54 protein-coding genes (1 of these 54 only partly in view) are annotated in these 55,991 nt (G+C 64.1%); 35 read left to right on the forward strand and 19 right to left on the reverse strand.

Annotated elements, in window-relative coordinates:
- Window positions 1–1,099 carry the 5' portion of an exopolyphosphatase gene (gene ppx / locus HU751_RS00180; protein ID WP_186734162.1) on the reverse strand. The gene continues 404 nt to the left of window position 1, outside the view, so 1,099 of the gene's 1,503 nt are visible here — the first part of the coding sequence; the start codon lies at window positions 1,097–1,099; the stop codon falls past the left edge of the window.
- A 244-nt stretch (window positions 1,100–1,343) separates the two neighbouring features.
- Between ppx and trxA the strand changes: the two genes are divergently transcribed.
- The 4 genes from trxA (at window position 1,344) to HU751_RS00200 (ending at window position 5,875) form a co-directional block, all read left to right on the forward strand.
- Window positions 1,344–1,673 carry a thioredoxin TrxA gene (trxA, locus tag HU751_RS00185; RefSeq protein WP_186734146.1) on the forward strand — a complete coding sequence of 110 codons (330 nt, stop codon included), beginning with the start codon at window positions 1,344–1,346 and terminating at the stop codon, window positions 1,671–1,673.
- Between the two features lie 309 nt (window positions 1,674–1,982).
- Window positions 1,983–3,242, forward strand: a complete 1,260-nt coding sequence (rho, locus tag HU751_RS00190) for a transcription termination factor Rho (RefSeq protein ID WP_011536308.1) — start codon at window positions 1,983–1,985, stop codon at window positions 3,240–3,242.
- Between the two features lie 198 nt (window positions 3,243–3,440).
- Entirely contained in the window at window positions 3,441–4,907 is a 1,467-nt protein-coding gene (gene ubiD / locus HU751_RS00195; RefSeq protein ID WP_186660587.1) for a 4-hydroxy-3-polyprenylbenzoate decarboxylase, read from the forward strand.
- A complete protein-coding gene (locus tag HU751_RS00200; protein WP_186734147.1) occupies window positions 4,907–5,875 on the forward strand; it encodes a CDP-6-deoxy-delta-3,4-glucoseen reductase in 969 nt (322 codons plus the stop codon). The genes ubiD and HU751_RS00200 overlap by 1 nt, the downstream gene beginning before the upstream one ends.
- Window positions 5,876–5,942: 67 nt before the next feature.
- On the opposite strand, the gene HU751_RS00205 is transcribed toward HU751_RS00200, so the two are convergent.
- Window positions 5,943–6,821 carry a response regulator transcription factor gene (locus HU751_RS00205; RefSeq protein ID WP_186734148.1) on the reverse strand — a complete coding sequence of 293 codons (879 nt, stop codon included), beginning with the start codon at window positions 6,819–6,821 and terminating at the stop codon, window positions 5,943–5,945.
- Window positions 6,822–7,154: 333 nt separating this feature from the next.
- On the opposite strand from HU751_RS00205, the gene HU751_RS00210 reads away from it, so the two are divergent.
- From HU751_RS00210 to HU751_RS00265, 12 genes are all read left to right on the forward strand, one after another.
- Window positions 7,155–7,346, forward strand: a complete 192-nt coding sequence (locus HU751_RS00210) for a Flp family type IVb pilin (RefSeq protein ID WP_186716028.1) — start codon at window positions 7,155–7,157, stop codon at window positions 7,344–7,346.
- Between the two features lie 608 nt (window positions 7,347–7,954).
- Window positions 7,955–8,146 carry a Flp family type IVb pilin gene (locus HU751_RS00215; protein WP_186716029.1) on the forward strand — a complete coding sequence of 64 codons (192 nt, stop codon included), beginning with the start codon at window positions 7,955–7,957 and terminating at the stop codon, window positions 8,144–8,146.
- A gap of 29 nt (window positions 8,147–8,175) precedes the next feature.
- Complete coding sequence (locus HU751_RS00220) at window positions 8,176–8,694, forward strand: A24 family peptidase (protein ID WP_186734149.1); 519 nt, start codon at window positions 8,176–8,178, stop codon at window positions 8,692–8,694.
- 14 nt (window positions 8,695–8,708) lie between these two features.
- Window positions 8,709–10,034 (forward strand): DUF8689 domain-containing protein, encoded by a 1,326-nt coding sequence (locus HU751_RS00225; RefSeq protein WP_186734150.1) that lies wholly within the window; start codon window positions 8,709–8,711, stop codon window positions 10,032–10,034.
- Between the two features lie 16 nt (window positions 10,035–10,050).
- Window positions 10,051–10,866 carry a Flp pilus assembly protein CpaB gene (cpaB, locus tag HU751_RS00230; RefSeq protein WP_186734151.1) on the forward strand — a complete coding sequence of 272 codons (816 nt, stop codon included), beginning with the start codon at window positions 10,051–10,053 and terminating at the stop codon, window positions 10,864–10,866.
- A gap of 92 nt (window positions 10,867–10,958) precedes the next feature.
- A complete protein-coding gene (locus HU751_RS00235; RefSeq protein ID WP_186734152.1) occupies window positions 10,959–12,299 on the forward strand; it encodes a TadE/TadG family type IV pilus assembly protein in 1,341 nt (446 codons plus the stop codon).
- 8 nt (window positions 12,300–12,307) lie between these two features.
- Entirely contained in the window at window positions 12,308–12,778 is a 471-nt protein-coding gene (locus tag HU751_RS00240) for a TadE/TadG family type IV pilus assembly protein (protein ID WP_186734153.1), read from the forward strand.
- Entirely contained in the window at window positions 12,778–13,281 is a 504-nt protein-coding gene (locus tag HU751_RS00245; RefSeq protein ID WP_186716038.1) for a TadE/TadG family type IV pilus assembly protein, read from the forward strand. The genes HU751_RS00240 and HU751_RS00245 overlap by 1 nt, the downstream gene beginning before the upstream one ends.
- Window positions 13,275–14,492, forward strand: a complete 1,218-nt coding sequence (locus HU751_RS00250) for an AAA family ATPase (protein ID WP_186734154.1) — start codon at window positions 13,275–13,277, stop codon at window positions 14,490–14,492. The genes HU751_RS00245 and HU751_RS00250 overlap by 7 nt, the downstream gene beginning before the upstream one ends.
- A 3-nt stretch (window positions 14,493–14,495) precedes the next feature.
- A complete protein-coding gene (locus tag HU751_RS00255) occupies window positions 14,496–15,929 on the forward strand; it encodes a TadA family conjugal transfer-associated ATPase (protein ID WP_186734155.1) in 1,434 nt (477 codons plus the stop codon).
- Between the two features lie 2 nt (window positions 15,930–15,931).
- Complete coding sequence (locus HU751_RS00260; protein ID WP_186734156.1) at window positions 15,932–16,918, forward strand: type II secretion system F family protein; 987 nt, start codon at window positions 15,932–15,934, stop codon at window positions 16,916–16,918.
- A 27-nt stretch (window positions 16,919–16,945) separates the two neighbouring features.
- Window positions 16,946–17,914 carry a type II secretion system F family protein gene (locus HU751_RS00265; protein WP_186734157.1) on the forward strand — a complete coding sequence of 323 codons (969 nt, stop codon included), beginning with the start codon at window positions 16,946–16,948 and terminating at the stop codon, window positions 17,912–17,914.
- A gap of 78 nt (window positions 17,915–17,992) precedes the next feature.
- Here the strand turns inward: HU751_RS00265 and HU751_RS00270 are convergent, their stop codons facing one another.
- Genes HU751_RS00270 through HU751_RS00280 form a run of 3 tightly spaced genes read right to left on the reverse strand, consistent with a single transcriptional unit; the run spans window position 17,993 to window position 20,258 of the window.
- Window positions 17,993–18,253 (reverse strand): DUF3613 domain-containing protein, encoded by a 261-nt coding sequence (locus HU751_RS00270; RefSeq protein ID WP_186716369.1) that lies wholly within the window; start codon window positions 18,251–18,253, stop codon window positions 17,993–17,995.
- Between the two features lie 2 nt (window positions 18,254–18,255).
- A complete protein-coding gene (locus HU751_RS00275) occupies window positions 18,256–18,987 on the reverse strand; it encodes a tetratricopeptide repeat protein (protein WP_186734158.1) in 732 nt (243 codons plus the stop codon).
- A gap of 26 nt (window positions 18,988–19,013) precedes the next feature.
- Window positions 19,014–20,258, reverse strand: coding sequence for a type II and III secretion system protein family protein (locus tag HU751_RS00280; protein ID WP_186734159.1), 1,245 nt, complete (start codon window positions 20,256–20,258; stop codon window positions 19,014–19,016).
- A gap of 365 nt (window positions 20,259–20,623) precedes the next feature.
- Here HU751_RS00280 and HU751_RS00285 point away from each other — a divergent pair, with 365 nt between their 5' ends.
- On the forward strand, window positions 20,624–21,274 hold the full coding sequence (locus HU751_RS00285) for a gamma-glutamylcyclotransferase (protein ID WP_050707464.1): 651 nt from the start codon (window positions 20,624–20,626) through the stop codon (window positions 21,272–21,274).
- 16 nt (window positions 21,275–21,290) lie between these two features.
- Here HU751_RS00285 and tcyN read toward each other — a convergent pair whose 3' ends face one another.
- The 3 genes from tcyN to tcyJ are packed head-to-tail and all read right to left on the reverse strand — an operon-like array spanning window position 21,291 to window position 23,525.
- A complete protein-coding gene (gene tcyN, locus HU751_RS00290; RefSeq protein ID WP_186716380.1) occupies window positions 21,291–22,052 on the reverse strand; it encodes an L-cystine ABC transporter ATP-binding protein TcyN in 762 nt (253 codons plus the stop codon).
- 1 nt (window position 22,053) lies between these two features.
- Window positions 22,054–22,722 carry a cystine ABC transporter permease gene (gene tcyL / locus HU751_RS00295; protein WP_046857530.1) on the reverse strand — a complete coding sequence of 223 codons (669 nt, stop codon included), beginning with the start codon at window positions 22,720–22,722 and terminating at the stop codon, window positions 22,054–22,056.
- On the reverse strand, window positions 22,719–23,525 hold the full coding sequence (gene tcyJ, locus HU751_RS00300) for a cystine ABC transporter substrate-binding protein (protein WP_186716381.1): 807 nt from the start codon (window positions 23,523–23,525) through the stop codon (window positions 22,719–22,721). The genes tcyL and tcyJ overlap by 4 nt, the downstream gene beginning before the upstream one ends.
- Window positions 23,526–23,830: 305 nt before the next feature.
- On the opposite strand from tcyJ, the gene epsC reads away from it, so the two are divergent.
- Both epsC and betT read left to right on the forward strand, forming a co-directional pair.
- Window positions 23,831–24,769 (forward strand): serine O-acetyltransferase EpsC, encoded by a 939-nt coding sequence (gene epsC / locus HU751_RS00305; RefSeq protein ID WP_186734160.1) that lies wholly within the window; start codon window positions 23,831–23,833, stop codon window positions 24,767–24,769.
- Window positions 24,770–25,022: 253 nt separating this feature from the next.
- Window positions 25,023–26,984 carry a choline transporter BetT gene (gene betT / locus HU751_RS00310; protein ID WP_162232990.1) on the forward strand — a complete coding sequence of 654 codons (1,962 nt, stop codon included), beginning with the start codon at window positions 25,023–25,025 and terminating at the stop codon, window positions 26,982–26,984.
- A gap of 100 nt (window positions 26,985–27,084) precedes the next feature.
- On the opposite strand, the gene tauD is transcribed toward betT, so the two are convergent.
- Genes tauD through tauA form a run of 4 tightly spaced genes read right to left on the reverse strand, consistent with a single transcriptional unit; the run spans window position 27,085 to window position 30,567 of the window.
- Window positions 27,085–27,918, reverse strand: a complete 834-nt coding sequence (gene tauD, locus HU751_RS00315) for a taurine dioxygenase (RefSeq protein ID WP_186716390.1) — start codon at window positions 27,916–27,918, stop codon at window positions 27,085–27,087.
- A gap of 48 nt (window positions 27,919–27,966) precedes the next feature.
- On the reverse strand, window positions 27,967–28,806 hold the full coding sequence (gene tauC / locus HU751_RS00320; protein ID WP_186735792.1) for a taurine ABC transporter permease TauC: 840 nt from the start codon (window positions 28,804–28,806) through the stop codon (window positions 27,967–27,969).
- Window positions 28,803–29,582 (reverse strand): taurine ABC transporter ATP-binding subunit, encoded by a 780-nt coding sequence (gene tauB / locus HU751_RS00325; RefSeq protein ID WP_186735794.1) that lies wholly within the window; start codon window positions 29,580–29,582, stop codon window positions 28,803–28,805. The genes tauC and tauB overlap by 4 nt, the downstream gene beginning before the upstream one ends.
- Window positions 29,583–29,595: 13 nt before the next feature.
- Window positions 29,596–30,567, reverse strand: a complete 972-nt coding sequence (gene tauA / locus HU751_RS00330) for a taurine ABC transporter substrate-binding protein (protein ID WP_050707457.1) — start codon at window positions 30,565–30,567, stop codon at window positions 29,596–29,598.
- A 539-nt stretch (window positions 30,568–31,106) separates the two neighbouring features.
- On the opposite strand from tauA, the gene HU751_RS00335 reads away from it, so the two are divergent.
- The 8 genes from HU751_RS00335 (at window position 31,107) to HU751_RS00370 (ending at window position 38,269) form a co-directional block, all read left to right on the forward strand.
- On the forward strand, window positions 31,107–32,450 hold the full coding sequence (locus tag HU751_RS00335; RefSeq protein WP_186735796.1) for an OprD family outer membrane porin: 1,344 nt from the start codon (window positions 31,107–31,109) through the stop codon (window positions 32,448–32,450).
- Between the two features lie 164 nt (window positions 32,451–32,614).
- The gene (locus HU751_RS00340; protein WP_028689219.1) at window positions 32,615–33,253 is read left to right on the forward strand and encodes a peroxiredoxin; all 639 of its coding nucleotides are present in this window, start codon (window positions 32,615–32,617) and stop codon (window positions 33,251–33,253) included.
- Between the two features lie 286 nt (window positions 33,254–33,539).
- Window positions 33,540–34,133 (forward strand): NADPH-dependent FMN reductase, encoded by a 594-nt coding sequence (gene ssuE, locus HU751_RS00345; RefSeq protein ID WP_186735798.1) that lies wholly within the window; start codon window positions 33,540–33,542, stop codon window positions 34,131–34,133.
- A gap of 95 nt (window positions 34,134–34,228) precedes the next feature.
- Window positions 34,229–35,194 (forward strand): sulfonate ABC transporter substrate-binding protein, encoded by a 966-nt coding sequence (locus tag HU751_RS00350; protein ID WP_186735800.1) that lies wholly within the window; start codon window positions 34,229–34,231, stop codon window positions 35,192–35,194.
- Between the two features lie 60 nt (window positions 35,195–35,254).
- A complete protein-coding gene (gene ssuD / locus HU751_RS00355) occupies window positions 35,255–36,403 on the forward strand; it encodes an FMNH2-dependent alkanesulfonate monooxygenase (protein ID WP_062575545.1) in 1,149 nt (382 codons plus the stop codon).
- 11 nt (window positions 36,404–36,414) lie between these two features.
- A complete protein-coding gene (gene ssuC / locus HU751_RS00360; protein ID WP_050707452.1) occupies window positions 36,415–37,212 on the forward strand; it encodes an aliphatic sulfonate ABC transporter permease SsuC in 798 nt (265 codons plus the stop codon).
- Complete coding sequence (gene ssuB, locus HU751_RS00365) at window positions 37,212–38,024, forward strand: aliphatic sulfonates ABC transporter ATP-binding protein (RefSeq protein WP_028689214.1); 813 nt, start codon at window positions 37,212–37,214, stop codon at window positions 38,022–38,024. The genes ssuC and ssuB overlap by 1 nt, the downstream gene beginning before the upstream one ends.
- A 29-nt stretch (window positions 38,025–38,053) precedes the next feature.
- Window positions 38,054–38,269 carry a TOBE domain-containing protein gene (locus HU751_RS00370; protein WP_008095172.1) on the forward strand — a complete coding sequence of 72 codons (216 nt, stop codon included), beginning with the start codon at window positions 38,054–38,056 and terminating at the stop codon, window positions 38,267–38,269.
- Between the two features lie 113 nt (window positions 38,270–38,382).
- On the opposite strand, the gene HU751_RS00375 is transcribed toward HU751_RS00370, so the two are convergent.
- From HU751_RS00375 to HU751_RS00390, 4 genes are all read right to left on the reverse strand, one after another.
- Entirely contained in the window at window positions 38,383–39,009 is a 627-nt protein-coding gene (locus HU751_RS00375; protein WP_186735802.1) for a TetR/AcrR family transcriptional regulator, read from the reverse strand.
- On the reverse strand, window positions 39,009–40,586 hold the full coding sequence (gene gshA, locus HU751_RS00380) for a glutamate--cysteine ligase (protein ID WP_186735804.1): 1,578 nt from the start codon (window positions 40,584–40,586) through the stop codon (window positions 39,009–39,011). The genes HU751_RS00375 and gshA overlap by 1 nt, the downstream gene beginning before the upstream one ends.
- A 264-nt stretch (window positions 40,587–40,850) precedes the next feature.
- The gene (locus HU751_RS00385; RefSeq protein ID WP_110735521.1) at window positions 40,851–41,234 is read right to left on the reverse strand and encodes a PaaI family thioesterase; all 384 of its coding nucleotides are present in this window, start codon (window positions 41,232–41,234) and stop codon (window positions 40,851–40,853) included.
- Window positions 41,234–43,558, reverse strand: coding sequence for a Tex family protein (locus HU751_RS00390; RefSeq protein ID WP_186735806.1), 2,325 nt, complete (start codon window positions 43,556–43,558; stop codon window positions 41,234–41,236). The genes HU751_RS00385 and HU751_RS00390 overlap by 1 nt, the downstream gene beginning before the upstream one ends.
- Before the next feature lie 229 nt (window positions 43,559–43,787).
- Here HU751_RS00390 and ompR point away from each other — a divergent pair, with 229 nt between their 5' ends.
- On the forward strand, window positions 43,788–44,528 hold the full coding sequence (gene ompR / locus HU751_RS00395) for an osmolarity response regulator transcription factor OmpR (RefSeq protein ID WP_028689209.1): 741 nt from the start codon (window positions 43,788–43,790) through the stop codon (window positions 44,526–44,528).
- Window positions 44,529–44,622: 94 nt separating this feature from the next.
- Window positions 44,623–45,936, forward strand: a complete 1,314-nt coding sequence (locus tag HU751_RS00400; RefSeq protein ID WP_110735515.1) for an ATP-binding protein — start codon at window positions 44,623–44,625, stop codon at window positions 45,934–45,936.
- A gap of 107 nt (window positions 45,937–46,043) precedes the next feature.
- Here the strand turns inward: HU751_RS00400 and rimK are convergent, their stop codons facing one another.
- Together rimK and rimB are read right to left on the reverse strand one after the other, a co-directional pair.
- Window positions 46,044–46,949 (reverse strand): 30S ribosomal protein S6--L-glutamate ligase, encoded by a 906-nt coding sequence (gene rimK, locus HU751_RS00405; protein ID WP_011531656.1) that lies wholly within the window; start codon window positions 46,947–46,949, stop codon window positions 46,044–46,046.
- Window positions 46,946–47,428: a retropepsin-like aspartic endopeptidase RimB gene (gene rimB / locus HU751_RS00410; RefSeq protein WP_028689207.1), complete on the reverse strand. Its 483-nt coding sequence runs from the start codon at window positions 47,426–47,428 to the stop codon at window positions 46,946–46,948. Before rimB ends, rimK begins: the two co-directional genes overlap by 4 nt.
- A gap of 109 nt (window positions 47,429–47,537) precedes the next feature.
- On the opposite strand from rimB, the gene HU751_RS00415 reads away from it, so the two are divergent.
- From HU751_RS00415 to gcvP, 6 genes are all read left to right on the forward strand, one after another.
- Complete coding sequence (locus HU751_RS00415; RefSeq protein ID WP_186735808.1) at window positions 47,538–47,939, forward strand: RNA-binding S4 domain-containing protein; 402 nt, start codon at window positions 47,538–47,540, stop codon at window positions 47,937–47,939.
- 123 nt (window positions 47,940–48,062) lie between these two features.
- Window positions 48,063–49,064, forward strand: a complete 1,002-nt coding sequence (locus HU751_RS00420) for an extracellular solute-binding protein (RefSeq protein ID WP_186735811.1) — start codon at window positions 48,063–48,065, stop codon at window positions 49,062–49,064.
- A gap of 116 nt (window positions 49,065–49,180) precedes the next feature.
- Window positions 49,181–50,803: an ABC transporter permease gene (locus HU751_RS00425; protein WP_186735813.1), complete on the forward strand. Its 1,623-nt coding sequence runs from the start codon at window positions 49,181–49,183 to the stop codon at window positions 50,801–50,803.
- Between the two features lie 124 nt (window positions 50,804–50,927).
- Complete coding sequence (gcvT, locus tag HU751_RS00430; RefSeq protein ID WP_050707441.1) at window positions 50,928–52,010, forward strand: glycine cleavage system aminomethyltransferase GcvT; 1,083 nt, start codon at window positions 50,928–50,930, stop codon at window positions 52,008–52,010.
- A 49-nt stretch (window positions 52,011–52,059) separates the two neighbouring features.
- Window positions 52,060–52,443 (forward strand): glycine cleavage system protein GcvH, encoded by a 384-nt coding sequence (gene gcvH / locus HU751_RS00435; RefSeq protein WP_186735815.1) that lies wholly within the window; start codon window positions 52,060–52,062, stop codon window positions 52,441–52,443.
- Window positions 52,444–52,617: 174 nt separating this feature from the next.
- On the forward strand, window positions 52,618–55,491 hold the full coding sequence (gcvP, locus tag HU751_RS00440) for an aminomethyl-transferring glycine dehydrogenase (RefSeq protein WP_186735817.1): 2,874 nt from the start codon (window positions 52,618–52,620) through the stop codon (window positions 55,489–55,491).
- A 152-nt stretch (window positions 55,492–55,643) separates the two neighbouring features.
- Here gcvP and HU751_RS00445 read toward each other — a convergent pair whose 3' ends face one another.
- Complete coding sequence (locus HU751_RS00445; RefSeq protein WP_050707438.1) at window positions 55,644–55,958, reverse strand: DUF2388 domain-containing protein; 315 nt, start codon at window positions 55,956–55,958, stop codon at window positions 55,644–55,646.
- Window positions 55,959–55,991 lie beyond the last annotated feature (33 nt).

The raw sequence follows: 55,991 nt of genomic DNA on the forward strand, positions 1-55,991 counted from the left end.
TCGCCGCCCAACCCAGCAGATCGCGCCAGTTTCCCTCATCCAGGTCCCACGCTGCGGCCACCTGGTCGAAGGCGTGCAGTGCTTTGCGCTCCACGCGCGCGGCCTGGCCCTGGTCGACGTGGTAGCGCTCCATCAGCGAGTTCAGGGTGCGTTCGCGCACGTCCTCGTGATGATGGCGGCCCAGCAGGTCGAACAGCACGCCTTCGCGCAGGGCGCCGTCGCAGTGGTCCATGCGCTGCAGCTCCAGGGCGTCGAAGATCGCCTCGAGGATGGCCAGGCCCGCCGGGAAGATGGTCCGCCGATCCGGCTTGACCCCTTCGAAGTCGATCTTGTCGGTCTCGCCGAGCTTGAACAACTTGCGCTTGACCGCCGCCAGCCCCTCGGCGTTGACCTCGCCGCTGCCCTGGCCAATGGCCTTGATCGCCGCGGCGATGGCGCGAATGGTCCCGGACGAGCCGATGGCCTCGTCCCAGGTCAGGCGGTGCAGGGCGTTCTCGATGCTCATCAGCTCCAGGCGCGCGGCGGTGTAGGCCTGGGCGTAGCGCGCCGGGGTGATCTTGCCATCGCGGAAGTAGCGCTGGGTGAAGCTCACGCAGCCCATCTGCAGGCTTTCGCGCAGCAAAGGCTCGAAACGCTGGCCGATGATGAACTCGGTGCTGCCGCCGCCGATGTCGGCGACCAGGCGCTTGCCGGGGGTGTCGGCCAGGGTGTGGGACACGCCCAGGTAGATCAGGCGCGCCTCTTCGCGGCCGGAGATGACCTCGACCGGGTGGCCGAGGATGGCCTCGGCGCGCAGGATGAATTCGTTGCGGTTGCGCGCTTCACGCAGGGCGTTGGTGCCGACGATGCGCACCGAGCCCTGGGGCATGCCGTTGATCAACTGGGCGAAGCGCTTGAGGCATTCCAGGCCGCGTTGCATGGCTTCTTCGCTGAGCTTGCGCTCATCGTCGATGCCGGCGGCGAGCTGAACCTTTTCTCCAAGCCTTTCGAGGATGCGGATTTCCGTGTGATGGGCCTTGGCCACGACCATGTGGAAGCTGTTGGAGCCCAGGTCGATGGCGGCGATCAGAGACAGGTTCTTCGCGGTGGTGTGCGGCATGGTCTGGGGGTTCTCGGTCGTTAACCCGGCAATCGTGCCACGATCGCGGGCATACGCCAACGAGCGGCACGGCAAGGCTTGATGCATGGCAATGTCATAGCAATGTTATGACCGTGACATGACGGTTTCGATTCGTGGCGTCTTGCACAACTATAGTTACACTCAATCAGCTGTGGCTTCCTGTCGCGCCAGGGTGCGGCTATGATGGGCAACGTTTTTTTATGCTTACGACCTGGAGATATCCATGAGCAGCGATCTTATCAAACATGTCACCGACGCCAGCTTCGAAGCCGAAGTACTCAAGGCTGAAGGCGCGGTGCTGGTCGACTACTGGGCTGAATGGTGCGGCCCATGCAAGATGATCGCTCCGGTACTGGACGACATCGCCGCTGAATACCAGGGCAAGGTGACCATCGCCAAGCTGAACATCGACGAAAACGACCAGACCCCGGCCAAGCACGGCGTGCGTGGCATCCCGACGCTGATGCTGTTCAAGGACGGCAACGTCGAGGCGACCAAGGTCGGCGCGCTGTCCAAGTCGCAGCTCAAGGCGTTCCTCGACGCCAACCTGTGATGTGATGAAGCCCCGCAAATGCGGGGCTTTTCTTTATCTGCTGTAGGTATTTTCCGCGAGGGCCGGCGAGCCCCGCTATCACGCCCATCCAGACGGATAGCCCCGGAAAACGGTGGCCAAAACCACTAGACGTCGAAAAAAGCAAGTGTTACATTCGGCCTCGCACTGCTTCTCCAGTGCCCTCTGCACGCCGTCGCCGAAGCATCCCTAATTCGAATCAGTACGCGATCCTGTCGCCATCTAGCGGCGCGGCCTCATTAAGCCAACGCTTAATTTCTCCCTTCCTTACATGATTACGTCACTCCCCTTATGAACCTGACAGAACTCAAGCAAAAGCCGATTACCGATCTTTTGGAAATGGCCGAACAGATGGGCATCGAAAACATGGCCCGTTCGCGCAAACAGGACGTGATTTTCGCCCTGCTGAAAAAGCATGCGAAAAGCGGCGAAGAGATCTCCGGTGACGGCGTGCTGGAGATTCTCCAGGATGGTTTCGGTTTCCTGCGTTCGGCGGATGCCTCTTACCTGGCCGGCCCTGACGACATCTACGTTTCGCCCAGCCAGATCCGTCGCTTCAACCTGCGCACCGGCGACACCATCGTCGGCAAGATCCGTCCACCGAAGGAAGGCGAGCGTTACTTCGCGCTGCTGAAGGTCGACACCATCAACTTCGACCGTCCGGAAAACGCGAAGAACAAGATTCTCTTCGAAAACCTGACGCCGCTGTTCCCCAACAAGCGCCTGAAGATGGAAGCCGGCAACGGTTCCACCGAAGACCTCACCGGTCGCGTCATCGACCTGTGCGCCCCGATCGGCAAAGGCCAGCGCGGCCTGATCGTCGCCCCGCCGAAAGCGGGCAAGACCATCATGCTGCAGAACATCGCGGCCAACATCACCCGTAACAACCCCGAGTGCCACCTGATCGTCCTGCTGATCGACGAGCGCCCGGAAGAAGTGACCGAAATGCAGCGCACCGTGCGCGGCGAAGTGGTCGCCTCGACCTTCGACGAGCCGCCGACCCGCCACGTGCAGGTCGCCGAGATGGTCATCGAGAAGGCCAAGCGCCTGGTCGAGCACAAGAAGGACGTGGTCATCCTGCTCGACTCGATCACCCGTCTGGCCCGTGCCTACAACACCGTGATCCCGAGCTCCGGCAAGGTGCTGACCGGTGGTGTCGACGCCCACGCCCTGGAGAAGCCGAAGCGTTTCTTCGGTGCCGCGCGTAACATCGAGGAAGGCGGTTCGCTGACCATCATCGCCACCGCGCTGGTCGAGACCGGCTCGAAGATGGACGAAGTGATCTACGAAGAGTTCAAGGGTACCGGCAACATGGAGCTGCCCCTGGACCGTCGTATCGCCGAGAAACGTGTGTTCCCGGCCATCAACATCAACAAGTCCGGTACCCGTCGCGAAGAGCTGCTGACCGCCGACGACGAACTGCAGCGCATGTGGATCCTGCGCAAGCTGCTGCACCCGATGGACGAGATCGCCGCCATCGAGTTCCTGGTCGACAAGCTCAAGCAGACCAAGACCAACGATGAGTTCTTCCTGTCGATGAAGCGCAAGTAAGCTTCGACACCGGAACTGACTGGGGCTGCTTTTTCATGAAAACCATCGCCGGCAAGCCGGCTCCCACAGGATCACACCGACTTGTGGGAGCCGGTTTGGCGATGGCCGCGAAGCGGCCCCAAGTCATTTTTGGCTATTGAGTAGTGAACGGCGCTACACTCTGCCCCCCGACCGATACGCCCAACACGAGGCCCTTGCATGCAGTATCGCGATTTGCGCGACTTCATCCGTGGCCTGGAACAGCGCGGTGAACTCAAGCGCATCCAGGTTCCCATCTCCCCTGTACTGGAAATGACCGAAGTCTGCGACCGCACCCTGCGCGCCAAGGGCCCGGCGTTGCTGTTCGAAAAGCCCACCGGCTTCGACATCCCGGTGCTGGGCAACCTGTTCGGCACCCCTGAGCGGGTGGCCATGGGCATGGGCGCCGAATCGACCGAGGAACTGCGCGAGATCGGCAAGTTGCTGGCATTCCTCAAGGAGCCCGAGCCGCCGAAGGGCCTGAAGGACGCCTGGTCGAAACTGCCGATCTTCAAGAAGGTCGTGTCCATGGCGCCGAAGGTGGTCAAGGACGCGGTGTGCCAGGAAATCGTGGTCGAGGGCGACGACGTCGACCTTGGCCAGTTGCCGATCCAGCACTGCTGGCCGGGCGATGTGGCGCCGTTGATCACCTGGGGCCTGACTGTCACCCGCGGGCCGAACAAGGATCGCCAGAACCTGGGCATCTACCGCCAGCAGGTGATCGGCCGCAACAAGGTGATCATGCGCTGGCTGAGCCACCGTGGCGGCGCGCTGGACTACCGTGAATGGTGCGAGAAGCACCCCGGCCAGCCGTTCCCGGTGGCCGTGGCCCTGGGCGCGGACCCGGCGACGATCCTCGGTGCCGTGACCCCGGTCCCGGACACACTTTCCGAATACGCTTTCGCCGGCTTGCTGCGTGGCAACCGCACCGAGCTGGTCAAGTGCCGTGGCAACGACCTGCAGGTGCCGGCCACCGCCGAAATCATCCTCGAAGGGGTCATCCACCCCGGCGAGATGGCCCCGGAAGGCCCGTACGGTGACCACACCGGCTACTACAACGAGGTGGACAGCTTCCCGGTGTTCACCGTCGAGCGCATCACCCACCGGCAGAAACCGATCTACCACAGCACCTACACCGGCCGGCCGCCGGATGAACCGGCGATCCTCGGCGTGGCGCTGAACGAAGTGTTCGTGCCGATCCTGCAGAAGCAGTTCCCCGAGATCACCGACTTCTACCTGCCGCCGGAAGGCTGCTCGTACCGCATGGCGGTGGTGACCATGAAGAAGCAGTATCCAGGCCACGCCAAGCGCGTCATGCTGGGTGTGTGGTCGTTCCTGCGACAGTTCATGTACACCAAGTTCGTTATCGTCACCGACGACGACATCAACGCCCGCGACTGGAACGATGTGATCTGGGCCATCACCACGCGCATGGACCCCAAGCGTGATACGGTGATGATCGACAACACCCCGATCGACTACCTCGACTTCGCGTCGCCGGTGTCGGGCCTGGGGTCGAAGATGGGCCTGGATGCCACGCACAAATGGCCGGGCGAGACTACACGCGAATGGGGCCGGGTCATCGTCAAGGACGAGGCCGTCACCCGCCGTATCGATGAGCTGTGGGACCAGTTGGGAATAGATTGATGCAGGTAACCTTGCAGCCTTCCGGGGCGGTACTGGCGGTCGAACCGGGTGAAAGGATTCTGGATGCCGCGCGGCGCCTGGGCTACGAATGCCCAAGCAGCTGCCGCAATGGCAACTGCCATGTGTGTGCCGCGCTGCTGGTGGAGGGCAGTGTTCGCCAGGAAGGCCAAGTCCGCGATCACGGTGAACTGTTCACCTGCATCGCCGAGCCGCTGGAGGACTGCGTGTTGCTGTGGGATGGTGTGCTGGCCCTGGGCGAGCTGCCGGTGCGCAAGCTGGCCTGTACCGTGAGCGAATGCGTCGAGGTCGGTGGCGACGTCTGGCGCGTGCGCCTGCGCGCGCCCGCCGGCAAGCCGCCGCGCTATCACGCGGGGCAGTACCTGATGATCGAGCGCGACGGCATGGACAAGGCGGCCTTCTCCCTCGCCTCGGCGCCCCACGGTGGCCGTGACCTGGAGCTGCATGTGCTGGCCCGGGAAAGCAGCGCCGTGCAGTTGATCGAGCAACTGCGGCGCAGTGGCCTGGCGCGTATCGAACTGCCGTTCGGTGATGCCCATCTGGCGGAGCTGCCCGACGGCCCGCTGGTGCTGATCGCCGCCGGTACCGGCATGGGCCAGATGCACAGCCTGGTCGAGCACTGCCGCGCCCAGGGGTTCAAGCATCCGGTGCATTTGTACTGGGGCGTGCGCCGGCCCGAGGACTTCTACGAGATCGAGCACTGGGACGAGTGGCAGCGCCTGCCCAACCTGTTCCTGCACAAGGTGGTCAGCGACCTGTGCGGCTGGGAAGGGCGCTGCGGCCTGTTGCACGAGGCGGTGTGCGAGGACATCGGCGACCTGAACCAGGTGCACGTCTATGCCAGCGGCTCGCCGAACATGGTCTACGCCACCCTTGATGCGTTGGTCGAGGCCGGCATGGATGCCCACCGCATGCGTGCCGACGTGTTTGCCTACGCGCCGCGGGGGTGATGCCACTTATCTTTGAGCAAGTCAGCGGGTCGGGGCTTGCACGCCGTCGTTTCGGCGAGCGGTTCATTCAGCGATTGGCAAGCTGCTGAAGGCTTTCGACAACCTCTGACAAGTCTTCGGTAAATGGCGATGCCGTCGCAGCGTCGGCGTGTTGCGCCTGGCGGTATTCGCTAGGGGTACAACCGACTAATTGCTTGAAGGCGCGGGCGAAGTATGACGGGTCCTTGAACCCGACGCCGTAGCCGATGCTGGTGATAGGCATCTGACTGTTGGTGAGCAGCTCCTTGGCGCAGTCCATGCGTTTGCTCAGCAGGTATTCCATGAAGCCCAGTCCGTTGACTTCCTTGAATAGCCGGCTGAAGCGGAAGGCGGTCATGCCGCAACGTTTTGCCAGTGCTTTTTGGTCGATTTCGCTGCGAAAGTGCTGGTCGATGTAGAGCAGCACGTCATTGAGCGCCTGGTGTTTGTGGTGCTCGTTCGTCAGGCGGATGCTGTCCGGCAGCGCGGGACCATGCTCGACCTGTGTCTTGTTGCCGCTGGACTGTATGCTGCGGCGCAGCTCGCAGAGCTGTTCCAGCGCATGTAGAAAACGTTGCTTCTCTTTGTTGGAAAGAGGTAACACGATGTACTCCCAGACCCGGGAGCGCATGGCCCACACGGCAAGCTCCTCGGAGTGCTGCACGGTGAACATGGCGATTGGTATGGACGACGCCTTGCGCTTGATCTCCAGCAGCAGGTTGAGCCCGGGCATGTCGGGGCGATCGTAGTGGATGCAGATCATGTTCGGTTGGGGCGTGCCATCGACATCAAGTTCGGACAATGCGGCGACCTTGGCGATACGGCAGTCGCAGGTCGGACGGAACTGCGCAACCAACAGCTCGGCCGATCGGTCTCGGGTGAGATCAAACCACAGCAGGTGGGGCGGGCTGGCCGATGCGGACTTCATCCTGGTATTCCTGTTGCGTTCCCTGCGTCCTCGTACGACGCGCGTCGCACTCCGTGTGCTTGCTCATTGCGAGTTGCCATTTTGACGATGCCGTTCATCCATTACAGTCCTCGCAGGTGAAGGGCTGGCAGAGCGTTTGTTACTACTAACTAAATAATGTCAAAGAACTATTTCTGGTGGTGAGTTGCTTGGCGTGTTCAGGGCATGCTGCAAAATAGTCCTACCCATCGACAAAAAACTCCTAACCCTCCGTGATTCTAGCTGACTAGGATTCACACAGGCGGCACACTAACTAACCGCCTCGGTAGATCGATGTTATATGAGGTGCACAGAATGAATATTCAATCGATGAAACTGTCGGTGCTGAAATTCATCAAGGACGAAGAAGGCCTGACGATTGTGGAGTATGCGGTAGCGGGTGGTCTGATCACCCTGGGTGCCGTCGCGGCTTTCATAACACTGGGCGGCAATGTGAGTACCGCCATCACCAGTCTCGGTTGTGCCGTTAAAGGCACCACGTGCTAGGCAGTCCACGTGCGTTTTCGGCCCCGTCGTGAGCATTCGCAGCGGGGCCTGATAAGGAGGAACCACGGGGCACCCGAGGGATGCGTCGTGGGGACAAAAGCGCATCATGGATAGACTCTGCCTGATTCTCCAATCACGGTCCGGTTCGGACAACGCATCAGTGTGTCTCTGCAGGCCAGAGGCATGCGCGTACCGAGCATTCAAACAACCCCACCTCCTGGCAAGTCGGACTGCACTGTCGCGATTGCGCTCCTGAATGGTTTCTCCTCGCTGACCAGTATCGTCGCTGTACCACTTCCCAATAGATCGAATCACGATAGACACATGACCATTCTGGCCATTTCGAGGCCTATTGCTCGACAGGATGGCTTGGCGCGGTGTTTTCATCCGCTGGGTGGGGGCAGGGTAACGGGGATGAGTCATTTACGAACGCGCTGCCAAGTGTCCAGGCCGCAAGTCGCATCGTTTGTAGCGTGTGATGACAGGGGCAAAAAACTCCTAGCGATCAGCAAAAAACTCCTAACCCCAAGGGTGCACTTCTGACTACTGTTCAACTCAACAACACGGCAAGTGTTGCTCGATAACAAACATTGTGTGAGGTGAGCGAAATGAAACTGCAATCAATTAAAACTTCTGTTGCGAAGTTCATCAAAGACGAAGATGGCCTGACCATCGTGGAGTATGCCGTCGCCGGTGGGCTGATCACGCTGGGTGCCGTTGCGGCGTTCATCACCCTGGGCGGCAACGTGAAAACCGCCATTACCAGCCTGGGCTGCGCTGTCCAGGGCAAGACTTGCTGAGGCCATAGCATCCAACGAGGGTCGCAGTCATGGGCATCGAGCAGTCGATCGTCATTGCAACGTTGCTGGGGCTGCTGGGTACTGCGGTGCTGAGCGATCTGCGCTGGCACCGTATCCCTAACTTTTTGGTACTGCTTGGCCTTGCCCTGGGCTTGACCAGCCAGGTCTCCATTCTGGGCGCCCTTGGCTTGGGCCACTGGGCCTTGGGCATGACGATCGGCTTTGCCATATTCCTGCCGATGTATGCCTTTGGCGGGATGGCCGCCGGTGACGTCAAGCTCATGGCCATGGTCGGTGCCTTTCTCACCCCGCACGACGCCCTGTGGGCCGCGCTTTTCAGCCTGATTGCCGGTGCGCTTTGCGGACTCTTGATCGTCCTTGCGCGGGGGCAGGTACAGCAGACCGTGGGGCGCTACTGGTTGATGTTCAGAGCCAGGGCCTATATGGCGCCAGCGGTCGATGAGGTGGCAGGCAAGCCCTTTCCTTATTCAGTTGCGGTCTTGCTTGGCACCTTGACCAGCGTCTTCTGGCTGCCCTTCGGCCAGTAAGTCAGGAGAACACCATGGACGCCGCCGACAAGAGTGACACCATTCACGACGAGCGCGAACTTGTGCAGCGCTTGGCCCCGCAGCCGCGTACCGTGCGCGAAACCGGGTTGGCGGAAAACCTGCTCGGTGACCTGGTCTGCAAGCATTTGCACGATGCAGGCGTGCTGGACATGCCCCGACTGGTGGAACGTCTGGCACTGACGGGGGCGGTGCTTGAAGAGGTCTTGACCTCGCTGCGCAAGGACGGTCGCATCGAAATACTCGGCCAGAACGGTGGCCAGACATTGCGCTATGGGTTGACCGAGCGCGGTCGCAGCGCCGCCCGCGACGCCTTGGCACGCAGCGGCTATATCGGTGCGGCGCCGTTTCCGGTCAGTCAGTACCGGGCGCTGCTCAAGGTGCAGACCATCCATCACGGCCAGATCAATGCACAGGACATGCAGCAGGCTTTCAAAGGGGTGGTTCTGGCGCAAGGCATGCTTGATCAACTGGGCGTGGCGCTCAATTCGGGTCGCGCCATCATGATTTACGGGCCGGCGGGCACGGGCAAGACCTATGTCAGCAGCCGTCTGGCGCGCCTGTTCGATGAAGCGATCTGGGTTCCGTATGCCATTGCGGTCAACGAGTCGGTGATCGAAATCTACGACCCTCAGGTACACCGCTGCCTGGATGATCAGGATGATCAGCAGAACACCCTGCTGCTTGACGAAGGGATCGACCGGCGACTGCTTCGCTGCATGCGCCCGCTGGTGATCACCGGCGGTGAGCTGAGCATGGAGCAGTTGGATGTGCGCTACGACCCGTTCACCCGTCAGTACCAGGCGCCGTTGCAGCTCAAGGCCAGCAATGGCTTGTTCATCATCGACGACATGGGCCGGCAGCGCATGTCGCCGGCCGAGCTGCTCAACCGCTGGATCGTGCCGATGGAAGAGAAGCGCGACTTTCTCAACCTCGGCGGCGGGCGGCACTGCGAGCTGCCGTTCGACTTGGTCCTGGTGTTCTCGACCAACCTCAATCCGCTGGAGTTGGCCGATGAAGCGTTTTTGCGGCGAATTGGCTACAAGCTGCAGTTCGGCTACCTGAAACCCGAGGAATACGAGCGTATCTGGCGCCAGGAGTGCGAGCGGTTGAGTCTGGCCTTCGATCCGCGACTACTGCATTTCGCGCTGGAGGCGTTGTACGGCGCCGAGAACATGCCACTGGTGCCGTGCCATCCCCGTGACTTGCTGAGCATGGCCCTTGACCGCCAACGCTATCAGGGTGGCTCCGGGCCGCTGTCGGCGCAGGAGGTGAAGTGGGCCTGGACCAACTACTTCGTACAGTTCGACTTTCTTGGATAGGTGAGGAGATACCGGCATGAGCTCTCGTACTTTCATCTTGATTGCCTTGTCCTTGATCCTGGGATTGGGCGCTGCGTGGATGGCCAACACCTGGCTCAGTGCCCGGCTCAACGCCAGCGCCGATGACAGTCAGCGCAATGTGGTGGTCGCCACGGTAGAGATTCCGTTCGGGCAGATGGTCGAGGCGCAGCAGGTGACGCTGGTACGCATGCCCAAGGACGCGATACCGGATGACGCCTTCGATGCCACCGAAAAGGTCGTGGGCAAGATCGCCACCTTCGCCATGCTCGGCGGCGACATCCTGCGTGGTGCGCGCCTGGCCGAGCACTTGGGCGGCAGCACGCTGTCCTCGCTGATCGAACCGAGCAAACGGGCGATCTCGGTGCGGGTTGACGACGTGGTTGGCGTTGGTGGCTTCCTCTTGCCGGGCAACCGGGTCGATGTCCTGGCGACCAGGCAGGTCGGCGGTACCGGTAATGCCGAGTCGCGCACCATTCTGGAGGATCTGCGCGTGCTGGCCGTGGACCAGACGGCCAGCACCGACAAAACCCAGCCAGTGGTGGTGCGTGCGGTGACCTTGGAAATGACCCCTGCCCAGGCGGAACTGCTGGTCAAGGGCATGACCGACGGCAAACTGCAGCTGGCCCTGCGCAACCCGCTCGACAACAACAAGGTGCCGGTTCCCGCCGAGCCGGTGGCGCTGGCCCAGGCTGAGCCAGTGGCGCCGGTGCCGATGGTCAAGCCCATCGTCCGTCGCAAGAGTGTGTCTGGCCCCAGCGGTATCACGGTGATTCGCGGTATCGAGGTGAATGTCGTCAACACCCAGATGTAGCCGCCGGACGCAATCGCTGACAGCCACGCCGAGTTACCGGCGTCGTGTACCGACACCCTGCAGGACAAGGTCGGTAGCACTGGAGGGTCTGAATGATGAACGCGCATATTCGACAGCCGCTGCACAGATGCCCGCGGCATCAGCGGGGCACGGCTCTCGTGCTGGTGGTGATCGCCCTGGCCGCCATCCTGTTGATGGGGGCCCTGGCGCTGGACGGTAGTCACATGCTGGTGAACAAGGCCCGGCTGCAGAATGCCGTCGATGCCGCTGCCCTGAGCGGGGCCAAGAAACTGAGCGAGGTGTACGGTGCGACCGGCTCCGCCAGCACCACCCAAGCCGCTGCCAGGGACACGCTGGCGCGCAATGCCAACGCCGATGGCAACCAGGAACTGGCCAAGGCCATTGGCAACGACATAAGCGGTTTCGCCACGGTGGAGCTGTCTGCCAGTGTCTACGGACCGTTCTCTTTCCCTGGCCCTGCCAATGCACGGTATGTGCGGGTGTCGGTGCCCAATTACCCGCTCAGCGGGTTCTTCTGGGGCATGTTGCAGGCGGTCGGTAATGGCGCTGCCCCGTCCAAGGCCGTGGCGGCCGTGGCCACCGCCGGTCCCAGCCCCGCCAGTCCCTGCGACTTGACCCCGCTGCTGGTGTGTGGCGACCCAACCAAGAACGACCCCGGCAATGGGCTGTTCTGGGGGTTTCGCTTCGGTGACCTGCAGGTGTTGAAAACGGCGGCGAACAACAGTTCGAGCATTGGCCCGGGTAATTTTCAGTTGCTTGACTTCGGTTCCGGGGGCAACACGGTCCGGGACGGACTGGCGGGAGGCATCAAGCAGTGCAACCGTGTTGGCGACAACGTGCAGACCAAACCGGGTAACACCGTCGGCCCTTCGGCCCAAGGCCTCAATACTCGCTTCAACCAGTATACCGGCAACCTCAGCGCGGCCGACTATCCGCCAGACCTGGTGATTACGGTCAACAGCAAGTCGTTCACCTACAACGGTTCACCAGCGCAGATCCAGTACAACAACCAGTCGGTGACCTCGACCAACGGCAACCTCGCCACCGCCAGTGGTGCGTTGTACGACTACAACGACTGGGCGCAGGCCTCCGCCGATTGTGCGTCCGGCTCGGCGGGTGGTTGCCAGAGCAATGGCGCATTCGAGCGGCGGATTCTCAAGGTGGTGGTCGGTGATTGCTCCGGCAAGAACGATGGGGCCAGTTCGATTCCGGTAATGGGCTTTGGCTGTTACTTCGTGCTGCAACCGGAGTCGCAGCAGGGCGGCTCGGCGCAAATCTTCGGCCAGTTCGTCAAGCAGTGTGATGGCGACAATGTGCCCGGCCCTCATCCAGCCAGCGACACCGGTCCGCAGATCATCCAGCTGTACAAGACCTACATCGATAACAACCAGACGCCGAGCACCGACTCCTAGGAGGTCTCATGGGACACCGCGGATGCAGGTCTGCGCAGGCCCAGCGAGGGCTGGCGATGGTGGAAATGGTGATCACGCTGCCGCTGCTGTTGCTGTTGTTGTTCGCCTTCGGCGAGTTCGGTCGCATGTTGTTCCAGTACAACAGCCTGATGCAGGCCAGCCGCGATGCCGGACGCTTCGTCTCCGGTCAAGCCTGGAACCCGACCCTGGGCAAGCTCTCGCTGAGTGCCGACCTCGTGTCCAAGACGCGAAGCGTCGCGGTCTACGGCGTGCCGGCCAACCCCAGCGGCTACCCGCCCGTGGTCCCGGGACTGACCACCGACAAGGTCACGGTGCAGGCCGTGGGTACCGACCATGTCCAGGTCAGCATCAGCTACACCTTCGTGCCGGTAATCGGTAGCGCAATACCAGCGTTGTACGGCCAGAGCGTGCCGCTCGGCCTGACCTTGACCTCGACTGTGGTGATGAGGGCCTTGTGATGAATAAGCAGCGTATGCGCGGGATGTATGTCGTTGAATTCGCCATTACCGGCCTGGTGCTGTTCACGCTGCTGTTCGGCGTGTTGGAGGTAGGCCGGTTGTATTTCACCGTCAACGCGCTCAACGAGAGCGTACGTCGTGGTGCGCGCCTGGCGGCGGTGTGCGATATCCGTGATCCGGTGATCTTGCGCCGGGCGATTTTCAATGCTGCCGACAACAGCGGCAAAAGCAGCCTGATCGGCAACCTGGCCACCGCCAACCTCAGTCTGGTGTATCTGGACGCCAATGGCGCGGTGGTCGCCAACCCGGACGACCTCGGCAGCGCCAGCGGCTTTCGCGCTATTCGCTACATCCAGCTGCAACTGAGCAACTTCACTTTCAACCTGCTGATTCCAGGGTTCGGTGGGGGCTTCACCCTGCCGGTGTACAGGTCGACCGTGCCGCGTGAAAGCCTCGGTCGGCAACCCGAGGCGGGCGTCACCCCGGAGATTACGCCATGCTAATGACCAAAGAAGCACCCACCACCGGTGTGACTGAGAATCCCGGTATGCACCTGTTGATCAGTGGCCGTGACGGGGGCGCGTTGAACCAGCTCAAAGCGCTGAGCCAGTGCCTGCCCAACCTGAATGTCACCACCCGCTTGGTTAGCAATGGCCACACCGACCCCTTGTTCGGGCTGGAGCAGATGCCTGACCTGCTGCTGCTGCGTGTCAGCCACCTGTGGCGCGAGGAACTGGCCGCATTGCTTCAGCACCCGCTCAAGGAGCGCCCACCGTTGCTGGTGTGCGGCCCCTTGGACGAGCGCGAGGGTATGCGCCTGGCAATGCAGGCTGGAGCCCGGGATTTTCTGACCGAGCCGGTGGCCGCCGACGAACTGACGGCGGCGATCAACCGTATGGTGATGGAAGCCCATGCCGAGCAAGGCTCCGGGGGCAAGCTGGTCGCCGTGATGAACGCCAAGGGTGGCTCAGGCGCGACCATGCTGGCCTGCAACCTGGCGCATCAACTCAGCGTGCGAGGCGGGCGTACGTTGCTGCTGGACCTGGATCTGCAGTTCGGGACGGTGGCCCACAGCCTGGATGTGTTGCCGCAGCACTGCCACATGGAGGTGCTCAAGCAGATCGATGAGCTGGACAGCATCGCCTTGCGCGGCTTTTGCAGTCACTTCAGCCCGACCCTGCATGTGCTCAGTGGCCGCGCGGGCGAGTTGTGCCTGGCCCAGGACGTTCGCCTGGAGCAGTTGGAAAGCCTGCTGCGCCTGGCGCGCAACACCTATGACTGGGTGGTGGTTGACCTGCCGCGGCAGATCGACCACCTCACGGGGGTCACGCTGGAGCAGGCCGACCGGATCTACATCGTGGTGCAACAAAGCCTCAGCCACCTCAAAGATGGCACGCGGCTGACCCACATCCTGCGCAACGACCTAGGCGTGCAAGGCAATCGCCTGAAGGTGGTGGTCAACCGCTACAACAAAGCCTCTCCCGTCAGTCTCAAGGACATCAGCGATGCCATGCGCTGCAGCAATGTGCACAAGCTGCCCAATGACTATTCGGCGGTCAACGAAAGCCAGAACACCGGCGTGCCCCTGGAGGTGCATGCGCCACGTGCTGCGGTGACTGTCAGTCTGCATGAGTTGAGCCAGGACCTGATCGGGGTCGTGGCCAGCGAGCGGGGCCTGTTTAAACGTACCTTTGGCCGTTTGTTCGGAGGGTGAACCATGCTCAGCGACTTTCGTAATCGCCTGCGCCAGCAGGCCGGCAAGAGCGCCCCGGCAGACGGGCAGGGGACGCAGCCGGACAGTGCCAGCTGCGACAGCGTACTCATGGCCTGGGAGGCCGCGATACCGGATGTGCCTTACGAGACCCGGACCAAGCTCAACCAGGTGGAGACCGAGTGGCGGGAGAAGATCTATCAGTTGCTGCTCAAGGTCATGGACCTGTCATTGCTCGACTCCCTGGAACCGGGCGACGCCTCGCGGCAGATCCGCGACATCTGCCAGCGCCTGCTCGACGAGCACTCGGCGCCGGTCAGCGCCAGCAGCCGGCAGTTGATCATCAAGCAGATCACCGACGAAGTGCTCGGTCTCGGCCCGCTGGAGCCGTTGCTGGCCGATCACAGTGTATCGGACATTCTGGTCAACGGTGCCGACTCGGTGTACGTCGAGCGCTTTGGCAAGCTGCAACGAACCGATGTGCATTTTCGCGATAATCACCACCTGTTGAACATCATCGACCGTATTGTTTCCAGTCTGGGCCGGCGCATCGATGAGTCGTCACCACTGGTGGACGCACGGCTCAAGGATGGCTCGCGGGTCAACGCCATCATTCCGCCCTTGGCCATCGACGGGCCGAGCATGTCGATCCGGCGCTTTGCCGTGGACCTGCTCAACACCGAGAGCCTGGTGAAGATGGGCACCCTTACGCCGTCGATCGCCCTGATGCTCAAGGCCATCGTGCGCGGGCGCATGAACGTGCTGATCTCCGGCGGGACCGGTAGCGGCAAGACCACCATGCTCAACGTGCTGTCGAGCTTCATCCCCCACAATGAGCGGATCGTCACGATCGAGGACTCGGCCGAACTGCAACTGCAACAACCTCATGTGGTACGCCTCGAAACCCGTCCGTCGAACATCGAGGGCAAGGGCGAGGTCAGCCAGCGCGACCTGGTGCGCAACAGTTTGCGCATGCGCCCCGACCGTATCGTCATCGGTGAGGTGCGTGGCGCCGAGGCGCTGGACATGCTGACGGCGATGAACACCGGCCACGACGGCTCGCTCACCACCATCCACGCCAACACCGCGCGCGATGCCCTGGGGCGGATCGAGAACATGGTCTCGATGACCGGTGCGACCTTCCCGATCAAGGCCCTGCGCCAACAGATCGCTTCTGCCCTGAGTGTGGTCATCCAGTTGGAGCGCCAGGAGGATGGCACGCGGCGCTTGATCAGCGTTCAGGAAATCAATGGCATGGAAGGCGAGATCATCACCATGACCGAGATTTTTTCGTTCGTGCGTAATGGTATCGGTGAACGCGGTGAAGTCCTCGGCGAGTTCCGCCCCACGGGCATGGTTCCCGCGTTCCGCGAGGTCCTGGCCAAGCGCGGCATCGAACTGCCACTGAGCCTGTTCCGGCCCGATTGGATGGAGGGATGAACATGAGCCAAATTCCCAGTGAATATATTCTGGCGTTCCTTGGCATGGTGTTCACCGCCATGTTCCTGCTCAGTCAAGGTTTGGCGATCCCGGTGTTCGGTGAGGCCAATAAGGTCCGCAAGCGTATCCGTAGCCGTCTGAACGTGCTGGAGAGCAGCAGTAACCTGGCGAACATGCAGTCGGTACTGCGGCAGAAATACCTGCGCCGGCTGTCGCCGCTGGAGGCGCGCCTGGAGCAGTTGCCGGGCATGGAGGGTCTGGCGCAGATGATCGAGCAAGCCGGGCATGAGTACCGTGCCTATCGGGTGCTGTTGCTTGGCCTGATCCTGGCCGTGACCGCTGCGGTGGTGCTGTGGCTGTTCACTCAGCTGTGGTGGATGGCCCTTGCCGGTGGCCTGGCCACGTTCTGGCTGCCGGTGCTGAAGATCTCCCGTGACCGCAGCAAGCGTTTCGCCCAGTTCGAAGAAGGCCTGCCCGATGCGCTGGATGCGGTATGCCGCGCGCTGCGCGCCGGCCATCCATTCAACGAGACCCTGCAGTTGGTCGCCGAGGAGCATAAAGGTCCAGTCGCCCACGAGTTCGGCCTGACCTTCGCCGACATCAACTATGGCAACGATGTACGCCGGGCCATGCTCGGCCTGCTCGAGCGCATGCCGAGCATGACCGTGATGATGCTGGTGACCACGGTGCTGATCCACCGTGAGACCGGGGGCAACCTGACCGAGGTGCTGGAGCGCCTGAGCAGCCTGATTCGTGGGCGTTTCCGTTTCCAGCGCAAGGTCAAGACGCTGTCGGCCGAGGGGCGCATGTCGGGCTGGATACTGGTTGCCGTGCCTTTCGTGTTGGCGGCGGCGATCGTGCTATCGAGCCCGAGCTATCTGCCCATGCTGCTCAGTGAACCCCTGGGCCAGAAGCTGGTGATCGGGGCGTTCGTGGCGATGCTGATCGGGATTTTCTGGATACGCAAAATCATCCGGATTCAGGTTTGAACACCGCCAGGTGTCAAGGAGGGGGTCATGAACTATCTGCTGAGTCTGATCAACAGTGCGGTGGGGGACGAGGAGTTGGCTCGCCTGCTGTTCGCCGCAGCCATCGGCTTGAGCGTGGTACTGGCGGTGGTCACGTTGGTGTTGCTGGTGCAAGGGTTGCAAGATCCGGTACAGCGGCGCCTGCTGTTGCTCAAGCGCGGTCATGCCGGGGCTGGTTACGAGCAGCACACCACCAGCAGCCTGCAACTGCTGCTGGAACAGGTCGGCCAGCGCTTCTCGCCGACGGAGCCGACAGCCAGTTCGGCGACCCACACACTGCTGACCCATGCTGGCTATCGCTCGCATGCGGCGGTACAGATGTACTGGGCGACTCGCCTGTTGTCGCCGTTGCTGACGGTGGGCCTGGCGTTGCTGGCCCTGCCGTTGGTTCCGACACTTTCGCTGCCTTTGGGTATTGTCATCCTGGTCACGGCGCTGGGCGTGGGATGGTTGGCACCGGCGATTTATGTCAATGCGCGTAAACAGGCGCGGATGACCCGGTTGATGGTGGCCTTTCCCGATGCTCTGGACCTGATGGTTGTATGTGTGGAGTCGGGCCTGGCATTGCCCCAGGCGATCGAGCGGGTGTCCGAGGAAATGGCGGTCAGCCAACCGGACTTGGCCATTGAGCTGGCGCTGGTCAACGCCGAGATTCGCGCGGGGATTCCCAGCACCGAGGCGCTCAAGCACTTGGCTGATCGGACGGGGTTGGAGGACATTCGCGGATTGGTCAGCCTGCTCGCACAGAGCATCCGTTTTGGCACCAGCGTCGGCGCCACCTTGCGCATCTATGCCGAGGAGTTTCGTGACCGGCGCACGCAAATGGCCGAGGAGAAGGCGGCAAAGATCGGTACCAAACTGGTGTTCCCGCTGATCTTCTGCCTGTGGCCAAGCTTCTTCCTGGTGGCCATCGGGCCTGCGATCGTCGGTGTGTTCAAGGTGTTCGGCAAGCTCTGAGCAAACGCCGCATACAAACCGGGCCCGGGCCTCCAGCGCGAGGAAACGCTGGAGGCCCGGGCCCGGTACCGTCTGTGGTTACTTGCGTTGTCCGCCGGAATATTCCTTGTAGTATTCGGGGATGGCGTGTTTGTAGCTCTCCAGCCAGCGCTGCAAGGCCAGGTCGCGCTCACTGGCTGCAGCCGTTTGCCGGATGGGCGACATGGCCTGGCCGTGAGATTGCAGCACCAGCCAGACTTCGGTTTGCTGCTGTTGCTCCGAGGAAGGGCCGGGTTCGATGGCCTGGGCTGCGAGCGGAACGAGCAACAGCCCCAGGCAACTGGCTAGGTTGTTTTTCATCACTACCTCTGCGTTGTTGACGGGTTGGCAACCGACGGCTCGATGGCCGTTGTGACACGATCACTGGGCACTGCCGCAGCGGTCGTCGATGCCTTGAGTTTTTCCGCACGCTCCTTGGCCTGGGTGACTTGCTCGGGGTTCAGGCCGGCACGGCTGGCCAGCTCCGAGGCTTGCTTCCAGTTGCCTTGGTAAATCAGCAGGGTCACCAGGTTGCTGGCTGCCAAGGTGTCGGACGGCTTCAGTTCCATGGCGGTGATCAGTTCGAAACGGGCTTCCTTGAGTTTCAGTTGCTTGAGGTAGACCACGCCCAGGTCGTTGCGAATCTTCTCGTCGGTGGGGGACAGACGCGCGGCGCGCTGCAAGTGTTCGAGCGCTTGCTCGGCGTCGGCGCGGGAAGTCGCCAACTGCCCCAGGCCGTGCTCGCCCTCAGCGGTCAGGCAGGTACCGAGCAAGCTGCGATACAGCGGTTCGGCCTCACTCTGGCCAAGCATGCGATAGATCTTGGCCTTGCGCAGGCGTACTGCGGCAAGGTCGTCAGGGAGGTTCTGCAGGTTGGCCAGGCCTGCGTGCAACTTGCCGTCGCCGATCATGTCGTCGGCCATGCTCAGCGACAGCTCCTGATCGGGGGTCGGTTTGGTGCAACTGGTGCTTCCCAGGCTTGACCACCTGCCGCCCCCATCGGAGGCGCAGCCACCGAGCATCATCAATCCCAGCACCGCGATCAGTGTTTTCACCCTGTGCTCCCGCAAGGCCCTGATGCTCATTGCGACAACCCACTGAGCCGGTCGAAGTTGCCGTCTTCGAGGAAATACATGCGGAACCAGTTCGGGTCGTAATTACGCAGGTTCTCCCCCGGCAACGACGGCAGGCGGGCATTCGCCGCCAACGGTTGCACCAGGTGCGGGGTGACGATCATCAGCAGTTCCTTTTCCTCGCGGCTGATGGTGGAATCACGGAAGAACGCCCCCAGGACCGGAACATCGCCCAGACCTGGGAACTTGCTCACGGACGAAATGTTGCTGGTACTGATCAAACCACTGATCACGAAGCTCTCGCCGTTGGCCAGGGAAATACTGGTGTCGGTGCGACGCACGCTCAGCGCCGGTACGGTGATGCCCGCGATGCGCACGCCGTTGTTGTAGTCGAGTTCGCTGACCTCTGGCGCCACTTTCAAGGCAATACGGTCACGTCCGACGATGGTTGGCGTGAGGGTCAGGCGAATACCGAACTCCTTGTACTCGATCGAGATGGTGTCGCTGCCGCTGCTGGGCACCGGAATCGGTACCTCACCCCCGGCCAGGAAGCTCGCGCTCTGACCACTGAGTGCCACCAGGCTCGGCCGCGCCAGCGTGTAGGCGAAGCCACTGCCTTCGAGCGCATTGATCAGCCCGAGGACTTTGCCGCCGCCGATACCGATGTTGAACGTGCTGTTGTTCAGCGGGATGGCGGTAGCTGTGTTACCGAGTTGGCCGGGCGACACGGTCACCAGCGGGACGGTGCCTGGGGAGCCGAACAGGAAGCTTCCGCCTTTGCCGAAGATCGAGGTACTGGCTTCCTTGAGCTTGGTACGGCTGACTTCGACGAAGCGTATGTCGGTTTGCACCTGGCTGGGCAGCGAGGGATCTTCCGACGGCGGCAACGCCGTGCTCATCAGCGAGCCGGCACCCTTGCCCTGGACGAACACCATGCTTTGGCGCGGGGCGCTGGAGCAGGCAGTCCAGACCATCAGGCTGGTGGCACCGGGAGCGATGCCGGTCAGCAGGTACGCATCATTTTTACCATAGGTCTGAACGTCGGCGACTTTCGGGTCGCCGACGGCCAGACGCGTGATGGCAACCTCAGAATTCATCACCTTCTGCATACCTTCGCCGACCTCGATCACCGCCGGCAGGGCGGACAATGCAGAGCAATTGCCGGGGGCGGCCTGGGCGATGTTCATGGACAGTCCAGTGAAGATCAACGTCCATGCAACGCGTTTGAGTACTTTCACGCAATCACTGTCCATTCACTGCTTCCTTGTCTGATTTAGGTCTGGATATTGCGGCTCGCTCAAACCTAATGTTCGGCCAGGGAACCCGGGCATGGGCACGTCACTGGTTCGAACAAACGTCGTTGTTATCTGACGTTAGCGCAGAAAGGTCAAAATGCTATTAATTGGAAAAATACCATTCGTCGGCGCCGGGGATCGCTTGTTCACTGGACGCTGTCCTTGCGTTTAGCCTAGGATCCAGCCGAAGATCATTTCAAAGAAAAGACATCACTTTGGATCTTCCGGGGTTTGTCCGAGAACAAGGTGCAACGGAGCATGCAGTTCGCGTTGTCGACTCTGTGAAGATGCGCAGGATTGATTGACCCCTATGGCGGCAGCTCATGTCGACACTTGAAAGTTCATCCTGGCAAATAGCCTATCCGCCGTCACTCGACTTCGGGCAGCAGTTGACCCGCGAACAACTGCAGCGCTCGATGCAGGAAACCATGTCCCTGCACGAAGGCGGCCCGGTCTGGCTGTTCGCCTACGGCTCGCTGATCTGGCGCCCCGAATGCAATTCGGTCGAGCGCCAGCGGGCACGGGTGCATGGCTACCATCGCGGCCTGTACCTGTGGTCTCACGAGCACCGCGGCACACCGGAATGCCCGGGCCTGGTGTTCGGCCTGGACCGTGGCGGTTCCTGCAGCGGTTTCGCCTACCGTCTGGATGACAGCAACCTCGACGATTCGCTGATGGCCCTGTGGCAACGGGAAATGCCTTTCCCGGCCTATCGCCCGCACTGGCTCAGCTGCCGTCTGGGCGATGGCAGCAAGGTCCAGGCCCTGGGCTTCGTACTGGAACGGCACCTGCCGTGCTACGCGGGCAACCTGCCGGACACCCTGCTCAGCCAGATCCTCGCCAGCGCCAAGGGGCGCTACGGCACCACGCGCGATTACGTGGAGCAGACCCTCAACGCCCTGCGCAGCCACCAGATGCCCGATCGCAACCTGGAAGCCCGTTTCAGGCGTTGCCACAACCTGCGCGAGGTGTGAGCCCCGCGCGGTGGGGTCATTCCTGGCCGGCGGCGGTGCCGAGGAACTTGCGCAGGAACTGGCGGGTGCGCTCTTCCTTGGGGTTGGCGAACAGCGCCTTGGCCTCGCCCTGCTCGACGATCACACCTTTGTCGAAGAAGATCACCCGGTTGGCGACATCGCGGGCAAAGCTCATTTCGTGGGTGACGATGATCATGGTGCGCTTTTCCTCGGCCAGGCCGCGGATGGTCTCCAGCACCTCGCCCACCAGCTCCGGGTCGAGCGCCGAGGTGGGTTCGTCGAACAGGATCACTTCGGGTTCCATGGCCAGGGCGCGGGCGATGGCCACCCGCTGCTGCTGGCCGCCGGACAGGCGGCGCGGGTAGGCGTCTTCCTTGCCCGCCAGGCCGACCTTGGCCAGCAGGCGCCTGGCCAGCTCGATGGCCTTGTCGCGGGGCGTCTTCTTGACGATCACCGGCCCTTCGATGACGTTCTCCAGGGCGGTGCGGTGGGGAAACAGGTTGAAGTTCTGGAACACGAATCCGGCCTGCTGGCGCAGGCGGCGGATCGCACCCTGCTGGCCACCCAGCGGGCGATTGGCGTCGATACTGATGTCGCCGATCTGGATGCGCCCGGCATCGGGGGTTTCCAGCAGGTTCAGGCAACGCAGGAAGGTGGTCTTGCCCGAGCCGCTGGGGCCGATGATGGCGACCACCTCGCCGGGTTGCACGGTCAGGTCGATGCCGTTGAGCACGGTATGGCCCTTGAACTGCTTGCTCAGGCCTTCTACTACGATCATCTCAGTGCTCCTGGTCGTGCTGGTTGACCCGCGCTTCCATGCGGTTCTGGAAGTGCGCCAGGATGCTGCAGAGGATCCAGTAGACCACCGCGACAGCCAGGTACATGGTGAAGACCTCGAAGGTCCGGGCGGTGATCAGCTGCGCCTGGCGGAACAGCTCGGGCACCTGGATGGTCGCCGCCAGGGCGGTGTCCTTGACCAGTGAGATGAAGCTGTTGCCCAGCGGCGGCAGGGCGGTGCGCAGGGCCTGCGGCAGGATCGCCCTACGCATGGCCTGGGTGCGGGTCATGCCGATGCTGGCCGCCGCTTCCCACTGGCCACGGTCGATCGAGGAGATCGCCGCGCGGAGGATTTCGCAGATGTACGCCGCCATGTTCAGCGACAGGCCGATCAGCGACGCCGGGATCGGGTCGAGCTCGATGCCGATCTGCGGCAGGCCGAAGTAGATCACGAACAGCTGCACCAGCAGCGGCGTGCCGCGGAAGAACGACACGTAGATGCGGGCGAGCCAGTCCAGCGGCAGGATCTTCGACAGGCGCATCAGCGCCAGGGCGAAGCCCAGCACCAGGCCGAAGAACATGCCGCCGACACTGAGCAGCACGGTATAGCCCGCGCCCTTGAGCAGGAAGGGCGCGGAATCGACAACGAGTTGCAGGCTTTCAGCGATCATTTGGTGACATCGGCACCGAAGTATTTCTCGGACAGCTTGGCCAGCGTGCCATCGGCCTTGAGCTTGTCGATGGCCTTGTTCAGCGCGTCGAGCAGTTCAGGCTCACCCTTGCGCAGGGCCACGCCCGATTCCAGCTTGGAGAATTTCTCGCCGGCCAGCGCGGTCGGTTTCTTGTCCTTGGCGGTTTTCTGCACGTACTCGAGCGCGGCCAGGCGGTCGATCAGGATGGCGTCGATACGGCCGTTGCGCAGGTCGGCGAATTTGGTCGGGTCGTCTTCGTAGGTGCGGACATCGGCTGTCGGCACGTCCTGTTTCACCCATTGCTCGTAGTTGGTGCCCAGGCCGACGCCGACCTTCTTGCCACCGAGGTCGGCGGCGGTCTTGATGTTCTTCTCGTTGTCGCTGCCCTTGAGCACCAGGGCCTGGATGCCGGAAACGGTGTAGGGCTCGGAGAAGTCGTACTTCTTCTTGCGCTCTTCGGAGATGGTCACCTGGTTGATCACCACGTCCAGGCGCTTGGACTCCAGGGCGGCGAGGATGCCGTCCCACTTGGTCGGCTGGACCTTGGCCTTGACCCCCAGCTCCTTGGCCAGCAGTTCGGACAGCTCGACCTCGAAGCCGGTCAGCTTGCCGTTCTCGTCCTGGAAACTGAACGGTGGGTAGGTGCCTTCCAGGCCGACGTTGATCACGCCTTTCTCCTGGATGGTCTTCAACTGCTCGCCGGCGAAGGCCTGGCCGAGCAGGCCGGCGCCGAGCAGGAGCGCCAGGCTGGCGTTGAGAAGGGGTTTGGCGAATTTGGTCATGGCAGGCCCCGCGCTTGTTGTGGAAGTAGTGAGGTGGCGACTATAGAGGTGGGCTTAATAGGTCGGGAAATAATAAAAAATCAGGTTGTTATTCCCGTTTCTGCATTTTGCAGTCGCTTATGCCCGACTTAGCTCAGGATGGAATAAAGCGTTGTTTTTTCCAAGAGGCAGATTTGACGTATCGTTGATCCATTCGATTGATCGTGGGAGCGGGCTTGCCCCGCGATAGCGCCATCGCGGGGCAAGCCCGCTCCCACGCCAGAAAAATCCAGATATCAGAACAATGGCCTGGCAGGAGAAACACCGTGAGCGAACAACCATCAACCGGGCACTGGCAACTGCAGGGCATCGTCAGTGGCCTGCGCAGCGCCCGTGAGCAGTGGCGCAGCAGCAACGGCCGCAGCAGCGGCGAGCAGGGCGGGCGCGAGCTGCCGTCGCGCGAGGCGCTGCGGCAGATTCTCGAGCAGCTGTGCGGCGCGCTGTTCCCCATGCGCCTGGGCCCGGTGGATCTGCGTGAAGAGAGCGAAGACTTCTACGTCGGCCACACCCTCGACGCCGCGCTCACCGCGCTGCTGGCCCAGGCCCGCCTGGAACTGCGCTACGCGGCGCGCCATGGCAAGACCGAAGTAGTCGATGTCGATGGCCACGCCCTGCGTCTGATCCAGGACTTCGCCGCGGCCCTGCCGGCCCTGCGCGTGCTGCTGGACACTGACGTGCTCGCCGCCTACCACGGCGACCCGGCGGCGCGCAGCGTCGACGAGGTGCTGCTGTGCTACCCGGGCATTCTGGCGATCATCCACCACCGCCTGGCCCACCATCTGTACCGGGCCGGCTTGCCGCTGCTGGCGCGGATCAGCTCGGAGCTGGCGCACTCGGCTACCGGCATCGACATCCACCCCGGCGCGCAGATTGGCCCGAGCTTTTTCATCGACCATGGCACCGGCGTGGTGATCGGCGAGACCGCGATCATCGGCGAGCGGGTGCGTATCTACCAGGCCGTGACCCTGGGCGCCAAGCGCTTCCCCAGCGACGAGTCGGGCACCCTGCACAAGGGCCTGGCCCGCCACCCGATCGTCGAGGACGACGTGGTGATCTACGCGGGTGCGACCATTCTCGGGCGGATCACCATCGGCAAGGGCTCGACCATCGGCGGCAACGTGTGGCTGACCCGCAGCGTGCCGGCTGACAGCAACATTACCCAGGCTAACCTACAGCTGGATTGCGAGGGCAAGAAGGCCCTCTAGCTCAGGGGTTATGTCGCGTGGGGCGGAAAGCCCGCTCCCACGTCGACCTATTCTGGAGCGTCATCGGGTCGCATTGAAATCCGATCCATGTTTAACTTGAACGCTTGTTCAACGAAAAACGCTGGTCCATTGCCGGTGTTCAAAAGGAGGAATCGCCTTTGCTGAACCCGTTCAATCCGAACCTCACGTCCTTCGACGAGGTGCCCGTTCAATGAGTGCACCGACCCCCGACCTTGCCCACGGCAAGATCCGCATGAACCCCCCCGTGTTCTACTTCGCGGCAAGCTTCATCCTTCTTTTCGGCCTGGTCGTCATCGCCCAGCCCCAGGCTGCCGGCGACTGGCTGCTGGCGGCGCAGAACTGGGCGGCCAACACCGTCGGCTGGTACTACATGCTGGCCATGACCCTGTACCTGGTCTTCGTGGTGGTCACTGCCTTGTCCGGCTACGGCAAGATCAAGCTCGGCGCCGACCATGACGAGCCCGAGTTCAGCTACCTGTCCTGGGCCGGCATGCTGTTCGCCGCCGGCATCAGCATCACCCTGTTCTTCTTCTGCGTCTCCGAGCCGCTGACCCACATGCTCCAGCCGCCGCAGGGCGAGGCCGGCACGGCCGAGGCCGGGCGCCAGGCGATGCAGATCCTGTTCCTGCACTGGGGCCTGCACGGCTGGGGCGTGTTCGCCTTCGTCGGCATGGCGCTGGCCTACTTCGCCTACCGGCACAACCTGCCGCTGGCCCTGCGCTCGGCGCTGTACCCGCTGATCGGCAAACGCATCAACGGCCCGATCGGCTACGCGGTGGACGGCTTCGGCATCATCGCCACGGTGTTCGGCCTGGGCGCCGACATGGGCTTCGGCGTGCTGCACCTGAACGCCGGCCTCGACTACCTGTTCGGCATCAGCCACAGCCAGTGGGTGCAGGTGATCCTCATCACCCTGATGATGGGCGCGGCGGTGGCCGTGGCGGTCGCCGGGGTGGAGAAGGGCGTGCGGGTGATGAGCGACATCAACCTGTTCCTGGCCTGCGCGCTGCTGCTGTTCGTGCTGTTCGCCGGGCCCACCCAGCACCTGTTCAACACTTTGATCCAGAACCTCGGCGACTACCTGGGCGCGTTGCCGCGCAAGAGCTTCGATGTGTACGCCTACGGCGAGCAACGCGACTGGCTGGGTGGATGGACGGTGTTCTACTGGGCCTGGTGGATTGCCTGGGCGCCGTTCGTGGGGCTGTTCATCGCGCGCATTTCGCGCGGGCGCACCATCCGCGAGTTCGTCTTCGGCGTGTTGCTGATCCCGCTGGGCTTCACCCTGGCGTGGATGTCGATCTTCGGCAACAGCGCCCTGGACCAGGTGATCAACCACGGCATGACCGCGCTGGGGCAGTCGGCCATCGACAACCCGTCGATGAGCCTGTACCTGCTGCTGGAAACCTACCCGTGGAGCAAGACGGTGATCGCCGTGACGGTGTTCATCAGCTTCGTGTTCTTCGTCACCTCGGCCGATTCCGGCACGGTGGTGCTGTCGACGCTGTCAGCCAAGGGCGGTGGCGCCGACGAGGACGGCCCGAACTGGCTGCGTATCTTCTGGGGCGCGATGACCGCGCTGATCACCAGCGCGCTGCTGTTCGCCGGCAGCATCGATTCGCTGAAGTCGGCGGTGGTGCTGACCTCGCTGCCGTTCTCGCTGATCCTGCTGTGCATGATGTGGGGGCTGCACAAGGCCTTCTACCTGGAAAGCCAGCGGCAGATCGCGCAGATGCACTCACTGGCGCCGTTCGCCCAGTCCCGCCGTGGGCGTGGCGGTTGGCGCCAGCGGCTGAGCCAGGCCGTGCACTTCCCGTCGCGGGACGAGGTGTATCGCTTCATGGACGATGTGGTGCGTCCGGCGATCGCCGAGGTGCGCGAGGTGTTCGAGCAGAAGGGGCTGGTGCTGATTACCCAGGACGATCCGAGCCATGACAACGTCAGCCTCAAGATCGGCCATGGCGAGGAGCAGCCGTTCATCTACCAGGTGCAGATGCGTGGCTACTTCACGCCGTCGTTCGCGCTAGGTGGATTGGGTACGCAGGAGTTGAAGAACCGCCGTTACTACCGGGCCGAGGTGCACTTGAGCGAAGGTAGCCAGAACTATGATCTGGTCGGCTACAGCAAGGAGCAGATCATCAACGACATCCTCGACCAGTATGAGCGGCACATGCAGTACCTGCATCTGGTGAGGTAAGCCTGTTCCGGCCTCTTCGCGGGGCAAGCCCGCTCCTACAGGGATCGCGTAACCCTTGTAGGAGCGGGCTTGTCCCGCGAAGAGGCCCGCACAGGAAACCTCAGAACGGCGCATCCCCCAGAATGGTCGCCCGATGCATCACCCGCCGGTTCGGCCGGTAGTCATCCACAGCGAAATGCTGCGTCACGCGGTTGTCCCAGAACGCCACGTCATTTTCCTGCCAACGCCAGCGAATGCTGAACTCCGGCCGCGTCGCATGGGCGAACAGCAGCTTGAGCAGTGCCTCGCTCTCCTGCTCGTTCAGCTCGTTGATCCGCGTGGTGAAACCTTCATTGACGAACAGCGCCTTGCGCCCGCTGACCGGGTGGGTGCGCACCACCGGGTGCGACAGCGGCGGGTTGTTGCGCCGGGTGGCTTCCCAGCGCGCCAGGTCCTCGGCGGTGGTGCCGAAGCGCTCCAGTGGAAATGACTTGGTGAAATCGTGGGTGGCGGTCAGACCATCGAGCATTGTGCGCAGCGGCGCCGACAGTGCTTCGAACGCGGCGATCCCGCTGGCCCACAGGGTGTCGCCGCCAAAGGCCGGCAACTGCTTGGCGCTGAGCACCGCGCCCAGTGCGGGGGTCGGCAGGAAGGTCACGTCGGTGTGCCAGACGGCGTTGTCGCGCACGTCGGTGACCGCGGTGTCGAGGATCAGTACCTGCGGCGTCTGCGGCACATTGGGGTAGATCGGGTGGATGTGCAGGTCGCCGAAGCGGGCGGCGAAACGGGCCTGCTGCTCGGGGGTGATCGGCTGGTCGCGGAAGAACAGCACCTGGTGTTCGAGCAGCGCCTGCTCGATGGCGTCACGCTGTTCGAGGGTGATATCGCGGCTGATGTCCACGCCGCTGATCTGCGCGCCAAGGGCTGGGCTCAAGGGGGTAACGGTCAGGCTCATGTCTTTTCTCGTTCCAGGTGCCGGGTTGCCGGCGTGGTCATTCGTGGGTCAATGGCTCTGGCCATGCCAGGGCACCAGCTTGCGCTGCAGGGCGCGCAGGCCCATCTCCAGGGCGAAGGCGATCAGGGCGATCAGCAGGATCCCCAGCACCACCACGTCGGTAACCAGGAACTGCGCCGCCGACTGCACCATGAAGCCCAGGCCGCTGGTGGCGGCGATCAGCTCGGCGGCGACCAGGGTCGACCAGCCCACGCCGAGGCCGATGCGGATGCCGGTGAGGATGTCGGGCAAGGCGCTGGGCAGGATCACATGGCGGATCAGTTGCGCCCGGGTGGCCCCCAGCGACTGCGCGGCGCGCAGCTTGGCCGGGTCGACGGTGCGCACGCCGGTGGCGGTGGCGATGGCGATCGGGGCGAAGATCGCCAGGTAGATCAGCAACACCTTCGACAGCTCGCCGATACCGCACCAGATAACGATCAGCGGCAGGTAGGCCAGCGGCGGGATCGGCCGGTAGAACTCGATCAGCGGGTCGAGGATGCCGCGGGCCACACGGTTGTAGCCGATGGCCAGGCCGACGGGGATGGCGGTCAGGGTCGCCGCCACCAGCGCCAGGCCGATACGGCCCAGGCTCGCGCCCAGGTGCTGCCACAGGCTGGCGTCCATGTAGCCCTGGGTGAGCAGCGTCCAGCCCTTGGCCAGGATGTCGGCGGGCGAGGGCAGGAACAGGGGTTCGATCCAGCCGGCGGCGGTTACCAGCCACCACACCAGCAGCAGGGCGGCCAGGGTGAGGGCGCTGATCCAGCGGGTCGACAAGGGCTTGCGGGTCTTCACGACAGGAGGTGTGCGTTGTGCCTGCTTGGCGGCGGCCGGCAATTCGATGCTACTCATGCGGACTCCTGGCGTTGCGAGAATACCCGCGCCAGCACGTGCTCGCGGGTTTCGATGAAGCGGGGATCGGACTTGATCGCCCGGGCCGACTCACCAGCGGCATAGCGCTGGCCGAAGTCCAGCTGCAGACGCTCGACCACGCGCCCCGGATTGGGCGCCAGGAGCACCAGCTCGGTGGCGAGGAACACCGCCTCTTCGATGTCGTGGGTGATCAGGAACACCGGCTTGGCGGTGCGCTGCCAGACCTGCAGCAGCAGCTCCTGCATCTGTTCGCGGGTAAAGGCATCGAGGGCGCCGAACGGCTCGTCCATCAACAGCACCCGAGGGTCGGCGGCCAGCGCCCGGGCCAGGCCCACGCGCTGCTTCTGCCCGCCGGACAGTTGCCAGATACGCCGCTCGCCGAAGCCGGCCAGGTCGACCAGCGCCAGCATCTCACGGGCCTTGGCTTCACGCTGGGCACGGGGCACGCCGGCCAGCTCGAGGCCGAAGGCGACGTTGCCGAGCACGTCCTGCCAGGGCAGCAGGGCATCGTCCTGGAATACCACGCCACGCTCGGCACTCGGGCCTTGCACCGGCGCGCCATCGAGGCTGATGCGCCCGCCGCTGGGGGCGACGAAGCCGGCGATCAGGTTGAGCAGCGAGGTCTTGCCGCTGCCGGATGGCCCGAGGGCCACCAGCAGCTGGCGCGGGCCCAGGCTCAGGTTGATGTCGGCCAGCACCGGGGTGGTGGCGCCGGGGTACTGTGCGCTGATGCGCTCCAGTTCGAGCAAGGCCATGACGGGCTCCGGATCAGTTGGGCAGGTATTGGGCGCTGACGTAGGGCGAGTAGTCAGGCAGCACGGCGTCGACCTTGCCCTGTTGCTTGAGGAAGGTGGCGGTGTCGGTCAGTGCCTGGGTGGTCGGCGCGCCCAGTGCGCTGGCCTGGTCGGCGGCCAGCGGGTAGACGTTGCCCTGCAACAGCACCGGGATATCGGCCGGCTTGGCGCCGGACAGCTTGACCAGCTTGGCGACGTTGTCCTTGTCGGCCAGCCAGGCTTTCGGGTCCTTGCGGTAGTCGGCATAGGCGTCGAGGGTGACCTTGGCGAACGACTTGACGATCTCCGGGTGCTTGGCGGCGAAGTCCTTGCGCACGATCCAGGCATCGAAGGTCGGCGCGCCTTTCTCGGCCAGCTCGCCCGAGGTGATCAGCACCTTGCCGTTCTCCTTGGCCACGCCCAGGGCCGGGTCCCAGACGTAGGTGGCGTCGATGTCGCCGCGTTTCCAGGCGGCGATGATCGCCGGTGGCGCGAGGTTGAGGATCTGCACCTTCGATGGGTCGATGTTCCAGCTCTTGAGTGCGGCCAGCAGGCTGTAATGGCCGGTGGAAACGAACGGCACGGCGACTTTCTTGCCCACCAGGTCCTGCGGGGTCTTGATGCTGTCGCGGGCGACAAGGGCTTCGCCTGCGCCGATCTGGGTGGCGATCAGGAAGGTCTCGACCGGCAGCTTGCGGGTGGCGGCGGCGGCCAGTGGGCTGGAGCCGAGGTAGCCGATCTGCACATCGCCCGAGGCGACGGCGGTGATCACATCGGCGCCATTGTCGAATTTGCGCCAGTCGATGCTGGCCTTGCTGTCCTTTTCATAGGTGCCATCGACCTGGGCCACCTTGGCCGGGTCGACGGTGGTCTGGTAGGCGACGGTCAGGTCGGCGGCCTGGGCCAGCCAGCTGGCACTGGCGAGGGTCAAGGCGGCGAACAGGCGCAGCGGAGCATGCGGGATCATGGTTGAACCTCTCGTCAGGCATTCTGGGATGGATGGCGAGAAGACTAGATGATCTAAGAAATAGTAAATAAATAACTTTTTGGACTTAGCTTAAAAGCCAAACGCTCTGACCCCCATGTTGGTGTGGGGCCGTTTTCATCGCAGGACAAGCTCGCTTCCACAAGCGGGGGCGAAGCTGGCGGAATCGCTCAAGACAGCTAGTCTTGTCCGGTTCCTGCGGGGGGACCGCTGGTCGACAGCTCGGCAAACGTTTGCACATAACCTAAAGGTATGATTGACGGCGTCGATACAACGTTTCGTATGAATGGTTCCGATGTTATTCCGTAAAAATCTTACAGATTCATAAAACGGTCATTTTGGATTTATAGGATTGTCATTATCCTGTAGCGCAGATCGGCGGATTAGACCAAAGTCGCAGATCGATCGTTAGCGATTGACTTGGCGGTCACGCATTGGTGCTAAATCGCCAATCCGGGCGAGTGGGGCAGCAGATCCCGCCGCTTGAGACGCACAAAAATTAGAACGTAGAGGAGCAAAACATGTACAAGTCCAGCCTGGCCCTGGCCGTGGCACTGGGGGTTCTCGCCCAACAAGCAGGCGCTGCCGGTTTCATCGAGGACAGCAAGCTGTCCCTGAGCTCGCGCACCATGTACTTCAACAACGATAACCGTGAAGCCCACGGCAACCCTCGCCCGGATCAGCGTGAGTCCGGCCAGGGCTTCAAGCTCGACTACATCTCGGGCTTCACCGAAGGCACCGTCGGTTTCGGTGTTGACGCCCAGGCCCTGTGGGGCATCCGTCTGGACGGCGGCAAGGGTTATCACAAAGGTGGTTTCTTCCCGGATGACGGCAAAGGTGCTGCGGACCAGTGGGCCCGTTTCGGCGCCAATGCCAAGGCTCGCTTCTCCAAGACAGAAGCGCACTTCGGTAGCGCTCTCGCGCCGAACCTGCCGATTCTGGTCTCCAACGATGGTCGTCTGCTGCCACAGACCTTCGAGGGCGGCACCATCCAGTCGAAGGAAATCGACAACCTGACCATCAACGCCGGTCAGCTGACTCACGCCATGGGCCGTGCTTCGAGCAACCGTACCGGTCTGTCCGTTGCTGGCGCCACTGCCGAAAGCAACAAGTTCCGCTACGGCGGTCTGGACTACAAGCTCACTCCGGACCTGACCCTGCAGTACTACTACTCGAACCTGGAAGATTTCTACAAGCAGCACTTCCTGGGAGCGACCCACGTCTTCAAGATCGCTGACGACCAATCGTTCAAGACCGACCTGCGCTACTTCGACAGCAGCAGCGATGGCAAGAACGGCCACGACAGCACCTATAACTTCAGCAACAACGGCGGCTACGCCAAGAACACCGGCAAGGTCGACAACAAGACCTGGTCCGCCATGTTCACCTATACCCTGGGTGGCCATGCGCTGATGCTCGGCCGTCAGCAGATCGGTGACGACGGTGGCTTCGTCTGGATGGGTCAGGGCAACCTGGTCAACGACAGCGGTACTTCGGAAGGTGCTGGTGGTTCCAGCTTCTACCTGTTCACCGACAGCATGATCAACCAGTTCGCCCGTGCTGGCGAGAACACCAACTTCGGTCAGTACTCCTATGACTTCGCCGGTCTGGGTGTGCCGGGCCTGAAAGCGTCTGTTTCCTACCTGCGCGGTGATGATATTCGCTACAAGAGCGGCCACGGCACCTACAACGAGTGGGAACGTGACGCCCGCGTCGACTACACCATCCAGCAAGGTACCTTCAAAGGCCTGGGCTTCAGCCTGCGCCAGGGCGTGTACCGTGGCAGCGGTGGTTCGACCAGCGAGTTCACCAAAGACCAGGACCAGACTCGCTTCATCGTCAACTACACTTACGCCTTCATGTAAGTCGTAGCGGCATCAAGAAAGCCTCGCCTAGTGCGAGGCTTTTTTGTGTCTGCGAATCCGTATTCTTAATGGTTATAAATAAATCGATATTTATTCTTTTTATTTTTATTCGGAAGCAGGCACATTGAACCCACAAGGCCAGACACAGCACAGGAGCCGCTTCCATGAGCCTCAAACTTGGCGATATCGCCCCCGATTTCGAACAGGATTCCAGCGCCGGCAAGATCCGCTTCCACGAATGGCTGGGCGACAGCTGGGGCGTGCTGTTCTCCCACCCGGCCGACTTCACCCCGGTGTGCACCACCGAGCTGGGCCTGACCGCCAAGCTCAAGGAGGACTTCGCCAAGCGTGGCGTGAAAGCCATCGCCTTGTCGGTGGACCCGGTCGACTCGCACCACAAGTGGATCGATGACATCAACGAGACTCAGAACACCGTGGTCAACTTCCCAATCATCGCCGACGCCGACCGCAAGGTCTCCGACCTGTACGACCTAATCCACCCCAACGCCAGCGACACCCTGACCGTGCGCTCGCTGTTCGTCATCGACCCGAACAAGAAGGTGCGCCTGACCATCACCTATCCGGCCAGTACCGGGCGCAACTTCAACGAGATCCTGCGGGTGATCGACTCGCTGCAGCTGACCGACAACTACAAGGTCGCCACGCCAGGCAACTGGCAGGACGGCGACGAGGTAGTGATCGTGCCTTCGCTCAAGGACGAGGACGAAATCAAACGGCGCTTCCCGAAAGGGTACCGGGCGGTGAAACCCTATCTGCGACTGACCCCGCAACCGAATCGATGAGGTATTCCTCGTTGCATTGCTCTTAGCCAAGCAGGGATCTTCGGGCCGTTTCGACGGCCCTTTTTTATTGTTCCGAAGGGTGGAGGTGGTTGAGCGTGGGAGCGGGCTTGCCCCGCGATGGCCATCGCGGGGCAAGCCCGCTCCCACGTTGTTTGAAATGTATTTTTGATCTAAACAAATGCAAAAATATGATTTCTAGATATATGTGACGAACTGTTAATGTCACTTCCATCCAGCGGGGACAACCCCTCGCGGCCCTGCAATCGAATCGAAGGAAGCGCTTTCAATGCTGGTTGTTTCTGTCGGTGGTAGCCCCAGTCTTCGTTCACGCTCCGGCGTGCTGCTAGAACGCTCGCGCGACTGGCTGCAGGAGCGCGGCGTAGAGGTGGCGACCTTCCAGGTGCGGGAATTCCCCGCCGAGGACCTGCTCCACGCGCGCTTCGACAGCCCGCAGGTGCGTCACTTCAATGAACTGGTGGCCCAGGCCGATGGCCTGGTGGTTGCCACTCCGGTGTACAAGGCGTCGTTCGCCGGTGCCCTGAAGACCTTGCTCGACCTGCTGCCCGAGCGTGCCCTGGAACACAAGGTGGTCCTGCCGATCGCCACCGGCGGCAGCATCGCCCACATGCTGGCCGTGGACTACGCCCTCAAGCCCGTGCTGTCGGCCCTCAAGGCGCAGGAGACCCTGCAGGGGATCTTCGCCGACGACAGCCAGGTCGCCTACGGCGAAGGCACCCGACCCGCGCAACTGGCCGCTGCCCTGGAGCAGCGCCTGCAGGATTCGCTGGAAACGTTCCACAGCGCCCTGGCGCGCCGGCCTCGGCCGGTGGTGCCGGGCGAGCTCAACGAACGCCTGATCAGTGCCCGTTGGAGCATCTGATCGCCCGCTACACCGCTTGACCGTTGTTCCCACCTTACTCGCCCGTCAACGAGGCAAGCAGGTGCTACCCGAACCCACTCGCACAGGAGAGCGCCATGCGCACAATCTTCTTGCGTCGCGGTCTGGTCGCCCTGTTTGCGGCGGCTGTGTCCTTCGGCGCCATCACTCAAGCCCAGGCCGAGAGCCTGCGCATCGGTTATCAGAAATACGGCACCCTGGTGCTGCTCAAGGCCAAGGGCTCGCTGGAAAAGCGCCTGAAGGAACAGGGCATCGACGTGCAATGGACCGAGTTCCCCGGCGGCCCGCAACTGCTCGAAGGCCTCAACGTCGGCTCCATCGACTTCGGCGTGACCGGTGAAACCCCGCCGGTGTTCGCCCAGGCCGCGGGTGCCGACCTGCTGTACGTCGCCTATGAGCCGCCAGCCCCGCACAGCGAGGCGATCCTGGTGCCGAAGGGATCGACGATCCAGTCGGTGACGGAACTCAAGGGCAAGAAAGTCGCCCTCAACAAGGGTTCCAACGTGCACTACCTGCTGGTGCGCGCCCTGGAAGACGCTGGCCTCAAGTACACCGATATCCAGCCTGTCTACCTGCCACCGGCCGATGCCCGCGCCGCCTTCGAGCGCGGCAGCGTCGACGCCTGGGTGATCTGGGACCCGTACCAGGCCGCCGCCGAGCAACAGCTGCAGGCACGCACCCTGCGTGACGGCAAGGACCTGGTCGACAACCACCAGTTCTACCTGGCCACCCGCAGCTATGCCACCCAGCACCCGGCGGTGATCAACACCCTGGTCGAGGAAGTGCGCGCCGTGGGCGAATGGTCCCGGGCCAACCCGCAGCAGGTCACCGACCAGGTCGCGCCGCTGCTCGGCCTGCCCGCCGACATCACCCTGACCTCGGTGAAACGCCAGGGCTACGGCGCCGCGCCGCTGACCCCGGAAGTGATCGCCGCGCAGCAGAAGATCGCCGACACCTTCCAGGCCCTGAAGCTGATTCCCAAGCCCTTGAGCATCAAGGACGTGATCTGGACACCCCCGGCCAAGGTCGCCAGCGCGCCTTGAACGATTCGCCTGCGCCGGGGCGCCGCCCCGGCATGAGCCACCCTTGAGGAGACAACTCCAATGAGCCTTAACATCTTCTGGTTCCTCCCCACCCACGGTGACGGCAAGTACCTGGGCACCAGCGAAGGCGCCCGCGCCGTCGACCACGGCTACCTGAGCCAGATCGCCCAGGCCGCCGACCGCCTGGGCTTCGGCGGCGTGCTGATCCCCACCGGACGTTCCTGCGAGGACTCCTGGCTGGTGGCGGCCTCGCTGATCCCGCTGACCGAGCGCCTGAAGTTCCTGGTGGCCCTGCGCCCGGGGATCATTTCGCCGACCGTGGCCGCGCGTCAGGCCGCCACCCTCGATCGCCTGTCCAACGGCCGTGCGCTGTTCAACCTGGTGACCGGCGGTGATCCGGACGAGCTGGCCGGCGATGGCCTGCACCTGAACCACCAGGAACGCTACGAGGCGTCGGTGGAATTCACCCGCATCTGGCGCAAGGTGCTCGAAGGCGAAACGGTCGACTACGACGGCAAGCACATCCAGGTGAAAGGCGCCAAGCTGCTCTACCCGCCGATCCAGCAGCCGCGTCCGCCGCTGTACTTCGGTGGCTCCTCCGAGGCCGCCCAGGACCTGGCCGCCGAGCAGGTCGAGCTGTACCTGACCTGGGGCGAGCCGCCGGCGGCCGTTGCTGAGAAGATCGCCCAGGTGCGCGAGAAGGCTGCGGCCCAAGGCCGTGAAGTGCGCTTCGGCATCCGCCTGCACGTGATCGTGCGGGAAACCAATGAAGAAGCCTGGGCCGCCGCCGACAAGCTGATCTCGCACCTGGACGACGACACCATCGCCCGCGCCCAGGCATCGCTGGCGCGCTTCGACTCAGTCGGCCAGCAGCGCATGGCCGCCCTGCATGGCGGCAAACGCGACAAGCTGGAAGTGGCGCCGAACCTGTGGGCCGGTGTCGGCCTGGTGCGTGGCGGCGCCGGCACCGCGCTGGTGGGTGATGGCCCGACCGTCGCGGCGCGGGTCAAGGAATATGCCGATCTTGGCATCGACACGTTCATTTTCTCTGGTTATCCACACCTGGAGGAGTCGTACCGCGTCGCCGAGCTGCTGTTCCCGCACCTGGACGTGCAGCGCCCGGAGCAGCCGAAGACCGGTGGCTACGTGAGCCCGTTCGGTGAAATGGTCGCCAACGACATCCTGCCCAAGTCCGTGTCGCAGAGCTGAGGACCGGGGCCATGAGTCGTGCATCCCCCACCACCTGGTCCAAGCGCCTGGCGCCCTGGGCCCTGCCGATCCTGCTGCTGGCGGTATGGCAGCTGGCGGTCAGCGCGGGCTGGCTGTCGACCCGCATCCTGCCGGCGCCGAGCGCGGTGGTCAGTGCCGGTGTCGAGCTGGTGCGCAGCGGCCAGCTCTGGACCCACCTGGCCATCAGCGGCTGGCGTGCCGGCCTGGGCTTCGTGATCGGCGGTAGCCTCGGCCTGTTGCTGGGCTTCATCACCGGCCTGTCGAACTGGGGCGAGCGCCTGCTCGACAGCTCGGTGCAGATGATCCGCAACGTGCCGCACCTGGCGCTGATCCCGCTGGTGATCCTGTGGTTCGGCATCGACGAGTCGGCAAAGATATTCCTGGTGGCGCTGGGGACGCTGTTCCCCATCTACCTGAACACCTACCACGGGATCCGCAACGTCGATCCGGCACTGGTGGAGATGGCGCGCAGCTACGGGCTATCGGGCTTCGCATTGTTTCGCCAGGTGATCCTGCCGGGGGCGCTGCCCTCGATCCTGGTCGGCGTGCGCTTCGCCCTGGGCTTCATGTGGCTGACGCTGATCGTCGCCGAGACCATCTCGGCCAACGCCGGCATCGGCTACCTGGCGATGAACGCCCGCGAGTTCCTGCAGACCGATGTGGTGGTGCTGGCCATCGTCCTGTACGCGGTGCTCGGCAAGCTGGCCGACCTGGCCGCCCGGGGCCTGGAGCGGGTGTGGCTGCGCTGGCACCCGGCGTACCAGGTGGCGAAGAAGGAGGGCGCATGATGACCGTGCTCAAGGAACAGCCGCCACGCCTGCTGCGTGGCATCCCCCTGGCGGCCCGGGACCTGCGTCGCACCTTTGGCCAGCGTGAAGTGCTGCGTGGCATCGACCTGCACATTCCGGCCGGCCAGTTTGTCGCCATCGTCGGTCGCAGTGGCTGCGGCAAGAGCACCTTGCTGCGCCTGCTGGCCGGGCTCGACCAACCCAGCGCCGGCCAACTGCTGGCGGGGGCCGCACCGCTGGCCGAGGCCCGCGAGGATACCCGCCTGATGTTCCAGGACGCGCGTCTGCTGCCCTGGAAGAAGGTGATCGACAACGTGGGCCTGGGCTTGTCCGGCAACTGGCGGCCCCGCGCCCTGGAGGCATTGGAGGCGGTCGGCCTGGTCGATCGCGCCAACGACTGGCCGGCGGCGTTGTCCGGCGGCCAGAAGCAGCGGGTGGCCCTGGCCCGGGCGCTGATTCACCAGCCGCGCCTGCTGCTGCTGGATGAGCCACTGGGCGCGCTGGATGCCCTGACCCGTATCGAAATGCAGCAATTGATCGAGCGCCTGTGGCGCCAGCACGGTTTCACCGTGCTGCTGGTCACCCACGACGTCAGCGAAGCCGTCGCCGTGGCCGACCGGGTGATCCTGATCGAAGACGGCGCCGTCGGCCTGGACCTGGTCGTTGATCTGCCCCGGCCACGGGTGCGGGGTTCGCACCGCCTGGCGGCGCTGGAAAGCGAAGTGCTCAACCGTGTTCTGTCCGTCCCGGGCACGCCGCCCGATCCGGAACCTGTAGCCCCATTGCCCACGCAGTTGCGTTGGGCTCACTGAATCCTCGAAGCCGCAAAAGGAATGACGCCATGACCATCAAAGCCATCAACGTTCGCAACCAGTTCAAAGGCACCGTGAAGGAAATCCTCGAAGGCCCGGTACTGTCGGAAATCGACGTGCAGACCGCCTCCGGTATCGTCACTTCGGTGATCACCACCCGCTCCGTGAAGGAACTGGAGCTGCAGGTGGGCAGTGAAGTGATCGCCTTCGTGAAATCGACCGAGGTGTCCATCGCCAAGCTCTGATTTCCGGTGTCTTGCGAAGCGTGGGAGCGGGCTTGCCCCGCGATGGCGTCAGTCGACACATCTACGTGGCCTGACTTGACGCTATCGCGGGGCAAGCCCGCTCCCACGCGGGATCAGCGCTTGGCCAGAAACGGCGGCAGATACAGCCCCAGATACGCCTCGAACACCCGCATCCCCTCTTCCGCCATGCGTGGCGTGATCGCTTCATGCAACTGCATCGAGCGGGCATACACCCGGTCGCTCAGCTCCATCGCCAACGCGAACACATCCATGTCCCGAGGCATCGCCGGCAGCTGGAAATGCCGGTCGAACAGCCGGTGCATCAGCTCGCCCAGCTCCAGGTCGTGCTGACGGTCGGCCTGCACCACCTCACTCAACCCATGCTGGGCCAGGATCAACTGCCGCGCCGCGGCATCTTCGTTGTAGATGTCGAGCATGCGCTGCTCGATCAGCCGCGACAGTTGCGGCCAGGTACTGAATGCGCTGCTGTCGATAGGCGCGTTCAGGGCCTCGCGAAATGCCCGGTGCACATCGGCGGTCAACGCCTCGAGCAAGGCCGGCACGCTGGCGAAGAAGTGATACACCGACGACGGCGGAATCTGCGCCCGTTCGGCCACGCTATAGATCGACAGCGCCGCCACCCCTTGCCCGGCCAGCAGCTCGCGGGCCGCGGCCAGGATCGCTTCGATCCTGGCCTGGCTGCTGGCGCGTGGCTTGCGCGGGGAGGTGGGGCGGGTCATCAGTTGCTGATCGCCAGGATGCTGGCCTGGTAGGCGCCGACGAACAGGTCGAAGTCGCCCACCTCCTGCTGCTCCAGGCGCGACTGCTCGGCCAGGGACTCGCGGGCGAGGGTCTCGAAGGCCTGCTGGCGCTCGGTGGGCAGCGGCTGCTCGCGGAAGCTCTCGGCGTGCAGGCGGCTCTGGCGCAGGGAGAACTGGACGAAGCTCTCGTCGTGCTCGGTCATGCGCGCCAGCACCTGGGCCGATGGCGTCAGCTCGGGGTCGTCGACCTTGGCCTGCTGCGCTTCCAGGGCCTTGGCGTGTTCGTTGCCGCCCTGGGCGCGGTCGAGCAGCCCGGCCAGCTGGCCGATGCGTTCGATCAGTTCGCTTGCCCATGCCTTCAGCGCGACCGGCTGGCCGTCACGGCGCAGCTCCAGGCCCGGGCGCCGGCCCTCCTTGACCACGGTGAGGAAGTTGTCGGTGCACTGGCCGCACTCGCCGTTGTCCAGCTGCGGGCTTTCTTCCAGGGCGCAGAACAGCAGGAAGGCGTCGAGGAAGCGCGCTTCGGTCAGGTCGATACCCACCGGCAGGAACGGGTTGATGTCCAGGCAGCGCACTTCCACGTACTGCACGCCACGGGAGGTCAGGGCCTGGATCGGCCGCTCGCCGGTGTAGGTGACGCGCTTGGGGCGGATGTTCGAGTAGTACTCGTTCTCGATCTGCAGGATGTTGGTGTTCAACTGCACCCACTCGCCATCCTTGTGCGTGCCGACCTCGACATAGGGCGGGTAGGGCGTGCCGACGGCCTTGCGCAGGCTGTCGGTGTAGCTGGCCAGGTTGTTGTAGCAGGGCGTCAGGCCCGCCTGGGCGTTGCTCTGGTAGCCCAGGTCGCTCATGCGCAGGCTGGTGGCGTAGGGCAGGTAGAGGGTCTGGGCATCCAGCTCTTCGAGCTGGTGCGGGCGGCCGCGCAGGAAGCCTTTGTCCAGGGCCGGGGAGGCGCCGAACAGGTACATCAGCAGCCAGCTGTAGCGGCGGAAGTTGCGGATCAGCGCGATATAGGCCGAGGACTGGTAGTCGCGGTCGTCCTGCTCGCCGCCTTCGGCGTCGCGCAGCAATGGCCACAGCGCCTCGGGCAGGGAGAAGTTGTAGTGGATGCCGGCGATGCACTGCATGGTGCGGCCGTAGCGCAGGGCCAGGCCCTTGCGATAGACGTGCTTGAGCTTGCCGATGTTCGAGCTGCCGTATTCGGCGATCGGGATGTCTTCCTCGGCCGGCAGCGCGCAGGGCATCGATGGGCTCCACAGGTATTCGTCGCCCAGCTTGGTGTAGACGAAACGGTGGATCTGGTCGAGGCTTTCGAGCACCTTGGCCGGGTCGGCCAGGGCCGGGGTGATGAACTCCAGCAGCGACTCGGAATAGTCGGTGGTGATCTGCTCGTTGGTCAGCGCCGAACCCAGGGCCTCGGGGTGCGGGGTCTGGGCCAGGCGACCGTCATCGGTCACGCGCAGGCATTCGCGCTCAATGCCGTGCAGGCACTGCTTGAGCAGGTCGATATTGTCGCCGAGCAGGCTCAGGCGGCGGTTGAGGAGGTCGCTCAAGATGGATTCCTTCACGCGTCAGTCGCCCCAATATGGGGGTAGGGATGACGGTCTACAAGGGTAGTTGGGAAAGGAACTGGCGTTGTCGCCTGGTTTACGCGGTTCCGGCTCGGTTCAGCGTTGGTTTTGGGCCGCTTCGCGCCCCATCGCCGGCAAGCCGGCTCCCACAGAGCATGCATCCCCCTGTGGGAGCCGGCTTGCCGGCGATGGGGCGCGAAGCGGCCCTGAGTGCTGTCGAAAATACCGCAGATGTGGCTCCGTCAGCTAGAGAACCGCGAAGGTTCCCTGGGCCTTGGCCACCAGCTTGTCGTCCTGAAGCACGTCGGCGTCGACCACCAGCGTGCGCCGCCCGGCGTGCAGCACCCGGGCGGTGCACAGCACCTCGCCCTCGCTGACGGCGCGCATGTAGTTGATCTTGCACTCGATGGTCACGCTCTGCTGGTCGAAGCCATGGCTGGCCGAGCAGGCCAGGCCCATGGCGATGTCCACCAGGCTGAAGATCGCTCCGCCGTGCAGCTTCTGGCCGCGGTTGCGCAGGTGCGGTTCGAGCGCCAGGGCCACCTCTGCAACACCCGTGTCCAGGCGTTGCAGGCGGCAGCCCAGGAGCTGGCTGAAGGCGCTCTCGACGTACGCTTTCGGTACGTCCATCACTTCTTCTTCAGCTGCTTGGCGTTGGCGAACAGCGACGCCATGGCGTTGTTGGCCGGCGCGGCGGTGCTGGTCTCGCGCTGGCGCGGCGCCTGCTGCTGGCGGTTGCCGCCGTTGCCACGGTTGCCACCGCGGTTGCCCTCGACCTTCTCGCCCGGGGTGTCGCTCATGCGCATGGACAGGCCGACGCGCTTGCGCGGGATGTCCACTTCCATGACCTTGACCTTGACCACGTCGCCGGCCTTGACCGCTTCACGCGGGTCCTTGACGAACTTCTCCGACAACGCCGAGATGTGCACCAGGCCGTCCTGGTGCACGCCGATGTCGACGAAGGCACCGAAGTTGGTGACGTTGGTCACCACGCCTTCGAGGATCATGCCCGGCTCCAGGTCCTTGAGGTCCTCGACGCCGTCCTGGAAGGTGGCGGTCTTGAACTCCGGACGCGGGTCGCGGCCAGGCTTGTCCAGCTCCTGGAGGATGTCGGTGACGGTCGGCAGGCCGAAGCTTTCGTCGGTGAACTTCTTCGGATCCAGGCGCTTGAGGAAACCGCTGTCGCCGATCAGCGAGCGAATGTCGCGGTCGGTGTCGGCGGCGATGCGCTGCACCAGCGGGTAGGCTTCCGGGTGCACCGCCGAGGCGTCCAGCGGGTTGTCGCCGTTCATCACGCGCAGGAAGCCGGCGGCCTGTTCGAAGGTCTTCTCGCCCAGGCGGCTGACTTTCTTCAGCGCGGCGCGGGTGGCGAACGGGCCGTTGGCGTCGCGGTGGGCGACGATGTTCTGCGCCAGGGTGGCGTTGAGGCCGGAGATGCGCGTCAGCAGCGCCACGGAAGCGGTGTTGACGTCCACGCCCACGGCGTTCACGCAGTCCTCGACCACGGCGTCCAGGCCGCGGGCCAGCTTCACCTGCGACACGTCGTGCTGGTACTGGCCGACGCCGATGGACTTCGGATCGATCTTGACCAGTTCGGCCAGTGGGTCCTGCAGGCGGCGGGCGATGGACACCGCGCCACGGATCGACACGTCCAGGTCCGGGAATTCGCGAGCGGCCAACTCGGAAGCCGAGTACACCGAGGCACCGGCCTCGGAGACCATGATCTTGGTGATCTTCAGGGCCGGGTATTTCTTGACCAGCTCGGCCACCAGCTTGTCGCTTTCGCGGCTGGCGGTGCCGTTACCGATGGCGATCAGCTCGACCGAGTGCTTGGCGCACAGCGCGGCCATGATGGAAATGGTGCGGTCCCAGTCGTTCTTCGGCGCGTGCGGGTAGACCGTGGTGTGGTCCAGCAGCTTGCCGGTGGCGTCGACCACGGCGATCTTGCAGCCGGTGCGCAGGCCCGGGTCGAAGCCGAGCGTTGCGCGCGGACCTGCCGGGGCGGCCAGCAGCAGGTCGTGCAGGTTGTGGGCGAAGACGTTGATCGCCTCGCCTTCGGCATTGTCGCGCAGCTCGCCGAACAGGTCGGTTTCCAGGTGGGTGTACAGCTTGACCTTCCAGGTCCAGCGCACCACTTCGCCCAGCCATTTGTCGGCCGGGCGGCTGCGGTTCTCGATGCCGACATGGTTGCCGATCATCAGTTCGCACGGGTGCAGGGTGCCCGGCAGCTCCTCGCCGACTTTCAGCGAGGCGCTCAGCACGCCTTCGTTGCGCCCGCGGAAGATCGCCAGGGCTCGGTGCGACGGCGCGCTGCGCAGCAGTTCGTCGTGGGCGAAGTAGTCGCGGAACTTGGCGCCTTCCTCTTCCTTGCCGGCGACCACGCGGGCGGTCAGCACCGCTTCCTGCTTGAGGAAACCGCGCAGCTTGTCGAGCAGGGCGGCGTCTTCGGCGAAGCGCTCCATGAGGATGTACTTGGCGCCTTCCAGGGCGGCCTTGACGTCGGCCACGCCTTTTTCGGCGTCGACGAAACGTGCCGCTTCGCTTTCCGGGTTCAGCTGCGGGTCGTTGAACAGGCCGTCGGCCAGCTCGCCCAGGCCCGCTTCCAGGGCGATCTGGCCCTTGGTGCGGCGCTTCTGCTTGTACGGCAGGTACAGGTCTTCGAGGCGGGTCTTGGTGTCGGCCAGCTTGATCTCGCGGGCCAGCTCCGGGGTCAGCTTGCCCTGCTCCTCGATGCTGGCCAGGATGCTGGCGCGGCGCTCGTCGAGCTCGCGCAGGTAGCGCAGGCGCTCTTCCAGGTGGCGCAGTTGGGTGTCATCCAGGCTGCCGGTCACTTCCTTGCGGTAACGGGCGATGAAGGGCACGGTCGATCCTTCGTCCAACAGGCCCACGGCCGCTTCGACCTGCTGTGGGCGCACGCCCAGTTCCTCGGCGATACGGCTGTTGATGCTGTCCATGAAAACCACCTGACAAATAGTGAATGCAAGGCCGCGGGTGGGCATTCATGCCCGGCGGCGCTGGGTGAAAGCCGCGCATTATACCCATCGTGCCGGGCTTGCGGTGATGGCGCGGCGCCAGCCGACGACGGGGCGACAGTGGCATGCCGGGAAAAATCTGCTAACAATGCACACGGCACGCGCTGCAGTGGCTACGCCATAATGCGCGGCGATATCAGAGGAGTTATTCATGACCAGCACCGCAAACGCCGCAGAAGGCGACAAGATTCTCATCGTCGACGACGACCCGGGCCTGAGCAGCCTGCTGGACCGTTTCTTCACCAGCAAGGGCTTCCGTGTCCGCACCGTGCCCAACGTCGAACAGATGGACCGCCTGCTGGCCCGTGAAGTGTTCAACCTGGTGGTCCTCGACCTGATGCTGCCGGGCGAGGACGGTCTGTCCGCGTGCAAGCGCCTGCGCGCGTCGAACAACCAGATCCCGATCATCATGCTTACCGCCAAGGGCGACGAGCTCAGCCGCATCAAGGGCCTGGAGCTGGGCGCCGACGACTACCTGGCCAAGCCGTTCAACCCAGACGAGCTGGTGGCCCGGGTCAAGGCCGTGCTGCGTCGCCAGTCCCCGAGCGTGCCGGGCGCGCCGGGCAGCGAGGAAGAGACTGTCACCTTCGGCGACTACGAACTGTCGCTGGCCACCCGCGAACTCAAGCGCGGCGAGGAGACGCACATGCTCACCACCGGTGAGTTCGCCGTGCTCAAGGCCCTGGTGATGCACGCCCGCGAGCCGCTGACCCGCGACAAGCTGATGAACCTGGCCCGTGGCCGCGAGTGGGACGCCCTGGAGCGCTCCATCGACGTGCAGATCTCACGCCTGCGCCGGATGATCGAGCCCGACCCGTCCAAGCCGCGCTACATCCAGACCGTATGGGGTGTGGGCTACGTCTTCGTGCCGGACGGAAACGCCGGCAAATGAGCCTGTCGGCTCGTCAGGGTGCAGCAGGGCGACCCACGCGGGTCGCCCTGTTTGCGTCTGTGGCGGCCGGCCTTTTCAGCACAGTAGTTGATCGATGAAAACGCCTCTCTGGTTCCCGCAAAGCTTCTTCGCCCGCACCCTCTGGCTGGTGCTGATCGTCGTGCTGTTCTCCAAGGCACTGACGCTCGTGTACCTGCTGATGAACGAGGACGTGCTGGTCGACCGCCAGTACAGCCACGGCGTAGCCTTGACGTTGCGCGCCTACTGGGCCGCGGATGAAGAGAACCGTGACCAGATCGCCGAGGCGGCCGGCCTGATCCGCGTGACCGGCGCCGGCGTGCCGGAGGGCGAGCAGCACTGGCCCTACAGCGAGATCTACCAGCGCCAGATGCAGGCCGAGCTGGGCGATGACACCGAGGTGCGGCTGCGCATCCACGCGCCGCCCGCGCTGTGGGTGAACGCCCCGAGCCTGGGCCCGGGCTGGCTCAAGGTGCCGCTGTATCCGCACCCGCTGCGCGGGCAGAAGATCTGGAACGTGCTCGGTTGGTTCCTGGCCATCGGCCTGTTGTCCACGGCATCGGCGTGGATCTTCGTGCGCCAGCTCAACCAGCCGCTCAAGCGCCTGGTGTTCGCCGCCCGCCAGCTGGGCCAGGGGCGCAGCGTGCGCCTGCCAATCAGCGACACCCCGAGCGAGATGACCGAGGTGTACCGCGCGTTCAACCAGATGGCCGAGGATGTCGAGCAGGCCGGGCGTGAGCGCGAGCTGATGCTGGCCGGGGTGTCCCATGACCTGCGCACGCCGCTGACCCGGCTGCGCCTGTCATTGTCGTTGATGGATAACGACAGCGACCTCAGCGAGGACATGGTCCGCGATATCGAGGACATGGACGCTATCCTCGACCAGTTCCTGGCGTTCATTCGGGACGGGCGCGACGAACCGGTGGAGGAGGTCGATCTCAACGACCTGATCTACGAAGTGGTGGCGCCCTACAACCAGCACAAGGAGCAGGTGCGCCTGTGCCTGGAGCCGATCCCGCCGTTCCCGCTGCGCCGGGTGTCGCTCAAGCGCATGCTGGGCAACCTGATCGGCAACGCCCTGCATCACGCTGGCAAGGGCGTCGAAGTGGCGGCCTATGTGTCGGGCGACCAGAGCGCGCCGTATGTGGTGCTCAGCGTGCTGGACCGTGGCGCGGGCATCGACGAGTCGGAGTTGGAGACCATCTTCAACCCGTTCATCCGTGGCGACCGGGCACGGGGTGGCAAGGGCACCGGGCTGGGGCTGGCGATCGTCAAGCGCATCGCCGCGCAGCATGGCGGCAATGTGGAGTTGCGCAACCGCTCGGGTGGCGGGATCGAGGCGCGGGTGAGGTTGCCGCTGGGGTTGTTGCTGCCGCGTAATGCTGTCTGATCGTTGTTGTTTGTACGGGCCTCTTCGCGGCTAAAGCCGCTCCCACAGGTTTTTGCATGTTCTCTGTGGGAGCGGCTTTAGCCGCGAAGAGGCCCGTAAAGGCGTCATCAGCCCTTGCCCTTGGTCCGCGTCTGGTTCGGCCCGCTGTTCTTCTCCAGGTGCTCGATGATCATCCCGGCCACGTCCTTGCCGGTGGTCACCTCGATACCCTCAAGCCCCGGCGATGAATTCACCTCCATCACCAGCGGCCCGTGATTGGAACGCAGGATATCCACCCCCGCCACGCTCAGGCCCATGACCTTTGCCGCGCGAATCGCGGTCATGCGCTCCTCGGGGGTGATCTTGATCAGGCTGGCCACGCCACCGCGGTGCAGGTTGGAACGAAACTCGCCCGGCTTGGCCTGGCGCTTCATCGAGGCGATCACCTTGTCGCCCACCACGAAGCAGCGAATGTCGGCGCCCCCGGCCTCCTTGATGTATTCCTGGACCATGATGTTCTGCTTCAGCCCCATGAAAGCCTCGATCACCGATTCGGCGGCCTTGGTGGTCTCGCACAGCACCACGCCGATGCCCTGGGTGCCTTCGAGCACCTTGATCACCAGCGGCGCGCCGTTGACCATCTGGATCAGGTCGGGGATATCGTCCGGCGAGTGGGCGAAACCGGTGATCGGCAGGCCGATACCGCGCCGAGACAGCAGCTGCAGCGAGCGCAGCTTGTCCCGTGAGCGGGCAATGGCCACCGATTCGTTGAGCGGGTACACGCCCATCATCTCGAACTGGCGCAGCACCGCGCAGCCATAGAAGGTGACCGATGCGCCGATGCGCGGGATCACCGCATCGAACCCCTCCAGCGGCTTGCCGCGGTAATGGATCTGCGGCTTGTGGCTGGCGATGTTCATATAGGCCCGGAGCGTGTCGATCACCACCACTTCGTGGCCCCGCTGGGTACCGGCCTCGACCAGGCGGCGGGTGGAATACAGACGCGGATTGCGCGACAGCACAGCGATCTTCATGCAGCACCTGTGACAGGGGAAAGGGTGGCCGGGAAGGCCGGTTTGTCCTGGACGTACTTAAGGCCTGGGTTGACCACCAGCTGGCCATGGATGAGCGCCTTCGAGCCGAGCAGCAGCCGATAGCGCATGCTCTTGCGGCAGGCCAGGGTGAACTCGACCTCCCAGACCCGGTCGCCGAGCGCCAGGGCCGTACGGATCACGTAGCGGATCTGGGCCTGGCCGTTGGAGCTCTTGATGGTCTTCATGGTCACCAGTGGCGCCTCGCAACGCCGGTGGCGCAACTGCACCACCGAGCCCAGGTGCGCGGTGAAGCGCACCCATGGCTGGCCATCGCGCTCGAACGGTTCGACCTCGGTGGCGTGCAGGCTGGAGGTGCTGGCGCCGGTGTCGATCTTGGCGCGCAGGCCGGCGACACCCAGCTCGGGCAGGGCGACCCACTCGCGCAGGCCGATCACAGTCAGGTGGTCAAATGTCTTCACGAAGCGTGCCCTGGGGATATGGAGGTGAACTGTAATGACGGCACGGACTTTTTGCATCCGTCAGTCACGGTAGTACAGTTCCGTGAAAGACAGAATTCGAGGAAAGACCATGGCACAAAAGCCTGAAGACGACGACAAGGTACGCCTGGACAAATGGCTGTGGGCGGCGCGTTTCTACAAGACCCGCGCCCTGGCCAAGGCGGCGATCGAAAGCGGCAAGGTGCACTGCCGGGGCGAGCGCTGCAAGCCAGGCAAGGAGCCGCGGGTGGGCGACGAGTTCGTGCTGCGCACCGGTTTCGACGAGCGCACCGTGGTGGTCAGGGCATTGTCGGTGGTGCGCCGCGGCGCGCCCGAGGCGCAGGCGCTGTATGAGGAAACGGCCGAAAGCGTGAAGCGCCGCGAACAGGCGGCCGAGCTGCGCAAGGCGGGCGCGCTGGGCATGACCAGCGACGGGCGGCCGAACAAGAAGCAGCGGCGCCAGATCCATCAGTTGCAGGGCAGTTTCGAATGATCGGGGCTGTCGTTTAGCGCGTTGCAACCAACCCTTGCAACATTCGGTAACTCCTCGGCAGATGAGCAAGAAAATGGGATTCACTACCATTTACACCTCTCAATCCAGCGAGGAGTACCCCCGATGTTGCCCCGCAAGCCCCTACTGGCCGCCTTGGCCCTCACTCTGTTCGGCGGCACCGCCCAGGCGGCGGATGAAGTGGTGGTGTACTCCTCGCGCATCGACGAGCTGATCAAGCCGGTGTTCGACGCCTATACCGCCAAGACCGGCGTCAAGATCAAGTTCATCACCGACAAGGAAGCCCCGTTGATGCAGCGCATCAAGGCCGAGGGCGAGAACGGCGTGGCTGACCTGCTGCTCACCGTCGATGCCGGCAACCTCTGGCAGGCCGAGCAGATGGGCATCCTGCAGCCGATCAAGTCGGCGGTCATCGACCAGAACATCCCGTCGCAGTACCGCGCCTCGTCCCATGACTGGACCGGCCTGAGCCTGCGCGCGCGGACCATCGCCTACTCCACCGACCGGGTCAAGCCGGGGGAGCTCAGCACTTACGAGGCCCTGGCCGACAAGAACTGGGAGGGCCGCCTGTGCCTGCGCACGGCGAAGAAGGTCTACAACCAGTCGCTGACCGCCACGCTGATCGAGAACCACGGCGAGGCCGCGACCGAGAAGCTGATCAAGGGCTGGGTCAACAACCTGTCCACCGATGTGTTCTCCGACGACACCGCAGTAATCCAGGCCATCGCCGCCGGCCAGTGCGACGTGGGCATCGTCAACACCTACTACTACGGGCGCCTGCACAAGGAGAAGCCTGACCTGCCGGTGAAGCTGTTCTGGCCCAACCAGGCTGATCGCGGCGTGCACGTCAACCTGTCGGGCATCGGCCTGACCAAGCATGCACCGCATCCGGAAGCGGCGAAGAAACTGGTGGAGTGGATGACCGGCGAGGAGGCGCAGAAGCTGTTCGCCGACATCAACCAGGAGTTCCCGGCCAACCCGAAGGTCAAGCCTTCGGCGGAAGTCGCGGCCTGGGGCAGCTTCAAGGCCGACAGCATTCCGGTGGAAGTCGCCGGCAAGCGCCAGGCCGAAGCCATTCGCTTGATGGACCGGGCTGGCTGGAACTGAGCCTGTCGCCTTATCCTTGAGAACCAATCGCGGGGCAAGCCCTCTCCCACGAACCATGCGGACGTGGGAGCGGGCTTGCCCCGCGATGCTATCGCCCAGCCATCGAGATCTTCGATTTGCCCCACACCCCCCAACGCCGCTGGTACCTACCGGTCTCCCTGATCGCCGCCCTGGTCCTGCTTCCACTGAGCGTCCTGCTGCTGTCCTGGCAATCGGTCGACATGCAGATCTGGTCTCACCTGCTCGACACCCAGATGGGCCGCCTGCTGGGTAACACCCTCACGCTGGTGGTCGGCGTTGGCGCCGGTGTGACCGTGCTGGGGGTGAGCCTGGCCTGGCTCACCAGCCTCTGCGAGTTCCCCGGCCGGCGCTGGCTGGACTGGGCGCTGATGCTACCGTTCGCGATTCCGGCCTATGTCCTGGCGTTCGTCTTCGTCGGCCTGCTCGACTTCGCAGGCCCGGTGCAGACGGCCCTGCGCGAGGTGTTCGGGCCCATGCGCCTGCCACGGGTACGTTCCACCGGCGGGGTGATCACAGTATTGGTGCTGGTGTTCTATCCCTACGTCTACCTGCTGGCGCGTACCGCGTTCCTGGCCCAGGGCAAGGGCCTGATGGAGGCGGCGCGGGTGCTCGGGCTGTCGCCGCTGCAGGCGTTCTGGCGGGTGGCCTTGCCCATGGCGCGCCCGGCCATCGGCGCCGGCATCGCCCTGGCGCTGATGGAGACCCTGGCCGATTTCGGCGCGGTGGCGGTGTTCAACTTCGACACCTTCACCACGGCCATCTACAAGACCTGGTACGGCTTCTTCAGTCTGTCCAGCGCGGCGCAGCTGGCCAGCCTGCTGCTGCTGGCGGTGATGCTGGTGCTGTATGGCGAGCGCCGTGCCCGGGGCGCCAGCCGCAGTGGCAACGAGCGACCACGGGGTCAGGCGCTGTATCACTTGCGGGGTATCAAGGCCTTGGCCGCCAGCGGCTGGTGCCTGGTGGTGTTTGCCTGCGCCTTCGTCATCCCGATGCTGCAGCTGCTGGCGTGGTTCTGGCAGCGCGGCCGGCACGACCTGGACGAGCGCTACCTCGGCCTGGTCATGCACACCCTGTACCTCGGCGCCATGGCGGCGCTGATCACGGTCAGCGTGGCCATGCTGATGGCCTTCGCCCGGCGCCAGGCGCCGACCACGGCCATCCGCGCGGGGGTCGGCCTGGCCAACCTCGGCTATGCCTTGCCGGGCTCGGTGTTGGCGGTGTCGATCATGCTGGCGTTCAGCTACCTGGACAACCAGCTGGTGATACCGCTGTCGCAGTGGTTGGGCGGGGCGGGCAAGCCATTGTTGCTGGGCAGCCTGTCGGCCCTGCTGCTGGCCTACCTGGTGCGGTTCATCGCCGTGGCCTATGGCCCGCTGGAAAGCAGCCTGGAGCGGATCCGCCCGTCGTTGCCGGAGGCTTCACGCAGCCTCGGGGTCGCCGGGCCGGGATTGTTTTTCAAGGTGTATCTGCCGCTGCTGGTGCCCGGTGCGCTCAGCGCCGCCCTGTTGGTGTTCGTCGACGTGTTGAAGGAGATGCCGGCGACACTGCTGATGCGCCCATTCGGCTGGGACACCCTGGCCGTGCGGGTGTTCGAGATGACCAGCGAGGGCGAATGGGCACGGGCCTCGCTGCCGGCCCTGACCCTGGTGCTGGTCGGCCTGCTGCCGGTGATCGGCCTGATCCGTCGCTCGGCCCATCGTCCGGGCCACCCGCGCTGAGGGTGCCACGCAGCTTCCTTGCGGCTACAATGCGCGGCATTCGCAGCGACGGGTCCTACAAAAACAGGTGATGATTGAACATCGCCGACCGCCGCCGCCTCGCCACGCCCGGAAGGAGAAACCCATGGGACAGCGTACGCCTCTGTATGACCTGCACCTGGCGCTCGGCGCCAAGACGGTCGATTTCGGCGGATGGGACATGCCCCTGCATTACGGCTCGCAAGTCGAGGAGCACCACCAGGTGCGCAGTGACTGCGGGGTCTTCGATGTCTCCCACATGACCGTCATCGATATCGACGGTTGCGCCGCCACGCCCTGGCTGCAACACCTGCTGGCCAATGACGTGACGCGTCTGGAAAACCCCGGCAAGGCCCTCTACAGCCCCCTGCTCAACGCCGATGGCGGAGTGATCGACGACCTGATCGCCTACCGCACCGAGGACGGCTACCGCCTGGTGGCCAACGCCGCCACCCGCGACAAGGTACTGGCCTGGCTGCAGGCGCGCAGCGAAGGTTTCAAGGTCAGCTTCAAGGTACGCCCCGAACTGGCCATCCTCGCCATCCAGGGCCCTCACGCCCGGGAAAAGGTCGCTGCCCTGCTCAGCGCCTCGCGTGCCGCGCTGATCCGCGAACTGCGCCCCTTCGAAGGCCTCGCCGACGGTGACTGGTTCATCGCCCGCACCGGTTACACCGGCGAGGACGGCCTGGAGATCATCCTTCCCGGCGAGCAGGCCCCGGCATTCTTCAACGACCTGGTCGGCGCCGGCATCGCCCCGAGCGGCCTGGGCGCGCGCGACACCCTGCGCCTGGAGGCCGGCATGAACCTTTACGGCCAGGACATCGACGAAGCCCACACCCCGCTGACCTCCAACCTGGGCTGGAGCGTCGCCTGGGAGCCGGCGGGCCGCGAGTTCATCGGCCGTGCCGGCCTTCTGGCGGAAATCGAGCAGGGCGTGAAGGAAAAACTGGTCGGCCTGGTGCTCGAGGAGCGTGGTGTTCTGCGTGCCCACCAGGTGGTCCGTGTATCCGGGATTGGCGAAGGAGAGATCACCAGTGGTAGTTTCTCGCCTACGCTGAGCAAATCCATTGCCCTGGCCCGCGTGCCCATGGCCACCGGCGACCGCGCCGAAGTGGAGATCCGCGGCAAGTGGTACCCGGTGCGGGTGGTCAAGCCGACCTTCGTGCGCCATGGCAAGATCCTGATCTGATTATCCAAATGGCGGGCCGACCGCTGACCCTAACGAGGAATACAAGACAATGAGCCAAATCCCCGCCGACCTGCGTTATGCCGAAAGCCATGAATGGGCCCGCCTGGAAGCCGATGGCACCGTGACCGTGGGCATCAGCGACCACGCCCAGGCCGCCCTGGGTGACGTGGTGTTCGTCGAGCTGGCCGAAGTCGGCAAGGTGTTCGCCGCCGGCGACGCCGCTGGCGTGGTCGAGTCGGTCAAGGCCGCCTCGGACATCTACGCGCCAGTGGGCGGCGAGGTGATCGCGGTCAACGAAGAACTGGCCGACAGCCCGGAACTGCTCAACGAATCGCCGTACGATTCGTGGATCTTCAAGCTCAAGCCGAGCGACAAGTCCGAGCTGGACAAGCTGCTGGATGCCGCTGGTTACGCAGCCCTGATCGGCGAGTGACAGGACCGGCCTCATCGCGGGGCAAGCCCGCTCCCACGCATGGTACACATCGTAGGAGCGGGCTTGCCCCGCGATGAGGCCTGTACGGCCAATGCAATAATCCCCGCACATTCGGCAATCCTTCCTAGACTTGTAAGTCTCCCATGAGAACTGGTCCAGGAAGAGATCGTCGCCATGTCCCAGTCGCCATCCCTGCATCAACTGCAAGAGCCCAACCCCTTCCTGCGTCGCCACCTGGGGCCCGATGCCCAGGAGCAGCAGGCCATGCTCGACGTCCTCGGCGTCGCCAGCCGCAGCGAACTGATCGAGCAGACGGTACCGCCGGGGATCCGCTTCAACCGCCCGCTGGACCTGCCGCCGGCCCTCGATGAGCAGGCCGCGCTGGCCAGGCTGGCGGGCCATGCCGCGCAGAACCAGCTGTGGACCAGCCTGATCGGCATGGGCTACCACGCGACCATCACCCCTACTGTCATCCTGCGCAACGTGCTGGAGAATCCCGGCTGGTACACCGCCTACACGCCCTATCAGCCGGAGATCGCCCAGGGGCGGCTGGAGGCGCTGCTGAACTACCAGCAGATGGTCATCGACCTCACCGGCCTGGCGCTGGCCAATGCCTCCTTGCTCGACGAGGCCACTGCCGCCGCCGAGGCCATGGCCATGGCCAAGCGCGTGGCGCGCAGCAAGAGCAACGCCTTCTTCGCCGACGAACACTGCCACCCGCAGACCCTGTCGGTGCTCAAGACCCGTGCCGAGGGCTTCGGTTTCGAGCTGATCATCGATTCTGTGGATAACCTGGCCAAGCACAAGGTGTTCGGGGCGTTGCTGCAGTACCCGGACACCCACGGCGAGGTGCGCGACCTGCGCCCGCTGATCGACCAGCTGCACGCCCAGCAGGCCCTGGCCTGCGTCGCCGCCGACATCCTCAGCCTGGTGGTGCTGACGCCGCCGGGCGAGCTGGGGGCCGACGTGGTGCTCGGCTCGACCCAGCGTTTTGGCGTGCCGATGGGCTACGGCGGGCCGCACGCGGCCTATTTCGCCTGCCGCGACGACTACAAGCGGGCCATGCCCGGGCGCATCATCGGCGTGTCCCGCGATGCCCGCGGCAATACCGCGCTGCGCATGGCCCTGCAGACCCGCGAGCAACACATTCGCCGGGAGAAGGCCAACTCCAATATCTGCACGGCCCAGGTGCTGCTGGCCAACATCGCCGGCTTTTACGCCGTCTACCACGGCCCTGAAGGCCTGCAGCGCATCGCCCAGCGGGTGCACCGGCTGACCTTCATCCTCGCCGCCGGCCTCGAAGCCAAGGGCATCAAGCGCCTCAACCAGCACTTCTTCGACACCCTGACCCTGGACGTCGGCGGCACCCAGGCGGCAATCATCGAGAGCGCCGAGGCCGCGCGCATCAACCTGCGCATCCTCGGGCGCGGGCACCTGGGGGTGAGCCTGGACGAAACCTGTAACGAAGCCACGGTGCTCAAGCTGCTGGATATCTTCCTCGGCGTCGACCACGGCCTGGACATCGCCACGCTCGACCAGCAGGCGCTGCCCGAAGGCATCCCCGGCGCGCTGGTGCGGCGTACGCCGATCCTCGGGCACGCGGTGTTCAACCTGCACCACAGCGAAACCGAGATGCTGCGCTACCTCAAGCAGCTGGAGAACAAGGACCTGGCGCTGAACCAGTCGATGATCCCGCTGGGCTCGTGCACCATGAAGCTCAATGCCAGCAGCGAGATGATCCCCATCACCTGGCCGGAGTTCGCCCAGCCGCATCCCTTCGCCCCGGCCGCCCAGGTGCAAGGCTACAAGGCGATGATCGACGAGCTGGAAAGCTGGTTGTGCGCGATCACCGGCTTCGACGCCATCTGCATGCAGCCCAACTCCGGTGCCCAGGGCGAATACGCCGGGCTCATGGCCATCACCCGTTACCACCGCAGCCGCCACCAGCCCGGGCGCACCTTGTGCCTGATTCCGTCCTCGGCCCATGGCACCAACCCGGCATCGGCGCAGATGGCCGGCATGGAGGTGGTGATCGTCGAGTGCGACGAAGACGGCAACGTCGATCTCGACGACCTCAAGGCCAAGGCCCACGCTGCCGGCGAGCGGCTGTCATGCCTGATGGTGACCTACCCCTCCACCCACGGTGTGTACGAGGAGGGGATCCGCGAGATCTGCGAGGTGGTGCACCAGCACGGCGGGCAGGTGTACATGGACGGCGCCAACCTCAATGCCCAGGTGGGGCTGGCGCGGCCGGCGGACATCGGCGCCGATGTCTCGCACATGAACCTGCACAAGACCTTCTGCATTCCCCATGGCGGTGGCGGCCCGGGCATGGGCCCGATCGGCATCCGCGCCCACCTCAAGCCGTTCGTCGCCAGCCACCCGGTGGTGCCGGTACCGGGGCTGGAACCGACCAACAGCGCGGTGAGCGCGGCGCCCTGGGGCAGTGCCAGCATCCTGCCGATCAGCTGGATGTACATCGCCATGATGGGGCCGCAACTGGCCGACGCCAGCGAGGTGGCGATCCTGTCCGCCAACTACCTGGCCAGCCAGCTGCGCGATGCCTTCCCGGTGCTCTACCGTGGGCGCAACCAGCGGGTCGCCCACGAGTGCATCTTCGACCTGCGGCCGCTCAAGGCGCTGACCGGCATCACCGAGGAGGATGTGGCCAAGCGCCTGATGGACTTCGGCTTCCATGCGCCGACCATGTCGTTCCCGGTGCCGGGCACGCTGATGGTCGAGCCCACCGAGAGCGAGTCGAAGGCCGAACTGGATCGTTTCGTCGAGGCGATGCTGGCGATCAGGGCGGAAATCGCCGAGGTGCAGGAGGGCAACTGGCCGGCCGAGGACAATCCGCTCAAGCACGCGCCGCACACCCTGGCCGACGTGTTGGCGCCGTGGGACCGGCCATACAGCATCGAGCAGGGCATCGCCCCCAGCGCTCACGCGCGCCAGCATAAATACTGGCCGGCGGTGAACCGGGTCGACAACGTGTATGGGGACAGGAATCTGTTCTGTGCGTGCGTGCCGGTGGAGGCGTATCGCTAGCGTCTGGCGTGGGAGGGGCAACTGTCTTGCATTGGGGCCGCTGTGCGTATCGCCGGCAAGCCGGCTCCCACAAGGGCCGCGTATGGCTTGAGGCGACGCGGTCGGGGTGGGAGCCGGCTTGCCGGCGATGGGCTGCAAAGCAGCCCCTGGACTTACTCGGCCACGGCGTTCTTGGCCAGGATTGCGTTGGCCAGTTCCATGTCGCTGGCCTGGACGCCCGGGTTGTCCGCGCGCACCTGGCGGATCGCGGCTTCCAGGAACGGACCGCGGATGGCGCCTTCACTGGCGACGAAGCTGCCGGCGTCGTCCTGGGCGGCGACGATCAGCTTGTGGTCCTTGAAGGTCAGGTAGGTCGAGGCAGTGGTGGCACCGGAGGAGATGACGTTGCGCCAGAACGTGTCGGCCATGGCGGAGCCAAGGGGCAGCGAGCAGAGGACGGTGGCTGCGATGGCTGTTTTGAAACGCATGATGAATCACCTCGGTCGATGAGGGCTGTCGGA

The organism is Pseudomonas peradeniyensis (assembly GCF_014268935.2).
In the GTDB taxonomy this organism is placed as follows: Bacteria; Pseudomonadota; Gammaproteobacteria; order Pseudomonadales; family Pseudomonadaceae; genus Aquipseudomonas; species Aquipseudomonas peradeniyensis.

Excerpts from the sequence above, each read along its gene's own strand:
- tauB (WP_186735794.1), bottom strand. The coding sequence starts at position 29,582 with ATGGCCTTGCTCGAACTGGAGCGCATCAGCGCACAGTACCCCGGCGCC.
- HU751_RS00210 (WP_186716028.1), top strand. The coding sequence starts at position 7,155 with ATGAATATTCAATCGATGAAACTGTCGGTGCTGAAATTCATCAAGGAC.
- HU751_RS00420 (WP_186735811.1), top strand. The coding sequence starts at position 48,063 with ATGTTGCCCCGCAAGCCCCTACTGGCCGCCTTGGCCCTCACTCTGTTC.
- HU751_RS00335 (WP_186735796.1), top strand. The coding sequence starts at position 31,107 with ATGTACAAGTCCAGCCTGGCCCTGGCCGTGGCACTGGGGGTTCTCGCC.
- ssuE (WP_186735798.1), top strand. The coding sequence starts at position 33,540 with ATGCTGGTTGTTTCTGTCGGTGGTAGCCCCAGTCTTCGTTCACGCTCC.
- rimK (WP_011531656.1), bottom strand. The coding sequence starts at position 46,949 with ATGAAGATCGCTGTGCTGTCGCGCAATCCGCGTCTGTATTCCACCCGC.
- HU751_RS00240 (WP_186734153.1), top strand. The coding sequence starts at position 12,308 with ATGGGACACCGCGGATGCAGGTCTGCGCAGGCCCAGCGAGGGCTGGCG.
- HU751_RS00220 (WP_186734149.1), top strand. The coding sequence starts at position 8,176 with ATGGGCATCGAGCAGTCGATCGTCATTGCAACGTTGCTGGGGCTGCTG.
- tauA (WP_050707457.1), bottom strand. The coding sequence starts at position 30,567 with ATGATCCCGCATGCTCCGCTGCGCCTGTTCGCCGCCTTGACCCTCGCC.
- tcyL (WP_046857530.1), bottom strand. The coding sequence starts at position 22,722 with ATGATCGCTGAAAGCCTGCAACTCGTTGTCGATTCCGCGCCCTTCCTG.
- gcvT (WP_050707441.1), top strand. The coding sequence starts at position 50,928 with ATGGGACAGCGTACGCCTCTGTATGACCTGCACCTGGCGCTCGGCGCC.
- betT (WP_162232990.1), top strand. The coding sequence starts at position 25,023 with ATGAACCCCCCCGTGTTCTACTTCGCGGCAAGCTTCATCCTTCTTTTC.
- tauD (WP_186716390.1), bottom strand. The coding sequence starts at position 27,918 with ATGAGCCTGACCGTTACCCCCTTGAGCCCAGCCCTTGGCGCGCAGATC.
- HU751_RS00215 (WP_186716029.1), top strand. The coding sequence starts at position 7,955 with ATGAAACTGCAATCAATTAAAACTTCTGTTGCGAAGTTCATCAAAGAC.
- HU751_RS00260 (WP_186734156.1), top strand. The coding sequence starts at position 15,932 with ATGAGCCAAATTCCCAGTGAATATATTCTGGCGTTCCTTGGCATGGTG.
- HU751_RS00390 (WP_186735806.1), bottom strand. The coding sequence starts at position 43,558 with ATGGACAGCATCAACAGCCGTATCGCCGAGGAACTGGGCGTGCGCCCA.
- HU751_RS00340 (WP_028689219.1), top strand. The coding sequence starts at position 32,615 with ATGAGCCTCAAACTTGGCGATATCGCCCCCGATTTCGAACAGGATTCC.
- HU751_RS00235 (WP_186734152.1), top strand. The coding sequence starts at position 10,959 with ATGATGAACGCGCATATTCGACAGCCGCTGCACAGATGCCCGCGGCAT.
- HU751_RS00375 (WP_186735802.1), bottom strand. The coding sequence starts at position 39,009 with ATGACCCGCCCCACCTCCCCGCGCAAGCCACGCGCCAGCAGCCAGGCC.
- HU751_RS00225 (WP_186734150.1), top strand. The coding sequence starts at position 8,709 with ATGGACGCCGCCGACAAGAGTGACACCATTCACGACGAGCGCGAACTT.
- tauC (WP_186735792.1), bottom strand. The coding sequence starts at position 28,806 with ATGAGTAGCATCGAATTGCCGGCCGCCGCCAAGCAGGCACAACGCACA.
- HU751_RS00245 (WP_186716038.1), top strand. The coding sequence starts at position 12,778 with ATGAATAAGCAGCGTATGCGCGGGATGTATGTCGTTGAATTCGCCATT.
- ssuB (WP_028689214.1), top strand. The coding sequence starts at position 37,212 with ATGACCGTGCTCAAGGAACAGCCGCCACGCCTGCTGCGTGGCATCCCC.
- HU751_RS00350 (WP_186735800.1), top strand. The coding sequence starts at position 34,229 with ATGCGCACAATCTTCTTGCGTCGCGGTCTGGTCGCCCTGTTTGCGGCG.
- gcvP (WP_186735817.1), top strand. The coding sequence starts at position 52,618 with ATGTCCCAGTCGCCATCCCTGCATCAACTGCAAGAGCCCAACCCCTTC.
- tcyJ (WP_186716381.1), bottom strand. The coding sequence starts at position 23,525 with ATGACCAAATTCGCCAAACCCCTTCTCAACGCCAGCCTGGCGCTCCTG.
- ssuD (WP_062575545.1), top strand. The coding sequence starts at position 35,255 with ATGAGCCTTAACATCTTCTGGTTCCTCCCCACCCACGGTGACGGCAAG.
- HU751_RS00285 (WP_050707464.1), top strand. The coding sequence starts at position 20,624 with ATGTCGACACTTGAAAGTTCATCCTGGCAAATAGCCTATCCGCCGTCA.
- HU751_RS00400 (WP_110735515.1), top strand. The coding sequence starts at position 44,623 with ATGAAAACGCCTCTCTGGTTCCCGCAAAGCTTCTTCGCCCGCACCCTC.
- trxA (WP_186734146.1), top strand. The coding sequence starts at position 1,344 with ATGAGCAGCGATCTTATCAAACATGTCACCGACGCCAGCTTCGAAGCC.
- HU751_RS00200 (WP_186734147.1), top strand. The coding sequence starts at position 4,907 with ATGCAGGTAACCTTGCAGCCTTCCGGGGCGGTACTGGCGGTCGAACCG.
- HU751_RS00250 (WP_186734154.1), top strand. The coding sequence starts at position 13,275 with ATGCTAATGACCAAAGAAGCACCCACCACCGGTGTGACTGAGAATCCC.
- HU751_RS00385 (WP_110735521.1), bottom strand. The coding sequence starts at position 41,234 with ATGGACGTACCGAAAGCGTACGTCGAGAGCGCCTTCAGCCAGCTCCTG.
- rho (WP_011536308.1), top strand. The coding sequence starts at position 1,983 with ATGAACCTGACAGAACTCAAGCAAAAGCCGATTACCGATCTTTTGGAA.
- HU751_RS00445 (WP_050707438.1), bottom strand. The coding sequence starts at position 55,958 with ATGCGTTTCAAAACAGCCATCGCAGCCACCGTCCTCTGCTCGCTGCCC.
- gcvH (WP_186735815.1), top strand. The coding sequence starts at position 52,060 with ATGAGCCAAATCCCCGCCGACCTGCGTTATGCCGAAAGCCATGAATGG.
- HU751_RS00370 (WP_008095172.1), top strand. The coding sequence starts at position 38,054 with ATGACCATCAAAGCCATCAACGTTCGCAACCAGTTCAAAGGCACCGTG.
- ssuC (WP_050707452.1), top strand. The coding sequence starts at position 36,415 with ATGAGTCGTGCATCCCCCACCACCTGGTCCAAGCGCCTGGCGCCCTGG.
- HU751_RS00265 (WP_186734157.1), top strand. The coding sequence starts at position 16,946 with ATGAACTATCTGCTGAGTCTGATCAACAGTGCGGTGGGGGACGAGGAG.
- HU751_RS00270 (WP_186716369.1), bottom strand. The coding sequence starts at position 18,253 with ATGAAAAACAACCTAGCCAGTTGCCTGGGGCTGTTGCTCGTTCCGCTC.
- cpaB (WP_186734151.1), top strand. The coding sequence starts at position 10,051 with ATGAGCTCTCGTACTTTCATCTTGATTGCCTTGTCCTTGATCCTGGGA.
- HU751_RS00415 (WP_186735808.1), top strand. The coding sequence starts at position 47,538 with ATGGCACAAAAGCCTGAAGACGACGACAAGGTACGCCTGGACAAATGG.
- ompR (WP_028689209.1), top strand. The coding sequence starts at position 43,788 with ATGACCAGCACCGCAAACGCCGCAGAAGGCGACAAGATTCTCATCGTC.
- HU751_RS00280 (WP_186734159.1), bottom strand. The coding sequence starts at position 20,258 with ATGGACAGTGATTGCGTGAAAGTACTCAAACGCGTTGCATGGACGTTG.
- HU751_RS00205 (WP_186734148.1), bottom strand. The coding sequence starts at position 6,821 with ATGAAGTCCGCATCGGCCAGCCCGCCCCACCTGCTGTGGTTTGATCTC.
- tcyN (WP_186716380.1), bottom strand. The coding sequence starts at position 22,052 with ATGATCGTAGTAGAAGGCCTGAGCAAGCAGTTCAAGGGCCATACCGTG.
- HU751_RS00255 (WP_186734155.1), top strand. The coding sequence starts at position 14,496 with ATGCTCAGCGACTTTCGTAATCGCCTGCGCCAGCAGGCCGGCAAGAGC.
- ubiD (WP_186660587.1), top strand. The coding sequence starts at position 3,441 with ATGCAGTATCGCGATTTGCGCGACTTCATCCGTGGCCTGGAACAGCGC.